Source organism: Asaia spathodeae NBRC 105894 (genome assembly GCF_025994195.1).
Classification (GTDB): domain Bacteria; phylum Pseudomonadota; class Alphaproteobacteria; order Acetobacterales; family Acetobacteraceae; genus Asaia; species Asaia siamensis.
On record NZ_BAPY01000019.1, the window covers coordinates 57,672 to 114,517 of the forward strand.

Annotated in this window: 52 protein-coding genes (2 of these 52 cut by a window edge); 25 read left to right on the forward strand and 27 right to left on the reverse strand. The window is 59.4% G+C overall.

The window, feature by feature from the left end:
- Positions 1-54 carry the beginning of an envelope stress response membrane protein PspB gene (gene pspB, locus AA105894_RS08750; RefSeq protein ID WP_188425674.1) on the reverse strand. It extends 201 nt beyond the left edge of the window, so 54 of the gene's 255 nt are visible here — the first part of the coding sequence; it begins with the start codon at positions 52-54; the stop codon falls past the left edge of the window.
- Positions 55-95: 41 nt separating this feature from the next.
- Positions 96-782 carry a phage shock protein PspA gene (gene pspA, locus AA105894_RS08755; RefSeq protein WP_188425675.1) on the reverse strand — a complete coding sequence of 229 codons (687 nt, stop codon included), beginning with the start codon at positions 780-782 and terminating at the stop codon, positions 96-98.
- Between the two features lie 134 nt (positions 783-916).
- On the opposite strand from pspA, the gene pspF reads away from it, so the two are divergent.
- A complete protein-coding gene (gene pspF / locus AA105894_RS08760) occupies positions 917-1,999 on the forward strand; it encodes a phage shock protein operon transcriptional activator (protein ID WP_267311385.1) in 1,083 nt (360 codons plus the stop codon).
- Between the two features lie 259 nt (positions 2,000-2,258).
- On the opposite strand, the gene AA105894_RS08765 is transcribed toward pspF, so the two are convergent.
- From AA105894_RS08765 to AA105894_RS08775, 3 genes are all read right to left on the reverse strand, one after another.
- Complete coding sequence (locus AA105894_RS08765; RefSeq protein WP_267311386.1) at positions 2,259-2,744, reverse strand: hypothetical protein; 486 nt, start codon at positions 2,742-2,744, stop codon at positions 2,259-2,261.
- 92 nt (positions 2,745-2,836) lie between these two features.
- Positions 2,837-3,493, reverse strand: a complete 657-nt coding sequence (locus AA105894_RS08770) for a hypothetical protein (protein ID WP_267311387.1) — start codon at positions 3,491-3,493, stop codon at positions 2,837-2,839.
- A 128-nt stretch (positions 3,494-3,621) separates the two neighbouring features.
- Positions 3,622-3,837 carry a hypothetical protein gene (locus AA105894_RS08775; RefSeq protein WP_267311388.1) on the reverse strand — a complete coding sequence of 72 codons (216 nt, stop codon included), beginning with the start codon at positions 3,835-3,837 and terminating at the stop codon, positions 3,622-3,624.
- 139 nt (positions 3,838-3,976) lie between these two features.
- On the opposite strand from AA105894_RS08775, the gene AA105894_RS08780 reads away from it, so the two are divergent.
- Positions 3,977-5,266: a DEAD/DEAH box helicase gene (locus AA105894_RS08780; RefSeq protein WP_267311389.1), complete on the forward strand. Its 1,290-nt coding sequence runs from the start codon at positions 3,977-3,979 to the stop codon at positions 5,264-5,266.
- Between the two features lie 276 nt (positions 5,267-5,542).
- Here the strand turns inward: AA105894_RS08780 and AA105894_RS08785 are convergent, their stop codons facing one another.
- A complete protein-coding gene (locus AA105894_RS08785) occupies positions 5,543-6,208 on the reverse strand; it encodes a nucleotidyltransferase family protein (RefSeq protein WP_267311390.1) in 666 nt (221 codons plus the stop codon).
- A complete protein-coding gene (locus tag AA105894_RS08790) occupies positions 6,205-7,143 on the reverse strand; it encodes an XdhC family protein (protein WP_267311391.1) in 939 nt (312 codons plus the stop codon). The genes AA105894_RS08785 and AA105894_RS08790 overlap by 4 nt, the downstream gene beginning before the upstream one ends.
- A gap of 333 nt (positions 7,144-7,476) precedes the next feature.
- Between AA105894_RS08790 and AA105894_RS08795 the strand changes: the two genes are divergently transcribed.
- The 5 genes from AA105894_RS08795 to AA105894_RS08815 are packed head-to-tail and all read left to right on the forward strand — an operon-like array spanning position 7,477 to position 14,224.
- Positions 7,477-9,819 (forward strand): TonB-dependent receptor, encoded by a 2,343-nt coding sequence (locus tag AA105894_RS08795; protein ID WP_267311392.1) that lies wholly within the window; start codon positions 7,477-7,479, stop codon positions 9,817-9,819.
- Positions 9,820-9,865: 46 nt separating this feature from the next.
- Positions 9,866-11,104, forward strand: coding sequence for an alpha/beta hydrolase family protein (locus AA105894_RS08800; RefSeq protein WP_267311393.1), 1,239 nt, complete (start codon positions 9,866-9,868; stop codon positions 11,102-11,104).
- Between the two features lie 8 nt (positions 11,105-11,112).
- Positions 11,113-13,005: a CocE/NonD family hydrolase gene (locus AA105894_RS08805; RefSeq protein WP_267311394.1), complete on the forward strand. Its 1,893-nt coding sequence runs from the start codon at positions 11,113-11,115 to the stop codon at positions 13,003-13,005.
- Between the two features lie 32 nt (positions 13,006-13,037).
- Positions 13,038-13,604 (forward strand): DUF3237 domain-containing protein, encoded by a 567-nt coding sequence (locus AA105894_RS08810; protein WP_267311395.1) that lies wholly within the window; start codon positions 13,038-13,040, stop codon positions 13,602-13,604.
- A gap of 53 nt (positions 13,605-13,657) precedes the next feature.
- A complete protein-coding gene (locus AA105894_RS08815) occupies positions 13,658-14,224 on the forward strand; it encodes a cupin domain-containing protein (RefSeq protein WP_188425686.1) in 567 nt (188 codons plus the stop codon).
- A 161-nt stretch (positions 14,225-14,385) separates the two neighbouring features.
- Here the strand turns inward: AA105894_RS08815 and AA105894_RS08820 are convergent, their stop codons facing one another.
- Genes AA105894_RS08820 through AA105894_RS08830 form a run of 3 tightly spaced genes read right to left on the reverse strand, consistent with a single transcriptional unit; the run spans position 14,386 to position 18,264 of the window.
- Positions 14,386-15,624 carry a cytochrome c gene (locus AA105894_RS08820; RefSeq protein ID WP_267311396.1) on the reverse strand — a complete coding sequence of 413 codons (1,239 nt, stop codon included), beginning with the start codon at positions 15,622-15,624 and terminating at the stop codon, positions 14,386-14,388.
- On the reverse strand, positions 15,621-17,816 hold the full coding sequence (locus AA105894_RS08825; protein WP_267311397.1) for a xanthine dehydrogenase family protein molybdopterin-binding subunit: 2,196 nt from the start codon (positions 17,814-17,816) through the stop codon (positions 15,621-15,623). The genes AA105894_RS08820 and AA105894_RS08825 overlap by 4 nt, the downstream gene beginning before the upstream one ends.
- Complete coding sequence (locus tag AA105894_RS08830; RefSeq protein ID WP_267311398.1) at positions 17,809-18,264, reverse strand: (2Fe-2S)-binding protein; 456 nt, start codon at positions 18,262-18,264, stop codon at positions 17,809-17,811. Before AA105894_RS08830 ends, AA105894_RS08825 begins: the two co-directional genes overlap by 8 nt.
- Positions 18,265-18,432: 168 nt before the next feature.
- On the opposite strand from AA105894_RS08830, the gene petA reads away from it, so the two are divergent.
- From petA to AA105894_RS08850, 4 genes are read left to right on the forward strand one after another with little or no spacing between them, the layout of a single operon-like run.
- The gene (petA, locus tag AA105894_RS08835; RefSeq protein WP_188425689.1) at positions 18,433-19,089 is read left to right on the forward strand and encodes a ubiquinol-cytochrome c reductase iron-sulfur subunit; all 657 of its coding nucleotides are present in this window, start codon (positions 18,433-18,435) and stop codon (positions 19,087-19,089) included.
- Between the two features lie 9 nt (positions 19,090-19,098).
- Positions 19,099-20,298, forward strand: a complete 1,200-nt coding sequence (locus AA105894_RS08840; protein ID WP_267311399.1) for a cytochrome b — start codon at positions 19,099-19,101, stop codon at positions 20,296-20,298.
- Positions 20,295-20,990 carry a cytochrome c1 gene (locus tag AA105894_RS08845; RefSeq protein WP_267311400.1) on the forward strand — a complete coding sequence of 232 codons (696 nt, stop codon included), beginning with the start codon at positions 20,295-20,297 and terminating at the stop codon, positions 20,988-20,990. The genes AA105894_RS08840 and AA105894_RS08845 overlap by 4 nt, the downstream gene beginning before the upstream one ends.
- Entirely contained in the window at positions 20,987-21,592 is a 606-nt protein-coding gene (locus AA105894_RS08850; RefSeq protein WP_267311401.1) for a thioredoxin domain-containing protein, read from the forward strand. The genes AA105894_RS08845 and AA105894_RS08850 overlap by 4 nt, the downstream gene beginning before the upstream one ends.
- A 155-nt stretch (positions 21,593-21,747) precedes the next feature.
- On the opposite strand, the gene AA105894_RS08855 is transcribed toward AA105894_RS08850, so the two are convergent.
- The 8 genes from AA105894_RS08855 to AA105894_RS08890 all read right to left on the reverse strand — a co-directional run bounded on the left by AA105894_RS08855 (position 21,748) and on the right by AA105894_RS08890 (position 29,775).
- Positions 21,748-22,206, reverse strand: a complete 459-nt coding sequence (locus AA105894_RS08855) for a c-type cytochrome (RefSeq protein WP_267311402.1) — start codon at positions 22,204-22,206, stop codon at positions 21,748-21,750.
- On the reverse strand, positions 22,184-22,648 hold the full coding sequence (locus AA105894_RS08860; protein ID WP_267311403.1) for a c-type cytochrome: 465 nt from the start codon (positions 22,646-22,648) through the stop codon (positions 22,184-22,186). Before AA105894_RS08860 ends, AA105894_RS08855 begins: the two co-directional genes overlap by 23 nt.
- Positions 22,645-23,250: a methylamine dehydrogenase (amicyanin) small subunit gene (gene mauA / locus AA105894_RS08865; RefSeq protein ID WP_267311404.1), complete on the reverse strand. Its 606-nt coding sequence runs from the start codon at positions 23,248-23,250 to the stop codon at positions 22,645-22,647. The genes AA105894_RS08860 and mauA overlap by 4 nt, the downstream gene beginning before the upstream one ends.
- Positions 23,237-23,836 carry a thioredoxin domain-containing protein gene (locus AA105894_RS08870; RefSeq protein ID WP_267311405.1) on the reverse strand — a complete coding sequence of 200 codons (600 nt, stop codon included), beginning with the start codon at positions 23,834-23,836 and terminating at the stop codon, positions 23,237-23,239. Before AA105894_RS08870 ends, mauA begins: the two co-directional genes overlap by 14 nt.
- A complete protein-coding gene (locus AA105894_RS08875) occupies positions 23,833-24,354 on the reverse strand; it encodes a MauE/DoxX family redox-associated membrane protein (RefSeq protein WP_267311406.1) in 522 nt (173 codons plus the stop codon). Before AA105894_RS08875 ends, AA105894_RS08870 begins: the two co-directional genes overlap by 4 nt.
- Complete coding sequence (locus AA105894_RS08880; protein ID WP_267311407.1) at positions 24,351-25,544, reverse strand: amine dehydrogenase large subunit; 1,194 nt, start codon at positions 25,542-25,544, stop codon at positions 24,351-24,353. Before AA105894_RS08880 ends, AA105894_RS08875 begins: the two co-directional genes overlap by 4 nt.
- Before the next feature lie 125 nt (positions 25,545-25,669).
- Positions 25,670-28,099: a TonB-dependent receptor gene (locus AA105894_RS08885; protein ID WP_267311408.1), complete on the reverse strand. Its 2,430-nt coding sequence runs from the start codon at positions 28,097-28,099 to the stop codon at positions 25,670-25,672.
- A gap of 233 nt (positions 28,100-28,332) precedes the next feature.
- Entirely contained in the window at positions 28,333-29,775 is a 1,443-nt protein-coding gene (locus AA105894_RS08890; RefSeq protein WP_267311409.1) for an aminotransferase-like domain-containing protein, read from the reverse strand.
- 232 nt (positions 29,776-30,007) lie between these two features.
- Here AA105894_RS08890 and AA105894_RS08895 point away from each other — a divergent pair, with 232 nt between their 5' ends.
- From AA105894_RS08895 to AA105894_RS08915, 5 genes are read left to right on the forward strand one after another with little or no spacing between them, the layout of a single operon-like run.
- Positions 30,008-31,360 carry an aspartate aminotransferase family protein gene (locus AA105894_RS08895; protein ID WP_267311410.1) on the forward strand — a complete coding sequence of 451 codons (1,353 nt, stop codon included), beginning with the start codon at positions 30,008-30,010 and terminating at the stop codon, positions 31,358-31,360.
- A 30-nt stretch (positions 31,361-31,390) separates the two neighbouring features.
- On the forward strand, positions 31,391-31,798 hold the full coding sequence (locus tag AA105894_RS08900) for a tautomerase family protein (protein ID WP_267311411.1): 408 nt from the start codon (positions 31,391-31,393) through the stop codon (positions 31,796-31,798).
- A gap of 59 nt (positions 31,799-31,857) precedes the next feature.
- Positions 31,858-33,183, forward strand: coding sequence for an amino acid permease (locus AA105894_RS08905; RefSeq protein WP_267311412.1), 1,326 nt, complete (start codon positions 31,858-31,860; stop codon positions 33,181-33,183).
- Between the two features lie 48 nt (positions 33,184-33,231).
- A complete protein-coding gene (locus AA105894_RS08910; protein ID WP_267311413.1) occupies positions 33,232-34,659 on the forward strand; it encodes an aldehyde dehydrogenase family protein in 1,428 nt (475 codons plus the stop codon).
- A 24-nt stretch (positions 34,660-34,683) separates the two neighbouring features.
- Complete coding sequence (locus tag AA105894_RS08915; RefSeq protein WP_267311414.1) at positions 34,684-35,940, forward strand: NAD(P)/FAD-dependent oxidoreductase; 1,257 nt, start codon at positions 34,684-34,686, stop codon at positions 35,938-35,940.
- 167 nt (positions 35,941-36,107) lie between these two features.
- Here AA105894_RS08915 and AA105894_RS08920 read toward each other — a convergent pair whose 3' ends face one another.
- Positions 36,108-36,494 (reverse strand): winged helix-turn-helix transcriptional regulator, encoded by a 387-nt coding sequence (locus AA105894_RS08920; protein WP_267311415.1) that lies wholly within the window; start codon positions 36,492-36,494, stop codon positions 36,108-36,110.
- Between the two features lie 100 nt (positions 36,495-36,594).
- Here AA105894_RS08920 and AA105894_RS08925 point away from each other — a divergent pair, with 100 nt between their 5' ends.
- Positions 36,595-37,629, forward strand: a complete 1,035-nt coding sequence (locus AA105894_RS08925; RefSeq protein WP_267311416.1) for a zinc-binding alcohol dehydrogenase family protein — start codon at positions 36,595-36,597, stop codon at positions 37,627-37,629.
- A 258-nt stretch (positions 37,630-37,887) separates the two neighbouring features.
- Entirely contained in the window at positions 37,888-38,976 is a 1,089-nt protein-coding gene (locus tag AA105894_RS08930; protein ID WP_267311417.1) for a major royal jelly family protein, read from the forward strand.
- Between the two features lie 128 nt (positions 38,977-39,104).
- Here the strand turns inward: AA105894_RS08930 and AA105894_RS08935 are convergent, their stop codons facing one another.
- Together AA105894_RS08935 and AA105894_RS08940 are read right to left on the reverse strand one after the other, a co-directional pair.
- Positions 39,105-40,430 carry a UDP-glucose dehydrogenase family protein gene (locus AA105894_RS08935; RefSeq protein WP_267311418.1) on the reverse strand — a complete coding sequence of 442 codons (1,326 nt, stop codon included), beginning with the start codon at positions 40,428-40,430 and terminating at the stop codon, positions 39,105-39,107.
- Between the two features lie 136 nt (positions 40,431-40,566).
- Positions 40,567-41,064, reverse strand: a complete 498-nt coding sequence (locus AA105894_RS08940) for a hypothetical protein (protein WP_267311419.1) — start codon at positions 41,062-41,064, stop codon at positions 40,567-40,569.
- A 476-nt stretch (positions 41,065-41,540) separates the two neighbouring features.
- On the opposite strand from AA105894_RS08940, the gene AA105894_RS08945 reads away from it, so the two are divergent.
- Positions 41,541-42,839 (forward strand): multidrug effflux MFS transporter, encoded by a 1,299-nt coding sequence (locus AA105894_RS08945; protein ID WP_267311420.1) that lies wholly within the window; start codon positions 41,541-41,543, stop codon positions 42,837-42,839.
- Positions 42,840-43,114: 275 nt separating this feature from the next.
- Here the strand turns inward: AA105894_RS08945 and aroE are convergent, their stop codons facing one another.
- The 3 genes from aroE to AA105894_RS08960 all read right to left on the reverse strand — a co-directional run bounded on the left by aroE (position 43,115) and on the right by AA105894_RS08960 (position 45,777).
- Positions 43,115-43,972 (reverse strand): shikimate dehydrogenase, encoded by an 858-nt coding sequence (gene aroE, locus AA105894_RS08950; RefSeq protein WP_267311421.1) that lies wholly within the window; start codon positions 43,970-43,972, stop codon positions 43,115-43,117.
- Positions 43,973-44,177: 205 nt separating this feature from the next.
- Complete coding sequence (locus tag AA105894_RS08955; protein ID WP_267311422.1) at positions 44,178-45,185, reverse strand: LacI family DNA-binding transcriptional regulator; 1,008 nt, start codon at positions 45,183-45,185, stop codon at positions 44,178-44,180.
- Between the two features lie 58 nt (positions 45,186-45,243).
- The gene (locus tag AA105894_RS08960; protein ID WP_188425712.1) at positions 45,244-45,777 is read right to left on the reverse strand and encodes a cupin domain-containing protein; all 534 of its coding nucleotides are present in this window, start codon (positions 45,775-45,777) and stop codon (positions 45,244-45,246) included.
- Between the two features lie 86 nt (positions 45,778-45,863).
- Here AA105894_RS08960 and AA105894_RS08965 point away from each other — a divergent pair, with 86 nt between their 5' ends.
- Positions 45,864-46,685 (forward strand): alpha/beta hydrolase, encoded by an 822-nt coding sequence (locus AA105894_RS08965; protein WP_267311423.1) that lies wholly within the window; start codon positions 45,864-45,866, stop codon positions 46,683-46,685.
- Positions 46,686-46,725: 40 nt separating this feature from the next.
- Here the strand turns inward: AA105894_RS08965 and xylB are convergent, their stop codons facing one another.
- Complete coding sequence (gene xylB, locus AA105894_RS08970; RefSeq protein ID WP_267311474.1) at positions 46,726-48,180, reverse strand: xylulokinase; 1,455 nt, start codon at positions 48,178-48,180, stop codon at positions 46,726-46,728.
- 328 nt (positions 48,181-48,508) lie between these two features.
- Here xylB and odhB point away from each other — a divergent pair, with 328 nt between their 5' ends.
- Positions 48,509-49,801 (forward strand): 2-oxoglutarate dehydrogenase complex dihydrolipoyllysine-residue succinyltransferase, encoded by a 1,293-nt coding sequence (gene odhB / locus AA105894_RS08975; protein WP_267311424.1) that lies wholly within the window; start codon positions 48,509-48,511, stop codon positions 49,799-49,801.
- A 16-nt stretch (positions 49,802-49,817) separates the two neighbouring features.
- Positions 49,818-51,215, forward strand: coding sequence for a dihydrolipoyl dehydrogenase (gene lpdA / locus AA105894_RS08980; RefSeq protein WP_267311425.1), 1,398 nt, complete (start codon positions 49,818-49,820; stop codon positions 51,213-51,215).
- 83 nt (positions 51,216-51,298) lie between these two features.
- On the opposite strand, the gene ampC is transcribed toward lpdA, so the two are convergent.
- Positions 51,299-52,462, reverse strand: a complete 1,164-nt coding sequence (gene ampC, locus AA105894_RS08985; RefSeq protein ID WP_267311426.1) for a class C beta-lactamase — start codon at positions 52,460-52,462, stop codon at positions 51,299-51,301.
- 110 nt (positions 52,463-52,572) lie between these two features.
- Positions 52,573-55,476 carry a 2-oxoglutarate dehydrogenase E1 component gene (locus AA105894_RS08990; protein ID WP_267311427.1) on the reverse strand — a complete coding sequence of 968 codons (2,904 nt, stop codon included), beginning with the start codon at positions 55,474-55,476 and terminating at the stop codon, positions 52,573-52,575.
- 273 nt (positions 55,477-55,749) lie between these two features.
- On the opposite strand from AA105894_RS08990, the gene AA105894_RS08995 reads away from it, so the two are divergent.
- The 3 genes in view from AA105894_RS08995 to AA105894_RS09005 are tightly spaced (at most 45 nt apart) and all read left to right on the forward strand, a layout consistent with a single transcriptional unit that may run on beyond the window.
- A complete protein-coding gene (locus tag AA105894_RS08995; RefSeq protein ID WP_267311428.1) occupies positions 55,750-56,061 on the forward strand; it encodes a hypothetical protein in 312 nt (103 codons plus the stop codon).
- 45 nt (positions 56,062-56,106) lie between these two features.
- Positions 56,107-56,745 carry a 2OG-Fe(II) oxygenase family protein gene (locus AA105894_RS09000; RefSeq protein WP_188425718.1) on the forward strand — a complete coding sequence of 213 codons (639 nt, stop codon included), beginning with the start codon at positions 56,107-56,109 and terminating at the stop codon, positions 56,743-56,745.
- A 30-nt stretch (positions 56,746-56,775) separates the two neighbouring features.
- Positions 56,776-56,846: the start of an aspartate-semialdehyde dehydrogenase gene (locus tag AA105894_RS09005; protein WP_188425719.1), read on the forward strand. The gene runs 955 nt beyond the window's last position; 71 of the gene's 1,026 nt are visible here — the first part of the coding sequence; it begins with the start codon at positions 56,776-56,778; the stop codon falls past the right edge of the window.

Sequence of the window (56,846 nt, forward strand, 5' to 3'; positions counted from 1 at the left end):
GACCGCCGCAAGGGCGACCAGATCGCCCAGATCGATTGCTGAACCATGACTCATAACCGGCCACCCTTGCTCTTAACGCGTCTCATTGCTGTCTTTTACCCTTGGCGGTTTCTGATCTTGGCCCGCAGCGCCTCGAGTTCGTTCTCGACGGCCATATCCGTTTCAAGTCCTGCCAGCTCTTCCTGCAGGCTCGGCTTGCGCGTGCCACCGGGACCACGGCCGAGATCATAGGATTCAGCTTTCCCTTCGAGCGCGTCAAGCGCGCGTTCCACCTGTTCGAAACGGTTGAAGGCATTCTCGACACGGGTATCGTACAGGCGCTCACGCGTCTTGATGCGGTTGGTAGCGGCTTTGTGACGCAGGGAGAGGGATTTCTCGCGCGATTTCGCATCTGCCAGCTTGGCCTGCAGCTTGCCGATATCATCGTGCTGCTGGTCGAGGCTCTCATTGACCTGAGCGATCTGCTGCTCGAGCGATTTGCGTGATTGTTCGATGGTCGATTTTGCTGCGAGCGCGCCCTTGGCCAGATCTTCACGGTCGCGGGTCAGGGCGAGTTCGGCCTTGCGCAGCCATTCATCCTCTTCCTGCACCATGGCGCGGGCGCGGCGCTCGAGCCCCTTGCGTTCGGCAATCATGGTGACAGCCTGGCTGCGGACTTCAACCAGCGTATCTTCCATCTCCTGGATGATGAGCCGGATCATCTTTTCCGGGTCTTCTGCGCTGGCCAGAATGGCGTTGAGATTGGAATTCACGATATCCGCGAGGCGGGAAAAGATACCCATTGTGATGCTCTTTCTTTGCTGAAACGATTTTAACAGGAAATGATCGCAGGAGAACACCAGCTTCTCTTGTCAGCGACGCGATACGGGGTGAAACATGTGGGCCCCGAGGCGTGAGATGCGAGACTGGCCATAAAATGGCACGATCCCCCAGAAACGATGAAAACCCGACACCGATCGGACAGTCTCCCGCCTTTCTGGAGATGCTCGACCATATTTCGCGCCTGGCCCCCCTCGATCGTCCTGCCCTGATCATCGGAGAACGCGGCACAGGCAAGGAACTCGTCGCGGCCCGACTGGCGCTGCTCTCTCCGCGCTGGGACAGGCCGCTCATCAAGCTGAACTGTGCGGCTCTGCCGGACAGTCTTCTCGACAGCGAATTGTTCGGTCATGAGGCTGGCGCCTTTACCGGGGCCCAGCGTCGCAGGCTGTCGCGCTTCGAACAGGCCCATGGCGGCACGCTCTTTCTCGACGAGATCGCATCGGCTTCCATGGCGGTGCAGGAGAAGCTGCTCCGCGTGATCGAATATGGAAGTTTCGAACGCGTCGGTGGCAACGAGACCATCCATGTCGATGTGCGTCTGATCGGCGCGACCAATGCCGATCTGCCCGCCATGGCACGAAAGGGCGATTTCCGCGCCGATCTGCTCGACCGTCTGGCCTTTGACGTCGTCATGCTGCCGCCCTTGCGCGCCCGTCAGGAAGATATCCTGATCCTGTCCGAGCATTTCGCGACCCGCATGACCGCCAGTCTGGGGCGCAAGGTTTTTGCCGGTTTTTCCGACCGGGCGCGTGATGCCCTCATGCGCTATGACTGGCCCGGCAATGTCCGTGAGCTGCGTAATGTCGTCGAGAGAAGCGTCTATCGCATGGACAGGCCGGAGAGGCCCCTCGACGATATCGTGTTCGATCCGTTCAGGAACGGCCCGGACTGGCTGCGGCCGCTTGCCACGCCAGAGCCTGAAAGCACTCCGCTGCCTGCGCGTGAAGCTCCAGCCCCGCGAGCCATGCCCGACACCCTGCCCGAGGGGCTTGGTTTTACCGAAGCCACCCGTGCCTATGAGCGCAATCTGCTCGAACACGCTTTGCGTCACGCCCGCTTCAACCAGAAGCAGGCCGCCATGGCGCTCGGCCTGACCTATTATCAGCTCAGGCATTTGCTCCGTCAGCACGGCCTGGCCGATCGCAATGCGCGAAAGCCGGTCGGTCCGACGGATTGAAAGAGGGGCGAAGAACGTCATGGAGTTCTTCTTGCAAGTTCCATGCCAAGTCTGTAGGGCGGCAGCGTTTATCGAGACGCGCCGGAATTAGGGGTGATATTTGCCACAAAATGGCGTATTTCGCCCCTTGATTCTCATCGCTTTGTACATGCTGGCAGTCTGGGTCGTATCTTCCTCTTCATGAATCTCTTGGACCGTCGCCTTGCGCCGCTGAAAGACGTAGAGGAGAAAGTGCGGAAACGGGGTGTTCATACAGATGTCATGGCCGCGCTTGGCGAGAGCACTCGGGAACCAGTTTCTTTGCCGAGAGAGATTTGACAACTTGGTCTGCAATTTCTCCGGCAGCGTCTTCATGGCTATCGAGAGGAATTCCCATAAGGGAGGTGTGCGGGATCGCAATAGCCAGTTCACCTGCCCAGACATATCTAGCCTTGGAAACGTCATAAATGTAGGTGACGAGCTTTTCGTCTGCCAGCCCGCCTACATTGTAGAGTGACATCCTATTTTTGAGGATGAGAATCTTGTCGGCATCGACCTTTTTGACCGCCTCTTTCGTGGCGGGCATGTCGGGATCTGTTGCAGTCTCATCGTCACTGGCGAAGAACGTTACCCCGCAGGTATTCATCCTTTTGTTGAGTGCTTTCAGGATATGCGCACCTTGCTTTAGGCGGATACCGTTGATCTGATCTATCAGCAGGATATGTCTCGCAGGGGAGACGCCATCGAGATCGGAGAGCTCTTGCACGGATTGTACGCTCGGTCCGCATGACGCGAGAGTGGCAAGAGACAATAGGGCTATCAATCTTTTCATTGCTTCAATTCCCGGTAAGTCGGCTCTTATTTTGCTACCTGCGTCGTTGCGTCTTTTGGCTCCGTCCGTGCATCGCAATTCAGGAAGAGACCAGCGGAATGGAAATCATGAAAAATAGTATCGGTTATTTTGGGTGTATCAAAGCGTGATTGAAGGCCTTTCTTTTTTCCCATCAGCAAGCTGCCGACACCGACGCTATAGCGCCCAGACCAGATTTTCTTCCCTGGTATTTGGTAGACGTTTACATAAAGATCTTCGGACATGATGTAATTATATGCGCCCATCTCCAGATTATCGCTTCTGATGGTAATTATTTTATCTGGCTGGAATTTTTCTGTTGCAGTGTGAAGTTCTTTTTTCCAGTCCAGTCGAAGTTGGCCATAATAGAATACGTCAGTTTTGATGTTGCATTTTTCGAATTCTTTCGAGAAATCTTCGTATAGAATTCTATCATGGTGTTCTTTTTCATCTATCATATTTGAGAAGAAGAACACTCGGTGTGATTCGCTGATTGGCGCGTCTGTCTTTTGAAAGGATTTGAGTCGTATCTGTGTTTCGCAGCCACATAATAAAGTGCTGACCAACAGGATTATTGTTTTTCTCATCTCTGTCTCGCTGTATTCGTGAATGTCAGGACATTCCGATTTTGGCGTGTGGAAATAAACCTCATATAGATCGGACACGAATCACATTGTAGTGCAATGCGTTGTCTTTTGGGTTGTTGTGGAGAATGGCTGGATTCAATCTTCCGACATGCAGTTTACGAAAATGGGTCTCATCGGTTATGGTTCGGTGAATGAGGCGCACTGTGTTATGCGTACTGGCTGCTTCGGTAATTCTCGATAATCTTGTCAAGTATTGCGGTTTCTTCTTGCGTCGTATCAGGGTTCTCACGCGAAAGCGGGTTTCCAAAGTCGTGATCTGAAGCGTCCAGTGACTTGTCGCCGAGGGCATGCATGATCTCCGCCTTCCATGGTATAATCGGGGCTTCGGTGAGGAGGCGGGGCAGGTGCTCACGCATCTTCATCGCTTCAACCGGGAGCCACCGTAGCGTGAGCCAACGTTTGCGTTGACGTGCCAACAATTCGCCCGCTAAAGGGCACCTCCGCAGTCTGAATGCCCACCAAGGCGCAACCGATTTTGTGCGCCGGAGGCGCTGTTTCTTCATGACCATGACATTCGACGATCTTGCTCTGGCGCCTGCCATTCTCAAGGCGCTGGCCGAAGCCGGATACAAGACGCCTACCCCCATTCAGGCACAATCGATCCCCCTGCTTCTGCAGGGGCGTGATCTTCTGGGCATGGCTCAGACAGGAACAGGCAAGACAGCCTCTTTCGCGCTGCCCCTGTTGCATCGTCTGGCTGCCAACCCACGCCCGGCACCGAAAAACGGGGCTCGTGTGCTTGTTCTGGCCCCGACGCGTGAGCTCGTCAGCCAGATTGCCGATGGGTTCGAGACATTTGGCAGCGCTCTGAATTTCAGCGTGACCACGATTTTTGGCGGTGTCAGCCAGTTTCATCAGGTCAATGCGCTGCAGGACGGCGTTGATATCATCGTTGCGGCGCCCGGCCGCTTGCTGGATCTGATCGAGCAGGGGCTTTGCGATCTGTCGAACCTTGAAGCCCTGGTGCTGGATGAGGCTGACCAGATGCTCGATATGGGCTTTGCCAAGCCTATCGAAAAGATCGTCGCTGCGACACCGGGCGAACGCCACACGATCCTCTTTTCCGCGACCATGCCGAAATCGATCGCAGCGCTGGTGGATAGTCTGCTGCGCGATCCTGCGAAGGTGGAAATTGCGCCGCCTTCCACCACGGTTGATCGCATTGAGCAGACTGTCATGTTCCTTGATGCAGAGCACAAGAAGGCGGCCCTGCTGTCGCTATTGAGCGCGCCTGATGTCGGACAGGCCGTTGTGTTCACGCTTCAGAAGAATATCGCCAACGAGGTCTGCTCGCATATCACCGAGGCGGGCATCACGGCTGAGGCCCTGCATGGCAACAAGTCGCAAGGTCAGCGCGAGCGTGCGCTCGAGGCGTTTCGCGAAGGCCGTGCGCGCGTTCTGGTGGCGACCGATATCGCTGCGCGCGGCATTGATGTCGATACAGTCACCCATGTGGTCAATCATGATCTGCCCAGCCTGCCGGAAGCCTATGTTCATCGTATCGGTCGCACGGGCCGCGCAGGACGCAGCGGTCGGGCCATTACCCTGTGCGATGCCGAGCAGCGCGCCTGGCTGCATGATGTCGAGCGCACCATCGGGCGGGCGCTGACAGTGCATGAAAACCATGAATGGCATTGCGAGAAAGCGCGCCATTCAACCGCACGCGCGCCCGTGCTGGGTGGTGGCCCGGTCAAGAAGATCAAGGAGCCGAAGGTCCGCGAGCGCAAGGTCTGGACTGAAGAAGAGAAAGCTGCGGCACGTGCCGCAGCTATGGCAAACCGCGCGAACTGAGCCTTACGGCTCTCGTGAGTATCGGGAGCCATCCGCCCTGCCAGGTATCATGACAGGGTGAGGGGGCGTCATTAATGTGGACGCTCCCGTGCCTTGCTTCCCTAAGGGTGGGTCCGCCAGCGCGTTCTCTGGCTGTATGCCCCATGCAGCATAAATGCCAAAGTAACGGGGCGCCAAATAGTGTCGAACCTGGCGATGATCGCGCTGCGTATCGTCGCTTTTAGCCAGATAAAATCCGAGCTGAAGGCTTGGCATTGTCATAAATTCGCGCGGGCCTTATTGCCGGTGGCGTTTCTCCTGAGAAGAAGGCTCTCTGGTTGTTTTTGCAGGGCCTGTCGCACGAGCGAGTGACGCCATTTCTGCCTGGCGCATTCTGTGATCCGCCTCTTGGGCATCTTCGCGAAAATCGATGTCTCGTATTTCATCAGGCGTTGCGGCAATGAGCCGCGCGCGTCGAAGCAGCGGTCGCGCACCATTTTCGCTATCTGGGTCGAGTGTTCTCAGGTCGGAAACCGGGAAAACAGCCGGTGGCCCTCTGTAATCGGGGGAGTGCGATGCAAAAATCTGATCTGGAGCCGCATCACTGGCCGCGCGCAGCGTGCCGACTAGATCTGTCGAGATGAACGGCATATCTGCCAGACAGACGAGCACTCTTGTTTCAGGTGGCAGGCCGGTTATTCCCAGAGCGAGCGACGCGCCCAGACCGCGCTCCGGTGCGTTATTGATCAGAGACTGAAATCCTGCCTCATCATAGGCCTCGTGCCAGTTGCCGCTGGCGCGATGGACAACACGTTTCTGCTGCCAGTTGAAGTTCCCGACCGTGCCCAGAAGATGATGCGCCAGCTTCCGCTGGCCGATCACGGCTTCAAGCTTGTCATCCTGTCCAAAGCGACGGCTCAAACCGGCCCCCAGAACAAGCAGAACGCACTCTTGCCCTGTCATGTCCGCGGCGCCGCCTTTCGTGCTTCGATCAGGGAAAATATCTCGGCCAGAACCGAGACCGCAACAGACCGCGCTTCACGCGATGGGCCAAAAAGACCGATCGGGCCGCGTATGCGTTCGAGGGAGGCATCGTCAAGGCCCATGGCCCGCAGGGCTGCAAGACGTCGGGCCTGTGTCCTGCGGCTGCCAAGGCAGCCGATGAAAAAAGCCTCGGTCTGCAGCGCGGCTTGCAGCAGAGGCAGTTCGCGGTCGAGATCGTGATGGAGCAGCACGAGTGCGGTATCTTGATCCTGCGCATGGAGCATGATGCGTGTCACGTCACCTTCCATGATTGTCAGCCCGGCAGCAGTGGCGAGTGCGGTCAGAAAATGGCTTTCGAGCCCGCCGCCAAAAATCATGATCTGGGGGTCGGGGCGATACCCGGCCGTAAAAACCGTTTCCTGCCATCCAGTGGGCGCCTCGCCCGTTTCTGTCTGAAGGATTTCGCCTGTGCTGTCATAATGCAGCATGACGGCCTGTCTGGACTGACGGTGTTCCAGAAACCCGATCAGGGCAGTCAGGTCGCGCAGAACGTGCAAATGGAGCCCAATGCCACCACGGCATGGCAGGACGATATCGAACCAGGGGGAGCCTTTGCCATAGCGGCAGATGCGGTCGCGCTTCTCTGTCATGGCCGTGCAGGCTTCGTTGACGACACTGGCTTCGACACAGCCGCCAGATACCATGCCGACATAATGACCATCATCACGTATGGCCATGAGTGTGCCCAAGGGGCGTGAGGCGCCCTCGATAATATCCGTCAGTATTGCGAGGACGCAGTCGTGGCCTGCCTGATGGCTTGCAACAAGGAAGCGCACGACATCATCGGGATGATCGCTGGGCATGGCGCAGACCGCCCTGACAGGAATCGCCGTCGGTCTGGTCGGGTCTTGCATGGTTTCCTGTTTCGATAGGGGCAGGAAAGAGAGACTAGCGCTGACTTTCACGGCTGTCCGCCCTCATTGTGGAGATTTTTCCACAGGAAATTGTAACTGTCATTATTTCTTCAAAAAAATTGTTGACCGGATTTTCCCCTCATGATCTGATGTTTCGTATTCGGATCGATTTGAAAAATTCCCCACGCAAACACGCACCCGAACAATTTGAGGCCGTCAATGTGTCGCCACGAGCAGAGCCGATATCGCACGTCTAGTCGTTACGATACCGAACCAGACTCTTTCTGGCCCCGTGTCGCGGCAGGGGCGTGTCGCCCCGTCAGAGGCAAGGGCGTGCTGTCGCTTCGCTTCTGGCTTTCCTGTTCGCTCTGCATTCTGCCGGTTGCGGCGCATGCCCAGACCTCTTCTTCTGTGCTGGCGCATCCAAAACATTCCGGTTACGCAACAAAAAAGAAGACTGCGAAACCCTCTTCTGCCCGAGGCAGCGGTGTTGAAGAGGTGATGGTCACTTCGCGTCGGCGCAAGGAAACGGCGCAGCAGATACCTGAAACCGTACAGATCTTCACGGGCAAGGAACTCAACCGCCTTGGCGTGCAGACCCTGCCGGATCTGATCAAATACACGACCAACGCACAGAACCTCGATTTCTATGGCGGCGCCATGCCGACCTGGGTGATCCGTGGCGTCAGTCTTGCCGATTTCAACCCAAACTCGACCCCCGCAGCCCCCATATTTTTGAACGACGCCTATCAGCCAAGCACGGTCATGGGCACGGGCAGCCTGTTCGATATTTCCCGTGTCGAAGTTCTGAAAGGGCCGCAAAGCGGTCTTTATGGACGCAACACGATTGGTGGCGCCGTGCGTGTTCTGACGAACAAGCCCAATTTCGACAAGGCAACCGGCTCGGTAGCGGTTTCCTACGGGCGCTGGGGTGATGGCCATATCAATGCAGCCTATGGCGCGCCGATCACACGCAATCTGGCCTTCCGTATTGCCGAGACATCGGACCATGGCTGGAGCGGCTGGCAGACATCGCTGCAGAATGGCGCAAAATGGGGGCGCAAGAACCGTGACTCCGTCCGTCTCGAAGTGGCTGCAAAGCTTGATAACTGGACGCTCAATTTCGATCTGCATGGCAGCCGCGACAAGTCGCAGCTCGCTCTGGCAACGGCGATTGGCGTTTACAATAATACGGGCGGTTTCTGCTCGGCCATGATTGCCGGTTATGCCGATCAGCAGAACTGTCTCACCCTGCCTCAGGCTTTCGGCGATGCAAGCCAGGCGGCGTCACGCCAGACCCAGGATGGCACTAAAGTGCTCTCCTCGCCTACAAACCAGCTCGACAACAAGGCGGGTGGAGCGCAATTCAGCGCGGTGGGCGATCTCGGTGGCCTGGAACTGACCTCCATCACCTCGCTCGATTATTTCGATTACGGTCTGAATTACAATTACGCTGCAACCGGCCCCGTTTATGCCACGCAGGTCGAGCATACCCCCATGCGCATGGCGCAGGAAAATCTGCGCCTCAGCTCGGGCAAACCCAAGCGTCTCGACTGGCTTCTCGGTCTTGATGTGGCCTATGAGGATCTGGAAGAGAACAAGCAGTTCCAGCTTTTCGATAATGCGCTTCAGACTCTCTACACCGGCCTTTCCGGCGCGGCCAATGAAGGCATCCTGAGCTACACCCAGAAGACGCAATCCTATAGCGGCTATGGGCAGATCACCTATCATATCCTGCCGAAGCTCTCGCTCGATTTCGGTGCGCGCAGCACCTGGGAATACAAGACCTATAATGGCGCCTTCCAGCAATCGCCGGGTTATTACGTCGCCTCTGACGTGACGCGCCAGTACCAGCTGAAAGACCATGTCACGGGCAAGGCCGTGCTGCGCTACCAGTTCGACCCGCTGAACATGGTCTATGCCTCTGTTGCGCGCGGATATAAGTCGGGCGGTTTCTACGGCGGCTTCCCCATTGCCAGCACGGCACAGATCGACCCTTATCGTGAGGAGCAGGTCTGGGCAGTCGAGGCCGGGTTCAAGGCCCAGACACGTGACCGCAAGCTGATCGTCGACGGCGCAGCCTTCTACTACCGCACCTATAATTATCAGAACTTCACGACCGAATATTCGGCTGTCAGCAAGACGATCACCTCGACCCTGACCAATCTGGGCACGGCGGTCAATCAGGGCCTCGAAGGCAATATTGTCTGGAAGCCCGTACCGACCCTCACCTTCAATCTCGGGGCTGCCTATAACGACGCGAAAATCGTCAAATCCTCGCAGTACCAGCTTGATTACGCCGGCAATCTGGTGTCGTGGCAGGGGCAGCGCCTGCCATATGCCCCGCGCTGGAGCCTGACGCCCTCGGCCCGTTATGAGCACGAGATGTTCAACGGGGCTTATACCGCAGGGGTGCAGATGAATTACAGCTTCCGCACCACGCTGAATGCGTCGCGCGGGGTAGGGGCCTGGATCAATAATATTCCGGGTTATGGCCTGCTGGATGTGCGTCTCGATCTGCTCTCCCACAAGCAGCACTGGAATCTGGCGCTTATGGGGTTCAACGTGACCAATGTGCACTACCGCACGGTCGGTCAGACTGACGGGGTGAGCGACTTCCAGCAGATCTACGGAATGCCCGCCAGCTATCGTTTCCAGATCGGGTATGATTTCTGAACGGACCCGGTTTCAGAACAGGTTTTTCTCTCTTTTCAGGTGGAATATGACCAAGAAACTGTCTCTCAAAGCCAATCTGCTTGCCATGCTTGTGCTCTCGACCGGGCTGAGCGGGCTTGCTCATGCCGGAGAGCCACCCTTGCCGACCGATCCGGCCGTCACCCGTTCGCTCGAAGCCCAGGATGCCCTGCCGCGCACGGCATTCTACAGCACGCCAGCCGATATTGCCGCCTCTGCACCGGGCGCATTGCTGCGTCAGGAAAAAGCGCCTGAATACAGCCTGCCCAAGGGCTTTACCGCGACGCGCATCCTCTATCGTTCGACTGACTCGCACGGTAATCCGGTCGCAACATCGGGTGTTGTCGTCGTGCCTCCCGGCAAGGCGCCAGAAGGGGGCTGGCCTGTCATCGTATGGGCCCACGGCACCAGCGGCACCGCCCAGTCCTGCGCGCCGTCGCTCATGAAGGATGTCTATTATGGCGGGCTGCGCGTGTTCGATCTGGCCGCTGCCGGGTTTGTGCTTGTCATGACCGATTATCATGGTCTGGGAACGGACAGCCCGCACCAGTACATGAACAAATTTGCCCAGGTGGCCGATATCCGTAACGCCGTGCCCGCTGCCCATGCCCTCCTTCCCGATCTGTCGCAGAAATGGTTCGTGGTCGGTCACTCCCAGGGCGCTTATGCCGCGCTCGCCACGGCAGAAGCTGAAGCCAAGGCAAATGATCCGGGCTATCTTGGCGCCATTTCGATTGCACCGGCGGCGCGTGTCGGCATGATCAACGCCAATATCTCTGCCGTGAAAAAGGCAGGCGGCCCCTACATGTCCTGGCTCGCTTATGCCATCCACGCGCAATATCCTGAATTCAAGCCTGAAGATCTGCTGTCGAAAACCGGTCTGTCGCAATATCCCGAGGCGACCGGCAAGGCCTGCTGGCTGACAGGCAATGCGCTCTATTACCCCTATTCGGCCAAGGAACTGGTGCGGCCGGGCTGGGACAAGAACAAATACGTCAAGAAGTTCTTTGCAGAGCAGACGGTCGGATATGAAAAGGCCAAGGGGCCGATCCTCCTGATCGCAGGCGGTGGTGACACGACCATTCCCATCCACACGCTGGAATCCTATGCGAAGGATGCCTGCCATGCCGGATCGGACGTGAAATACATGGTTGTGCCCAATGCCGAGCATGGCGCCGCCATGGTTGAATCGATGGACACGCAGATTGCGTGGCTGAAATCGGTTCTCGCAGGGAATGCCCCCTCCAATACCTGCCAGCGTCACTGACCGCGCTCATGACGGCAGGACGGTCTTCTCTGGCAGGTCTCTGCCTCGGTGTTTCGCTGCTGGCCTTTCCCTGCGTGGGAAAGGCACAGGAGGCGCGTTCAGGCGGCAGTGTGATTGCCGCCGTTTCGGGATATAATCCTGAACTGGTCAGAACGGCGCCCTTCTGGGGGCGACGCGTCGTCGGTTATCTGCCGACGCGTGATCATACGCCCCTGCGCTACAGCGTGCTCCTGCCAAAGGGCAAGGGGCCGTTTCCCGTCGTGATCAATTACAGCGGTTACGACCCCGGCGGCATCGGCAGTTCGGCCTATCTCAAGGGCGATACGGCCATGTCGGTCAGCCTCGATCGCGATCTGGTTGCGCATGGCTATGCGGTATTCGGGGTCAATGCCCGCGGGACGGGGTGTTCGGAAGGGCAGTTTACCTTTCTGACCCCGAGCTACGGCCAGGATGGCTACGACATCGTCGAATTTGCAGCTTCGCAGCCATGGTCTGACGGACATGTCGGCATGGCAAACTGGTCCTGGGCGGGCATGTCGCAGATCGCGACGGCATCGACACGCCCCCCGCATCTGCGGGCCATTGCGCCGGGCATGGTTCTGGGGGATGCGCGTCTGGATAGCTGGGCGCCGGGTGGCGTGCCCAACATGCAGTTTCCTTCCGGCTGGCTGCTTTATCTTCAGTCGCGCTGGGATGCGTTGAAGGAAGGCGCCCAGACCGAGCATGACCAGCGCTGCCTGGATCGTCTTGCCGTCAATACCGAAGCCAATCGCAAGGATAATCTGCGTGATCTGATCCTGCGTCATCCGCTGCGCGACGCCGAAATCGAGAAGCGCAATCTGGCGGCCAGAACCAGCCAGATCGAGGTGCCCGTTCTGTCCATGGAGGCTTTTCAGGATGAGGCTGTGACCTCACGCGAAGGCTATTATCAGGACACGCTTGCCCCGGAAAAGACATGGCTGGTGCAGACCAATGGTCAGCATGATGCCTATGAATCGCTCAGATATCGCAGTCTGTTGCTCGGATTTTTCGATCGCTTCCTCAAGGGGCATGAAGCGGCCTTCAGCGATACGCCTCATGTGCGCGTCTGGCTTGAAAGCGGCTCTCATGGCGAGGGACACGAGAAGGTCGAGCAGATGACACCCCGCCTCACCCTGAGCGGAGCGCATTATCCGATTACTGCGACACCTCATGTGTTCACGCTCGCCGCCAAAGGCGTGCTGGAAGACAATGCCACGCCCTCAACCGGGTCTGACAGCTATGCCTATCCGGTGCGCGGGCCGGATGTGGATGTCGATGCCGATCATTATGGCTGGGGTGCCCTGCCGGAACACTGGCGTGAAGGGAGCCTCGCCTATACCTCCGCCCCACTGGGCAAGACACTCATTGCCTATGGGCCTGCCAGTGCAGATCTCTGGCTGTCATCCGACATGCCCGATACTGATGTTGAGGTAACGCTGACGGAGCTGCGCCCCGACCATCAGGAGATGTTTGTCGAGCGTGGCTGGCTGCGTCTTTCCGATCGGGCGCAGGACCCCGCAAGATCCACCCTGTTGCGTCCGTTTCCGCTTGATCATGTTGACACCACGCAAAGCCTTGCGCCTGACGAGCCGGTTCTGGCACGCGTCGAACTGAGCAAGATGGGCCATGTATTTCGTGCCGGGTCGCGTTTGCGCCTCTGGATCGATGCGCCAGGCAATTTCGGTGGTTACGGGTTCTCGCCCTGGCTGCTGCCTGCCACCAACCGCCTCTGGCATGATCCGCAGCATCTGTCGCGTCTCGTGCTGGGCACCGTGCCCGAGCAGGGCACGCCGGGTCTCGCTGTTTCCGCCATTCCTGCAGCGCCTGCGCCATGCAACGACGTGCTCATGCAGCCCTGTCGGCGCGATCCGCTGCAGTAACCCTCGTTTTCTCTCTTTCTAGGTGATTTGACATGAAGAGCCTGAAATCAGCACTTTGCGCGCTTTCCTGCCTGGTTGCATCAGGGGCGGCCCATGCGGCGACAGAGGCCCCGTTCAACGGCAAGGTCTATGATCCGGTCAAGACCGAGCTGGTGCTCAATCTGGTCGTGACCTGCACCGACCCTGTGCGCCCCGGACCTGAAGGCGCCAGCAAGGATGGCGAACGCACGGAAATCTGGCCGATTATTGGCGGACGTTTCGATGGCCCCGGCATTCATGGCACTGTCGAGGCTGGCGGGGCCGATCTGCCGGTTCTGCGCCCCGATGGGGTCGAGGTTGTGGATGCCTTTTATCGCCTCAGGACCGATGACGGACAGATTATTGTCATCCACAACAAGGGGCTCGCCTATCCGATTGACGGTGGCAAGGATTACAAATATCGCCTGAGCCCTGAATTCATCGCCCCGAAGGGCAAATATGACTGGTTGAATAAAAGCATTTTTGTTGCCACTCTTGTCTATCCGGTCCCTAAAGGGATGGAGCTCGCCAAAGGCCCTCATCAGAACGACCGGTTGATTCAGGTGCTCCGACTTAACTGATATTTTCTCCGGGATCTGGTTTACGCGAAATGTCTTTGAACGAATCTGTCGTTATGACGTCGAACATCGATCGTACTCTGGGCAACACCATCCGTGAGAGAAGGAAGCAGAACGGATATCTGCTCAAGGATGTCGCGTCGCGTGTCGGTATCTCGCTCAGCCATCTGAGCCAGATTGAACGTGGCGCTTCATCGCCGAGCATACGTGATCTGATGAAGATTTCAGACGTGCTCGAGCTCGACATGTCGACGTTCTTCGGGGCCATCAAGGGCCAGTCCCTTGATACCCCTGCTTTCTATACCCGTATCGAGGATCATGGTCTTCTCAGCTTCGGCGAGGGGATCACGAAGGTGATGCTCAATTCCCAGAACCCGGAATTGCTGCGCACCTATCTCATGATCATCGAACCCAACGGGCATTCGGGTTCCAAGATCCTGACCCATAGCGGCTTTGAATCCGGTCTGGTCCTGCAAGGCTGTCTGCATCTGCAGGTGGGCGGTCAGGACTGTATTCTGCGTGAGGGAGATTCCTTCTCCTTTCCCAGTGAAACGCCGCATCGCTACAGCAATGGCTCGCAGCAGGTCACACGCGTCGTCTGGGCAAACGTCGATACGCCCTGAACGGCTTGAAGGCCTGACCTCAGGCCGCTGCGGCGCCCATGAAGAAAGTATTTTCTCCATGGGCGTTTTTTGATCTCAGCTGGAAAATACCAGTCTCGTATCAGACAGGGCCTGAATACGGGTTTTCAGGCCCTGTCGCGTCACCGGCTCCGAGCAGGAATTCAGGGTCTGAATTTCGCAGGATCGACCGAGGCATTTACCCCGCCGAAATGATGCAGCATCCAGGAAGAAAGCGCTGAGAGTTCTTCCGGCGTGTAGGCAGAGGTGAATTTCTGCATCGTCATGGCGCCATGAGCCGTCTGCAGGGAAGTGCCCTCTCTGAGCACGGAAACCAGATTGGTGGCGGACGGGTCGCTCAACGAATGACTGCCGCCAAGAGCGGCCCAGTCCGACTGGCGGCCCGATCCATCTTCCATATGACATCCGGCACAAGCTTGTTGGAACACATGCCTGCCCGCCGAGGGAGCATCATTTTCGGCAATCTGCCCATGGTTTCGGCTGGGGCCATCAGGCTGCGCCGGGATATCGCGCAGATAGACGACCATCGCACGAATATCATCGGCGGGTAGCTGGCTGAGGCTGTGCTCTATGGCTTCTGCCATAGGACCAGAGGCAGGGCCGTGGCCTTTGGCGTGGCCGGTTGAGAGATAGCTGAAGAGGTCGTCATCGCTCCAGGTCCCAAGCCCATGCTCGCGGTCGGAGGTCAGATTATAGGCGGTCCACCCCACCTGTACCGCCCCGGCATAGGCGCGGCTGCTAAGGCCGAACATGAAATTGCGCGGCGTGTGGCATTGGCCGCAATGGCCCAGCGCCTCGGCAAGATAGGCCCCGCGATTCCATTGCGCAGAGTGGGTGGTATCCGTCGCCATGCGCCGGTTCGGATTATTGAACCAGTTCCAGAAAATCATGGTCCAGCGCTGGTTGAACGGAAAGGACAGGCTGTTTTTCGGGGCAGGGGCATGAATGGCGGGCAGGGTGAACAGATAGGCCTTTATGGCCAGCGCATCGTCATCGCTCAGGAGGGTGTAAGAGGTGTAGGGCATGACGGGATAGAGATGCTTGCCCCCCAGCCCCACACCTTTGCGCAGCATTTTCAGCCAGGCCTTGTCGGTATAGGCCCCAATGCCCGTCTCCCGATCCGGGGTGATATTGACCGCATGAATCGATCCGAAGGGCAGGGTGAAGACGCGCCCGCCCGTCAGGGCACGGCCATCCTGCGAGAGGTGGCACGCTGCGCAATCGGCTGCGACGAACAGGGCGCGGCCGCGTGTAACCTGGGCGCTTTCCCCAGAGGCGGGCGGCTGCGTTTCCGGCTGGGCCTGTTGTGCCTGTGCGGCGCTACTAAGCCCGATGGTCAGGGACATCAGGGCGGAGGCGGAGAAAACGATGCGGCGTTTCATGCGCCTTTCTCCCCAGTATTTTCGGGGTTTTTCGGGGCATTCATCTGCGGCACGAAGGGGATGCGCCTCAGGCGTTTTCCAGTTGCTGCGAAAATGGCATTGGCCAGTGCGGGGGCTGCCGCCACGGTGCCGACCTCGCCGATACCACCGATCTCTGCTGTCGGATCGGAGACGAGATGCACACGGATATCGGGCGCCTCATTGAGGCGCATCATGCGATAATCATGAAAATTGCTTTGCTCCGCCTGACCGTCGCGAAAGGTGATTTCGTTGTAGAGCGCCATGGTCAGACCGAAAATCAGGCCGCCCTGGATTTGCGCACGCACGGCATCGGGAAAGACGACAGGTCCGCAATCGACCGCCGTATCGGCCCTCACCAGATGGATCTGCCCGTTTTCCTCAACCCTGACTTCAAGAATGGTCGCAGCCCAGCTCTGGAAGGAATAATGAAGCGCGATGCCGAGCCCGTGCCCTTTTGGCAAGGCGCGTCCCCAGCCTGATTGTTTCGCGGCTTCATCGAGAACTTTCAGCCCTCTGGGGGAGGGGCCGAGATGTCTGCGGCGGAAGGTGAGCGGGTCAGTGCTGGCGGCATGGGCCAGTTCGTCGATCATGCCCTCGACAACAAACACGTTATGGGTTGGGCCGACGCCGCGCCACCACAGGGTTGTCAGCCCTTCCGGCTCGCATTGCACGGCCTCGTTACGCTGGGCGGGAATGGCATAGGGTGTTTCGGTAGCGCCTTCGACGGCATCGGAATCAAGTCCGTTCTGCAACCCTTCAGGCGCCCAGCGTGCCAGGACGAAGGACCCGGTGGTGCGGTGGTGCCACGCCTTGATCATGCCCTTGTCATCAAGCCCGGCCGTGATACGGTCATAATAGAATGGGCGGAACTGGTCCTGACGGATATCTTCTTCACGCGTCCAGAACAGCTTGACCGGATAGGGCACCTGTTTTGCAAGACGTGCCGCCTGACCGATCGAATTCGAATCAAGCCTGCGGCCAAAACCGCCACCGATCAGGTGATTATGTACAGTGATGCGTTCTGGTGGCAGGCCAGTGGCGTCGGCAACCTCCTGCCGGGCGCGTATGGGCACCTGCGTTCCCACCCAGACATCGGCGGAATCGGGGCGGATATGCAGCGTGGTATTGATGGGTTCAAGCGCCGCATGGGCCAGAAAGGGCAGTTCGTAGACAGCGTCGATGCGGGTGGAGGCGCTGGCGAGCGCAGACTCGACATCGCCGGTCTTTTTCGCGACGAGCCCGGTTTTTGCCGATGCGTTCTTCAGCGCCTCGAGCAATGTGGCGCTCGACACCCCGGCATTCGGGCCGAAATTCCATCGCGGATCTGCGGCCTTGAGCCCCGAAATGGCGGCCCAGCTATGTGCGCCGATAACGGCAAGCGCATCGGGAAGGGTGATAATATCGATCACACCGGGAATTTTCATCGCCGCGTCGCGGTCGAAGCCTGCCAGCGTTCCCCCCTTGACCGGACAGGCCATGATACGGCCGATTTTCATGCCATCGACACGCACATCCATACCGAACAGCGCGCTGCCATTACTCTTGGCATGCGTATCCATGCGCTGCGGGCTGGTCCCGATCAGGCGGAACTGCGCAGGGTCTTTCAGGGGAATGGGGTCGGGAACAGTCTGACGGGCGGCATCTTCTGCCAGAGCACCATAAGGAAGGCTGCGGCCTGAATCCGGATGCAGAATAGCCCCCTCTCGTGCCACACAACTTTCGACCGGAACCGACCATCTTGCGGCAGCGGCGCGCAGGAGCATGATCCGCGCCGCTGCCCCTGCCTGACGCAACGGGATCCAGCTATCACGTGTCGAAGCCGAACCTCCCGTCACTTCCTCGCCGGCTGCCTTGTCGACATAGCGCGTATCGGCAGGGGCGGCTTCGAGGGTAATCTTGTCGAGCGGCACCTCAAGCTCTTCGGCGATCAGCATGGCGATCCCGGTATAGATACCCTGGCCCATTTCGGCATGGCGCATGATGAAGGTGATGGCGCCCTCGCGATCGATGCGTATGAAGGCGTTGGGTGTGAAAGCGCCTGCTGCTTCGGCGCGGGCACCCGGCAGGCCGGGAATAATACCGGAAAGCATCAATCCGCCGCCTGTAGCGAGGGCGGCACGCAAGATGGCACGGCGGTTGAGCACAGGGCCGATCTGATGGGGCTTACGCATTGCTGGCAGCCTTGTGAATGGCGGCGCGTATGCGCACATAGGTGCCACAGCGGCAGATATTACCCGACATGGCGTCATCGATATCGTCGTCGCTCGGTGCCGGTGTGGTCTGAAGCAGGGCGGTTGCCGCCATGATCTGCCCGGACTGGCAATAACCGCACTGAATGACCTGTTCATCAAGCCAGGCCTCGTGCACGCGCTGACCTAGCGCGGTCTGACCAATGGCTTCGATGGTGGTTACGGGTCGGTCACCCACAAGTGAAACAGGCAGCTGACAGGCGCGCGCAGGCTGGCCTGCCACGTGCACGGTACAGGCACCGCATTGTGCAATGCCGCAGCCATATTTTGTGCCGGTCAGCCCCAGAATGTCACGCAGCACCCACAAGAGCGGCATGTCATCCGGGACATCCACGTCATGCGATTCGCCGTTGATAAGAATCGTTCTCATGTCGTTGTGATCTCTCGCTTTTTTGTGGCACTGCCCGTTTTGGAAGGATCACCAGTGTCGCGCAGGATTGCAAGTCTGCTCTTCTATTTCGATGCAGGAAGTTGTTTTGATGTTGACACGATTTTGCGAGCCCGGGATGATTAAATCATCCTATTCAAGCAGGACTTCATGACTCAGGACGCAGACCGCCCCACCCCCTCTCCCTCCTGTCCGATACCTGGAGGAGGGGCGAGGCGACGCGATGTGCTGTCGACTGTCATTGTGGGGGCCGGATGTGTTGGCGCCTGCGCCCTGGCCTATCCTTTTCTCGACAGTCTGAACGGTACGAAAAATACGTCTCTTGGCGAAGATGACTCGATTGATGTCGATATCGCCGCCTTGCGCCCCGGCCAGCAGCTGGTTGTGACCTGGCGTGGCTGGCCTGTATTTATACAGAAGCGCACACCCGAAATGCTCGCATCGCTGAAAACAGCCGATATCGTGCAACGTCTGCGCGACCCCGACTCGAAAATCCTGCAGCAGCCGAAAGACGCGACAAACTGGCATCGCTCTGTCGTGCCGGAAATTGGCGTGCTGATCGGTATCTGCACCCATCTCGGCTGTGTGCCTTCCTACGCCACGCCGTCACCCAATGATAAATCGGGAAAATATTCCTGCCCCTGCCACGGCTCGCAATTCGATGTGGCGGGTCGCGTCTATAAGGACGCGCCAGCGCCCTATAATCTCCCTGTGCCGCCGGTTACCATGCTTTCTGCCACCCATGTGCGTATTGGCCAGAGCAAAGGCGACCCGGCATTTTCCATCGCCTCCATCCAGCAGATCTGAGCGGCGACCATGAGCAAACCGGACAACACGCCTGCAGGCTGGCTGGAAGCACGCCTGCCCATCATTTCGGCATTTCGGCGCGAATATGTCGATTTCGCCATGCCGCGCAATCTGACCTATCTCTGGAATTTCGGGGCGTTTGCCACCATCGCCCTGGCGCTCCTGATCGTGAGCGGCATTTTTCTCGCCCTTAATTACACGCCGAGCGTAGCCGAGGCGTTCAGCAGCATCGAGACGATCGACCGCCATGTGTCATCGGGCTGGCTTGTGCGCGCCATCCATATGGGTGGTGTCTCGATGCTTTTCGCGGCACTTTATGTGCATATGGCGCGCAGTCTTTATTATGGTTCCTACAAGGCGCCGCGCGAACTGCTCTGGCTGACGGGGCTCGGTCTGTTCATCCTGGTCATGATTGCTGCCTTTGCCGGGTATATCCTTCCTTGGGGGCAGATGTCCTATTGGGGGGCAACAGTCGTCATCAATGCCATGAACGCCGTGCCCATGATCGGCCCGGCACTGGCCTCATGGCTGCTGGGCGGCGAGGGGCTTGGGTCGGTTGCCCTGCACCGGATCTATGTCCTGCATTTCGTGACGGCTTTTTCAATTATCGGCGTGATCGTGCTGCATGTGGCGGCGCTTCACGTGGTGGGGTCCAACAACCCGACAGGGGTGGAACCGAAAACATCGGCTGATATCGTGCCTTTCCATCCCTATTACACCACCAAGGATGGGCTTGGTCTTTGCCTTTTTCTCATGGTGTATGCGGCACTGATCTTCTTTGCGCCGGACCTTCTGACGCTGGCCAATAATTATGCGATGGCCAACCCGCTGGTGACGCCGGGCGATATCACGCCCGAATGGTATTTTGCCCCTTTTTACGCCATCTTGCGCGCCGTTCCGTCCAAGCTGGGTGGCCTCATTCTGTCAGCAGGCAGTCTTGCCGTGTTGTTTGCCGTGCCATGGCTTGATCGCTCACCCGTCAGATCGGCGCGATATCGCCCGGTTCTGCGCTGGGCACTTCTGGCATTATTTGCCGCCTTCATCGCGCTGGGCGTTTCGGGAATGCACAAACCCACGGGGCTCTGGCTGGCGCTCAGTCGCATCAGCGTAGCGTATTATTACGCTTATTTCCTGATCCTGCTGCCATTTCTGCCAAAGGTGGAAATCACCCGTCCCGAGCCTGCTACCCTGAGGGGAGAGGGCGCATGAAGCGGTACATTCTTGGCGTGCTTCTGGCTCTGCCTCTGTCGGCGCAGGCTGCCACGCCCGAACAGCGAGGGTTTCAGGTTTATCGGCAGGTCTGCAGCACGTGCCACAGTCTCAACCATGTGACATTTGCCGATCTTTCCGGCATCGGCCTGGCCGTGCCCGATATCAAGGCCTATGCGGCCTCGCGTCAGGTTCCCGACGGGCTCGACGACGATGGTGATCCCAAGACACGTGCGGCGCATCCCTCCGACCCGATCGGGTCGCCCTATCCCAATGACGCCATGGCGCGCTTGGCCAATCATGGTGATTTGCCGCCTGATTTCTCGCGCCTTGCCATGACCGAAGAAGGGGGCGCCAGACGGATCGAAACCATCCTGCGTTCCTATGCCCCCAAACCTTCGGATGTCGTTCTGGCACCGGGGTCTTATTACAATACGGCTTTTGCCCAGAACCATATCGGCATGCCGCCGCCGCTTCATGACGGGCAGGTCACCTATGCTGACGGGACAAAGGCGACGATACCCCAGATGTCACAGGATGTTGGTGCTTTTCTCGACTGGGTGGCCCATCCTCACCGCGAAGCGCGCTCGCATACCGGGCTGGTCGTTCTGATCTATCTGGCGGGTCTCGGGACACTTCTGGCCCTGCTCAAGCGTCGCGTCTGGAAGCGTGTGAGGGAAACCCGTCAATGAGCGACACGACAACACTGATCTGCGCGCAATCTGTCATCTGGCTGGTGGTTTTCGGCCTGTGTGCCGTAATCGTGCTGCTGTTTCAGCGCGTGAGGGGCTTCTATCGTCGTATCGCGCCTCTGGGGGCGCTGGCGCCGACGGCCGCGGCCATTGAGCATCTGCCAGCCACACGCCTGCTCAGCCTTTCAGGGCGTGAGGTGACGGCAGGGGGAAGCCGCGATGACGGGCGGCCCCAGCTTCTGGTTTTTGTTTCCGGATCCTGCCCTGTTTCGCGCAAGATGGTGCCCATCATCAATGATTTCGCCCGGCGTGAGCACCTGTCTTTGCTTTATTGTGGTGATGAAAGCGACGAGGCGCAGAAACGCACAATCGGTTCACTGGGCCTGTCTGAAAACGGCTTTGTCAATGATCCGGCGATCGGCCGCCTGCTTGGTGTGGATCGCGTGCCTTTTGCCGTGCTGCTCGACCCCACAGGTGCGGTTCAGGCACGCGGTCTGGTGAATAATCTAGAGCATCTGGAAAGCCTGCTGGGTGTGCAGGAGACAGGATATCGTTCCCTGCAGGGCTTCATGACGGCAAACCCGCAGGCCCTGGCGGGCTGAAAAGACCGCTTCAAGGGTTTGCGGGGCCGTTTTTCCCGTCCTGTGTCGCGCGCCGGGCTGGCCTCTGCTTACTCCACAGATTGTTCGTGACATTGACGCAGCCGAGCAAGCGAATGCACCCTGCGGGCTCAGTGCGGTACGAGCAAAACCCAGTGTCAATGTGGGCAGGCGGCGCGGGCGCGGCTGAGCACTTCGGCACGCAGGGCCATCAGGTCGTCTGTCTGCAGAGGCTGGGCCCGCAGCTTATGCACTTCCGCAGCGGTAAAGGGCCTGGTGCCCGTCGGTGTGCTGGAACCACCAAGACGGAAGACGACAAAATTCAGGACATCAGCCAGTTCCTGATCATCGCGTATCAGCGACATCGAAATTCCCGGAACACGCACGAGATAATCCCGGCCTTCCGGCGAGCAGACGAACCATCCCACCTGATCGCGCAATGTGGGCACGAATGTCCTGCCTGAAATCCCCTCGATCCCGTGGCAGCCGCCGCAATGGGTCAGATAATTCGTTACCGTATGGGTCTGTGTCGTCGCCCTTGCCCCGCCCGCACCCGCGAGGACGAGCAGAACAAGAGCGCCGACGAGCAGAAAATCAGGGAAGCGGATGCGCGTCATTCAGGGCCTTTCTTTCGGCGAGAATTTCCTTGGCCTTCTTCGGCGCGGCGCGCGCAGCCTTGACCTCATCGGCGGTAAAGGCCGGGGCGCCCGGCGAATTGAGGGAGCTGATATAGGTCAGCACCGTGGCGAGCTGGTCGTCTGTGAGAGCCTTGAACGAGGGCATGAAGCCCATATAGCTGGCGCCGCCTGCCTCGATCGTGCCGTGCACGCCATTGAGCAGCACATCGGCGACATAGGTCTTGCCTTCAGGCGTTGCAGCGATCTTGCCGATACGCCCGGCCAGCGGAGGGAACTGCCCCGGTGAGCCTGCGCCGCCTGCCTGATGGCAGACGCTGCAATTGGCGTTGTAGATGGCCGCACCGTCTTCGGCATGGGCGAGGCCACCGGTAAGAAGCGGCAGGGCCAGAAGGCTTGCGAAGGGAAGGAGACGTCTGATCATGAAGCGTTTCCGACGATGACGGATGTGGAGCAGTTATAGACGAGCGCACCCGTGCCGAAGCACCAGATGATGTCGTTATTGGCCTGGGGGCGATAGCTGGGCTGGTCGCCATCCGTGCCGAGGCAGGGGGGCTGGCTGCAGGCATCCTGCCCGCAGCAATCGCGATAGGCCACGAGATAGGACTGGCCGTCACGCGGGTTGAAGCAGGTGCCGATCCATGAAGTAGGCGAAGGGCGTGTGCCCGGGGGGCAGCTATGCACACCGCCGCCGCATGACGCGCAGAGAAAGCCGTCGATGGCGCAGTAGCGCCAGTAGTCACAGGCGGTCGGATCGGTTGTCTGTGCCTTGGCAGCAAAAGGAGAAGGCGCCTTTGCGGCAGCCTTATCGTCCTTTTTCGCAGGGGTAGCCGCAGTGGCACGTTCGACCGGCAGAAGCGGCACGATGGCGCCGAATGTCGCCCAGGCGCCAAGGCGACCAAGCACGCTGCGTCGCGAGCTGTGGCCGGCGACACGCCGTGTCAGGCGTTCCGTTATCCGGTCGAGCGGGCTGGACGAGACACCGTCCTGGATCGCGCGGCCCGAAATCAGTTCAGACTGCGTCATGGAGGAACTCCTTGGTCTCAAGCGAGGGGGAAGGGAGAGCAGGAAGGGTCGCAATCAGCGCCTCGACCTGTTGTCTGGTATTGGCCACGTCGCGCGCTGTGATCACGCCACGGGCATCAAGGGTTACGAGCGTGGGCAGTCTGCCGATCTGAAGCAGCAGGAGCAGCTCCTGGCTGGTCACGAAAGGTGTTGCCCCAAGACGGATGCCTGCAGCCATGGCGCGAAGCGCTACGACATCGCCTTCGCCAGCAAGAACAAGATCGAGATCATGGATGCTGGCCTGAGCCTGTACGATGGGCAGAACGCGTTTGCAGACAGGGCAATCGGGCGAGACAAACAGGATCAGGCTCGACCTGCCGGTATCATGCTGTCCACCCAGAATGAAGGGAGAGTCATCAAGGCGCCGCGCGGTGATACGGGGCAGGGCCTGTCCGGCCTGCAGGCCGGAGAGAACAGGCTGCTGCCCGATAGGAGCGATGCGTTCATGCAGCACGCCGATCTGTCGGGCCAGCACCAGAACGGCAAGGGCGAGGGCGCAGCACAGCGCAGCCAGAAGCAGGGTGGAGATGAGCAGAAAAACCGTCATGCCGCGTCTCCTGCGGTGCCGAGCTGAGAGGCGGCGAGCGCCAGAAGAAGAAGAGAAACACCGCCCAGCAGGGTAATCGCGCCCAGCAGGGCACCGGGGGGATGACCGATGCTGCCGGCTCCGAGCATGAGCAGCGCCAGAAGAAGCGTCTGCATGACGGACCGGCTGGAAAGCGGCGTGTCGCGGCCGGGCAGGCAGCCGCAGGAGAGTCCGGTACGACCGCGCGCGACATTGATGCCCATGGCCAGCGCGAACGCAACCAGCAGTATCACGGCACAGAGACAGGCCTCGCGGGTCAGAACGCCGGAGCAGAGCCAGACTCCAAGCAGAATCTGCGCGCCTGTCAGCAAGCGTGCAACAGGAAAGGCCGCACCGAGCGGGACAAGACGATAGGACGCGATGACCGAGGCAAAGCCGGGCTGGTCGAGCATTTTGGCAATGCCCGTACCCAGAAACAGAGCGCCGACGGCATCGGTGCCCAGAGCACTGGCCATTTGCAGAGCAAGCGCGCCCATCATTCCCCCAGAGCGACCGTGAAATAGAGATCGTCACCCAGATGCTTCATGGTATGGACGATCTTGCCCGATTTCAGATCCCAGATGAAGAAATCACCGGCCTCGTCATCCGTGAAGAGCAGGGGGCTGGCATCCTGGGTAACACCAACCATCGAGCTTGGCTTGGGCAGCTTGATGCGGCGCAGCAACTTGTGTGTGGCCACGTCGAGTTCCCAGATCTCCGTACCGGCCACCTTGTGCGTCCAGAATGTACCCTGATGCATGGCGACATAGAGATGGCCGCTTGCATAATGCAGGGCAGCGAGCTGCCAGCCACCCGGGCGCCAGGTGACGGTAAACGGGCTGTCGGCATTGGTCGCGGCTTTCATGCCTGCGGCTTCCTGAATCGACCAGGGCTTGTCGATAACCGTATGGGCCGAGAGCGTCGCGGGGTAGACCAGACCGCTATAGGAAATGAAATAGGTCTTGCCATCTTCGCTATGGGACGGGCTGTGTTCGAACACGGCGTCTTTCTCGGGGTCGAAAAACGCCTTGGTATGGGTGATGTCGGCCTTGTCGGCGCCAATGCTCACATTGGCGAGGCTGCCATCGGCACAGATCGAGGTGAAACCGGCATTGCCCCAGGGATAGGTCAGGGCGCAGCCGGGAAGCCCGACATTCATGGCGACCTTGTGGGTGGCCGTATCGACCACGTGAACGGCATTTGTCGGCACCATGTCATAGACATAGACGCGGCTGCCATCGTGGCTGATGGTCAGATCGTTCTTCTTGGGTGTGACGAGCGCCCGGCCGGGCAGCACTTCGTCATTGGTGATCTCGAGCGTCTGCGGATCATAGGTCGCAAGCAGATCGGCGCGGTCGCCACGATTGCCGCGTGACCAGACGGTTTCTCCGACATAGAAGGCGCGCCCTTTGGGGTCCTGAACGACATTGCCGTTATAGGCCGCCTGCACCATGCCAAGCAGTTTGCCCTGGTCGGCGTCGACAACATAGACACGCCCGTCCTTGGCATGATGGCCGACAGGGTCCTGAACGAGAATACGATGGGGCGTGACCGGAGAAAGCTTGATGATGTCGCTTTCTTCCGTCTGCAGAACGGGATCATCCGCAAGGGCCTTGCCGCAGGGTGTCAGGGCTGCGCCAGCGAGCAGCAGCGCTGTCATGCCGGCCAGTTTTCTGGAGAGGAAACGCATTGGGGTTCGGTCCTTGCGGAGGGGCGGAAACGAGAAGGCGCTGAAGGGCGGAAAATCTGGAAATTGGAATTGCCGCAGGGGAGGTGTGCCTTTGCACGGTCTCGCCTGCGGCGGAGGGAGCGGGGTCAGAACTCGGTGCTGACCGTACCGAAAAACTGTCGTGGCGAGCCGCGTTCGAGCGACTGGTAATCGCCCGACATCGGGTTGCCGTTCTCGCCCATCATCGAGATATATTTCGAGTTGAGCAGGTTATAGACATTGAAATCGATGGTGATGTTCTTGGCAAAACCGTAATTGCCGACATTGTATCGGGCACCGGCACTGGTCAGCCAGTAACCGCCGACTGAGGTATCGTTGGTATAGCTGAAGTAACGTTTCGAGTAATAATGAACGTCGAAATGCGTTTCGAGGCCTTTCCAGCGATAGGACAGATTGGCCTTGTACATGAACTGCGGATAGTTCACGACCTTTTTGCCCTTGGTGTAATAAATACCATCAGCCGTCGTGATGTTGCCACCATAGGTAGAGTGGTTGTAGCTCACGCTGTTATACAGGGAGAGACCCTTGATCGGGGTAAGGGTCAGGGCGGCATCCACGCCATTGGTGTGAACACTTGTCTGCGCGACGCTCGAGACCGGGTTGGTAATCGTGCCTTCGGTGGCAGCCTGCAATCTGTGACTGGCATCGGCGTGATAGCCGGCCAGGCTGGCCTGGAGGTATTTGTCGGTATAGCGATAGCCGACAGCATAAACCCAGTCGCGCTCGGGTTTGACCGTCTGGCGCAACTGGTCGAAGGTTGCCTGATCCTGCACTGACCACAGCGCATTGCCTACACCATTGGGCAATACCTGATAGCTGCGCATGTTTTCGGCGAGGTCGAAATAGAATTCATGATGCGGCAGAAAATGCCAGCTGCCGCCCACATGGGGCAGAAAGGCCGAAGAGGCCGTCATGCTGCCATTGGGCAGTGCGTCGGCACCGGTATAATCCGGATTATTGTAGTTGGCGCCACCCGCCGTGGTGGAGAGCATGGATTTAAATCCGGCCGTCAGGCGCAGATTATCGAGCGGCCGCCAGGTATCCTCAAGATGATAGGTGAATGTGTTGGTGTGCCACATGAAGCCATAGCCCTGAAGAAAGGCAGGGCCATAGGTGTCATAGGGGCCGACTGTTTTCAGCGGTGATCCGGTGCCGAGAAGGGGCTCGTTATACCAGAACAGATCGGCCTGCTGGTTGTTGTTTTCAAACCAGATGCCCGTATCGATCGTGTGATGCGCGATGCGGTAATTCAGGGCCGTGGTAAAGCCATAACGCTCCTGCCTTGTCTGCCAGACTTCTTCAGAGAACGGGGCTCCTGTTCCGGCGGAAGGGGTGCTGTAATCGGCATAGGTGTAATAACCCGTCTGGCTTGTGCCATAGAGCGTCGATTTCCAGCGCAGGTGATCTGTCAGCGCCAGATCCATATTCAGACCGCCGGTATAATCGACTTCTGCCTGGCCACCGTCATAGAGATAGGGCTCGTCGCCATTGGCCTGGATAGCGGCTGAGGTTGGCAGTGAAACGGCACCTGAAGCATAGGCAGTGGCCAGGGCATAATTCGGATAAAGATGCGGCACGCGCCAGCCAAGCGCGTCGATCATGGCCAGAGACGTGTCCTGATAGCCCCATTCCTGCAGGTCGCTCCAGTTGAAGAAGGCCTTGATCACGCTGTCATGGCCGACAGGCTGCACGACCTTGGCATCGACCTGTTGCTGGAACTGGGTGCCGCCACCCATCCATTTGCCTTCTTCACTGCGCGAATAGGCAACGAAGGCCTTGGTGCCACTCGGGTTCAGGACGCCGGAATCACCGCGTATATAGGTGCGATAGGAGCTGTATGTGCCAAAGCCCTGCGAGATCTTTCCGCCCATCTTGTCCTTGGGGTCGCTGGTTTCGAATTGCAGCGTGCCACCAAGCGTCGAGGTCGAGGGAACATCGACACCGCCAGGGCCTTCGGAAAGCACAGAACGCTCGATATCATCCGAGATCGAGGCCTGAATGACGTTCAGACCGTTATTGCTTTCATAGGTCTGGTCATTGAGCGGAATACCATCCAGCGTGACGCCGAGCTGATCCATGAAAAAGCCGCGCACATAGATGCTCGACCCCCATGTATCGATGCCCAGCGGATCGGTGGAGCTGAAGCTGACGCCAGGAAGGCGATCAACCGCCTTTAGGACACTGGTGCCGGGGGTGAACTGGGCCATGACGGCTTTGGAAATAACATTTTCGGCGCCACGCGAAGCTGCACGGCTGGCACTGACCGTCATCGTCTCGTTGCCACCCGAGCGGGCAACATGGGTGGGCGACCGTTTTTTCGGGGGGGTATGCGCCGATGTCCCTGCGGCATGCGCAGAAGGAGCGCCCGTTTTGCGATGGCTCTCCGCCTTGCTGGCAGCGTGGCCGGATTGGGGAAGAACGACAAAAAGCGCCGAGGCGCAAAGCAGGGTGCGAAAAGAGAGGGGCTGGACGCGACATCGTGGATCAAATCGGGTGGGGCGGGTGAATTTGATCATATCCGTTCCATCTCGTTTGGTGTTCGTAACAATTTGAGCGAAACCGCCCATGTCAGTCCCCGAAATACGGTCTCGGGGCGCTGTGCGTTGTCAGAGCACGATTTTCTTGAAGATGAGGGGAGCGCTGACACCATGCCCAGGGCACGGGTCGGGCTGCGCCGTCATCCTTTGTCAAACTCTATGTGCATAAAATCGAACGTGCAACGTTTTTGTGGAAATAATAGGAGCCTGTTTCACCGGGGGGCGGACAAGGCCGTTTCGGCGCGTTGCGCGCCCCTGTTTGCGGCTCGCCACTGATTGAGAAAGGTGAATATCTCAGGCCTGTCGCATTGGGTGATATTGAAGCGCAGCCATGGCGATGGCGCGCCATCGGGTGAGAAATAGCTGCCCGGTGCCAAAAGAAAATTGGCTCGGGCGGCGTCTCGGGTGAGTTGCAGCACGTCATGTTCCTGGGCGAATCGCATCCAGAGAAACATGCCGCCTTCAGGCTTACAGAACGGCACGAGGCCGGTTTTTGCAAAGCGTCTGAGCGCCTTTTCCTGAAGATGCGTCAGCCTTTCGCGCAACCTGGCCAGATGGAGGCGATAACGCCCATCAGCGAGGCAATGATGCACAATGGCTTCGGAAATCGAGGTGCTGGTCAGGCTGCTTGCCATTTTCAGCTTGAGAATTTCCCGTGCAATGATCGTGCTGGCAGCGACATAGCCGACGCGCAGGCCGGGCGAGATGGTTTTCGAGAAGCTGCTGATTCGGATCACGTGATCGAGCTGGCCCAGATAGGCGAGAGTCGGGCTCGTGTCGGGGGCAAGATCGCCAAAAATATCATCCTCGATCAGCATGATGTCATGGGCTTCGGCAATGCGCAGCAGCTTGTGCAGAACGGGCGCCGAGCAGCATGTGCCAGTCGGGTTGTGCAGGCGGGTATTGATGATGAAGGCCCTGGGGCGCTTCTCGCGTGCCAGTCTTGCAAAGCTCTCTGGGCAGGGGCCATCCTTGAGGCGGGGTACCCCGCACAGGGTGAGACCCAGTGCCTGCAGCGCGGGAAAGAGATTGCAGTAGCCGGGGTCTTCGACCAGAATCGTGTCACCCGGTCGTGTCAGGCAGCGTATGGATAATTCCAGAGCCTGACTCGCACCATGGGTGAGAATGATGCCGCTGCGCTGACAGGCTATGCCCTGACGCGCGAGACTGAGCGCGATCTGCTCGCGCAGGCCGTCATGCCCATAGGGGTTGCCATAGCCGAGGCCCTGCATGTCAGGCCGACGACCAAGGCTGTTGAGCGCGTAGCGCACGCCGCTGGTATAGAGACAGGTTTCGGGAAGCCAGCCGCACCCCGCCTGAATTTGCCGGACATCGCCCTCATAGGCGCGCTGCAACAGCCAGAGCGAGTCGACCGAAGGATGGGGGCTGGCCGTCTCGACTGCGCCGGAAGCCGCATTTGGCTCATGCGTCACAAAATAGCCGCTGGCCCGTCTGGCCTGGAGAAATCCTTCTGCAACCAGCCGGTTATAGGCATTCGACACGGTAAGGGGGCTGACGCCGCATCCTTCTGCAAGTTTGCGGATGGACGGAAGCTTCATTCCATCCATCCAGGTGCCAGCAACGATGCGTGTGCGTATGGCATCGACGATCTGTCCGACCAGAGGGGTGGCCGCATTATGGTCCAGCCTGATCATGATCGCATGCACTCCAATAAAAAACGACAGGGTCTGACCACGCGAAAACCCTCTGCCCGTATGACGATATGAAGCTGTATCGCTGCACGGACCGGCACAGATACGCAGCGAGATTGCCTGACTGTATATAGACAGGTTCATTTCGGGATTGGAATAGTGAGGCCGTCGCGAGCCTCGCTTTTGCGAGAGACGCGCCAGCCATGCCCCGATCGAACAACAAGAGAGTCACCCTATGGCGTCGTCGCCTTCCGATTTCGATCCTGTGCGCAGCCTTGCTGCAGGAACGTACTGGATGCCATTTACGGCCAACCGGCGTGTGAGGCAGGATCCGGCGTCGCGCCTGATCGCCTCGGGCAGAGGCTGTTATTATCAGACGCCGGAGGGCGCCACGCTTTTCGATACGCTTTCGGGCCTGTGGTGCACCCCCCTCGGTCATGCTCACCCGCGTATTATCGAGGCGCTGAAAACACAGGCCGAGACGCTCGATTACTGCACGGGGTTTCAGGTAACCAACCCGGTCACGGTCAGGCTGGCTGACAGGATCGTTGCGATGGCGCCAGATGGTCTGGACCATGTGTTTTTCACGAATTCAGGCTCAGAGGCCGTCGATACGGCGTTGAAAATCGCCCTTGGTTATCATCGTCTGCGTGGCGAAGGCGGCAGGTTTCGCATGATCGGGCGCGAGCGGGGCTATCACGGGGTTGGTTTCGGTGGGCTTTCCGTAGGCGGCATCGTGCCCAATCGCAGGATGTTTGCGGCGGGCATGCTGAATGGCGTTGATCATCTGCGCCATACCCATGCGCCCGACACAGCGGCCTTTTCGCATGGTCAGCCTGCGGCAGGGGCCGATCTGGCAGATGATCTCGACCGTCTGATCGCGCTGCATGATGCCAGTACGATTGCTGCTGTCATCGTCGAGCCGGTGCAGGGCTCTACCGGGGTGATCGTGCCGCCTGTCGGCTATCTGCGCCGCCTGCGTGAACTATGCACGAAGCACGGAATTCTCCTGATTTTTGATGAGGTCATTACCGGGTTTGGTCGCCTTGGGGCGCCCTTTGCCGCGCAGAGATTCGATGTTGTTCCCGACATGATCACCTTTGCCAAGGCGGTCACGAATGGTGTCGTGCCCATGGGGGGCGTTCTCGTGCGCAGTGACCTCTATGAGACGTTTATGACCGGACCCGAAAACACCATCGAATTCGCGCATGGCTACACCTATTCGGGTCACCCTCTGGCAGCGGCTGTCGGCAATGCCGTGCTTGATATCATGGAGGAAGAAAACGTGTTCGAGCGTGTTCTTTCTCTGGAGACCGTGCTGCAGGAAACGGTTCACAAGCTCGATCATGCGCCGGGAGTTACCGATGTCCGCAATATCGGTCTTGCTGCAGCCATTGATCTGGAACCCGACCCGACTGCCCCTGGGGCGCGGGGGCTGAAGCTGTTCGAGCTCGGCCTCAGCCAAGGGCTGCTTCTGCGCTGCACAGGTGACACGGTCTCCCTCGCGCCACCTTTTCTCGCGACACCGCAGGAGTTGCGCGCCATGGGGGAAACACTGGCGGGCCTTATCGAGACCGTGACCCACTGACGATCCTCATTCTTAATTCAGGACATAGTCATGCCATTGCTGCATTTTCATCTCTTCGAAGGCCGTACCCTGGAGCAGATAAGGGGTATTCTGGATTCGGCACACGAGGCCATGCTCGAGGCCTTTCAGGTGCCCCGCAGAGATCGTTATCAAATTGTAACGGAACACAAGCCCAGCCACATGATTGTCGAGGATACCGGTCTCGATATTCCGCGCACAAAATCCATGGTGCTGCTGCAGATGTTCAGTCGTCCGAGGGGGGCTGAGTCCGTTGCGGAATTTTACCGGCTTCTCACGAATTATCTCGAAAGGGATTGTGGCATTCTCCCTTCCGATGTCATGATTTCGGTTGTTGAAAATGGAGATGCCCACTGGTCGTTCGGTCACGGTCGTGCCCAGTTTCTGACCGGTGAGCTTCCCCTGCCAGCCGAATCCTGATCGAATACGGAACGTTCCAGTTACAGGGCTTTATCGCAGGCCGCTTCATAGGATCGTGCATGACAGAAAACGCGCTCGCCCGCAGTCTTCGACCGCGCCATATTGCCATGATCTCCATCGGGGGCGTGGTTGGCGCAGGATTTTTCATAGGTGCCTCGACGCCGATATCCGTGGCGGGGCCGGGCGCGTTGCTTTCTTACGCTCTTGCAGGGCTCATGACCTTTCTGGTCAATCTGATGCTGCGCGATATCGCCTTGCGGGCACCGGGTCACGGGTCTTTCGTCAATCAGATCCGTCATGCCCTCGGGGGGCATGCGGGCTTCATGACCGGCTGGACCTACTGGCTTGTCTGGGTCACGACGCTTGCGATCGAGATCATGGCTGCTGCCGCGCTGCTGGCCCCGCTTGTGCATCTGCCTTTCGGTCTGGTCGAGGTGATCATTCTAGGCACCATGACTGCGGCCAATCTGCTGGCAGTGCAGGCCTATGGCGAGCTTGAATACTGGTTCGCCATGCTCAAGATCGCGGCAATCGCCGTGTTCATCCTGATCGGCCTCGGGGCCCTTCTGCAGGGCAACAGCCCACCCCATGCAGCCATTCTGGCTGGTGGCTTCGTGCCGCATGGCTGGATGGCATTGCTTGCGGTCATTCCGGCCATCATCTTCTCGATGTCCGGTAGCGAGGTGGTAACCATTGCAGCGCTCGAATCCGATGCGCCCGATCGCAATATCGCCAGGGCCACGCGCGCCGTTGCCCTTCGGGTTGTTGGTTTCTATCTCTGCTCCGTCGCCCTCATTCTCTGTCTGGTGCCCTGGTCGCAAGTCGTTCCGGGTGAATCGCCTTTTCTGCTGGTGCTCAACCGTTTGCATGTGCCTTTTGCCAGTGCCGCGATGGAAATCGTGATTGTCTCGGCCATGCTCTCCACCCTCAATTCAGGGCTTTATGCAACGTCGCGCGTTCTATTCGAACTGGCCGATGTCGATGATGCTCCCCGTCACTTCATGCGTCTCGACCCGCGCACACAGGCGCCGCGCATTGCCGTGCTGTTCAGCGCTGTTGCCGCTCTCGCCATTTCCGCTGTGGCGATTGCCTCACCCAATGCCGTTTTTGCCTTTCTGCTCAGTGCCACCGGCGCACTGATCATTTTTCACAACGCGCTGATCGTGCTGACGCGCATTCGTCTGTGCGGCATGGGTCTCACGCCGCTTCTGACGCTGGCGTTGCTGATGGGCGCTCTGGTGGCGATGGCACTCGTTGCCCATACCCGACACGAACTCGCTCTGAGCACCGTCACCATGATGCTGATGGGCGGTATTGCCCTGCTGCGCCAGCTCATGGGCAAGGCACCAAGGCGCGTCTGCTCGCTTTCCCGTCCGGGGGAATAATCCTTTTTTCCGCTTCCCGCTTTTCCGCTCTCAGGATCACGCTCTCTCATGTCTCACGCTCTCGAATTCTATATCAATGGTCGGTGGATCAAGCCGCATGGCACGGCAAAGATCGACGTCATCAACCCGGCCAGTGAGCAGCCCTGCGCGCAGATTGCGCTGGGAGATGAGGTTGATGTCGAGCGCGCTGTCGCGGCCGCAAAAGCGGCTTTTCCAACCTGGTCAGTTTCGAGCCGCGAAGAGCGTCTGGCTGTGCTTGAGCGCATGCTCGCCATCTACAAGCGACGCAGCGAGGATATGGCTCAGGCCATTTCGCTCGAAATGGGGTCACCCATTGCCCGGGCACGCGATAGCCAGAGCTGGGCAGGGCTGGCGCATCTGGAAGAAATGATCGCGGTTCTGCGCGATTTCTCATTCGAGGGACCTGAGGGGGATGTCTATATCACGCGTGAGGCCGTAGGCGTCTGCGGGCTGATCACGCCCTGGAACTGGCCGATGAACCAGATCATGTGCAAGGTCGCCCCGGCACTGGCGGCAGGCTGCACCATGGTTCTCAAGCCCAGCGAGGTTGCGCCTCTGAGCGCACTGGTTTTCGCCGATATCCTGCATGAGGCGGGTGTTCCGGCAGGTGTCTTCAATATGGTCAATGGCGATGGTCCCGGCGTCGGCGCGACATTGGCGGCCCATCCCGATATCGCGATGATCTCGATCACCGGGTCGACAAGGGCGGGGGCTGCAGTCGCCAAGCTGGCTGCCGATACGGTCAAGCGTGTGCATCAGGAACTGGGGGGCAAATCGGCCAATATCATTCTGCCTGATGCCGATTTCGCCGAAGCCGTCCAGCGTGGCGTGCGCGGCTGCCTGAGCAATTCCGGTCAGTCCTGTGATGCGCCTACCCGCATGCTTGTGCCCCGCGCCCGCATGGAAGATGCGATGGCTCTCGCCGCACAGACCGTCGCCACCCTGCGTCTGGGTAACCCTGCGGATGAAGAGACCCAGCTCGGACCGGTGGTGAGCGAGGTGCAATATGGTCGTATCCAGGCGCTCATCACCAAGGGGATTGAAGAGGGGGCGACGCTGGTTGTGGGCGGCGCAGGCAAACCCAAGGGGTTCGAAACCGGCTATTATGTCCAGCCGACGGTCTTCGGCCATGTCACGACTGACATGACCATCGCGCGCGAAGAGATCTTCGGGCCCGTGCTGTCGATCATTGCGTATGACGATGAAGAGGACGCCATCCGCATAGCCAATGACACGCCTTATGGTCTTGCTGCCTATGTGCAGTCAGGCGATCTTGCTCATGCGCGCAAGGTGGCGCGGCGTCTGCGCGCAGGCAATGTGAACATCAATGGTGCTGACTGGACGGTAGCTGCGCCTTTTGGCGGTTTCGGTCAGTCAGGCAATGGCCGTGAATGCTCGAAATGGGGATTGCATGATTTCCTCGAAATACGGGCCCTGATCGGTTACGGCGGCTGAAGCACAGTGCACAGGGGAGATCGCATGAATCCCAGTCTCTACGCACGCAAGGAGGCCTCTCTAGGGCTTGTTCCTCTGACCGGGGAGGCGAGGGCGCAGATCGTCGTTATCGGCGCCGGTCTGACGGGGCTTTCTGCGGCACTCCATCTGTCAGAGGCGGGGCACGATGTGGTCGTTCTCGATGCGCATGAGCCAGGCTGGGGGGCATCAGGCCGCAACGGGGGACAGATCAACCCTGGCCTCAAGACGGCGCCAGAACAGGTTTTGCGTGATTTCGGCCCGGAGCGTGGGGCGATTCTGGCACAGCGTGCCTGGGCCGCGCCAGATCTCGTTTTCGACCTTGTCGCCCGGCACGATATCGCCTGTGACGCCCTGCGCAGCGGGACGATCCGGGCGGCGACGGCCGAAGGCCAGATGGCGCCGCTCGAGGCGCTTGCACGGCAATGCGTGGCGATTGGCAACCCGGCCGAAATTCTGACGAAAGGGGCCATTACGGCGCGTAGCGGTACCAGCCTCTATCATGGGGGTATGCTGGATCGTCGTGGTGGCCAGCTCGACCCGCTTGCCTATACGCGCGGTCTGGCGCGCGCTGCCATGAAAGCCGGGGCGCGGCTGCATGACCGTTCGGCCGTCACCTCGCTCAGGCGCTCAGGGGAGGGATGGCGTGTCGTCACGTCCAATGGCTCAGTGCGCGCGCAACAGGTCATCCTCGCTACAAATGGCTATTCCGGCCCTTTGCTCGATACGTTGCGTCGCTCGATCGTGCCGGTCTACAGCGCCATCGTTGCCAGTGTGCCGCTGCCATTATCGCTGCGCGAGAGAATTCTGCCGCAACGTGAATCGCTTTATGAGCTTGGCGAAATCACCACCTATTATCGCGTCGATGCCGAAGGTCGCCTGCTGATGGGCGGGCGCTCTGCGTCGCGCGATCTCGAAGGAGCAAAGGCCTTTCCCTATCTCATGGCCCGCGCGCGGCGACTCTGGCCCGAGCTTCAGAAACTGGAATGGGAGACCGGGTGGAACGGGCAGCTGGCCTTGACCCTCGATCATTACCCTCATCTGCATCGCCCCGAGCCGGGGCTGCTGGCCTGTCTGGGCTATAATGGCCGTGGCGTGGCCATGGCCACGCTCATGGGGCAGAACCTTGCCGAGATGGCACAGGGCGGGGCTGCGCTCTTTCCCGAGAGGCCGATCAAGCCCATTCCGCTGCATTTCGCCTGGAAAGCGGGCGTCGTTGCGGGGATCATGAAAGGCCGCATCAAGGATCGTCTCGGTTTGTAATGGCAGTTCAGGATCGGCAAAGCTGGCCGAGTATCTTATCTGACAAGGCTGGCTCTGCGCGGGAAGTGGAGCGTGCAGAGAGGCTGACGGATGCCCTTCGGGGCAAGCCCGAGTATGTCCGAAAACCCCTCGATCGCAGGTGCGCCCGAGAGGCGTTCTGCTTGCGGTCAGCCGTGTTGACCTTGTGTCTCCAGAGCAGGTGATTTCTTCTTTTCAGCGCCGAATGTCGTGTGCTCATCCCCCCAGCGCTTGAGCGCCATTACGACCGGCTCAAGGGTTCTGCCGAAATCGGTCAGGCTGTATTCCACCTTCGGGGGGATCTGAGGGTAGATTTCCCGATGGATGAACCCGTCTTCCTCAAGCTCGCGAAGCTGCATTGTCAGCATGCGCTGTGTCACGTTGGGCAGGATCTTGCGCAAGGCGTTGAAGCGCATCGTGCTATGAAACAGATGGTACAGGATCACGCCTTTCCATTTTCCATCAATCAGCTCGAGCGTGGCCTCGACGGCGCAGCCGGGGCTGCAATCGAGGCTCTTGTGACGGATACGGGGCATGACGGTATCATTTCCGATACTATGGACAGAATATGTGCGTTCTTGCGCGAAACAATCATAAGGTCCCATTTCTGCGTCATTCAACGATGGAGCAGAAGACATGCGGGCCATCGGCTATAAAACTCCCGGAGCAATCGACGATACCAACGCCCTGAGTGATATCGATCTGCCCATCCCCGTTCCGACCGGGCGCGACCTGCTCGTGGAAATCCGGGCCGTTTCGGTCAATCCGGTGGATACGAAAATCCGTGCCAGCGCGACCCCGGAGCCGGGTCAGTGGCGCGTACTGGGGTGGGACGCAGCCGGCATCGTGAAAGCGACAGGACCGGAGGTGCAGGATTTTACTGTCGGTGATGCCGTTTTCTATGCCGGCGCCTTGCAGCGGCCGGGCACCAATGCCGAGTTCCACCTTGTGGATGAGCGGCTGGTCGGTCGCAAACCCGAAACGCTGGACTGGGCTCAGGCTGCGGCCCTTCCGCTGACCGCCCTGACCGCCTGGGAAATGCTGTTCGATCGTCTGGAGATTACCCGCCCTGTGCCGGGAACGCAGCCTGCCGTGCTGATTATCGGCGGCGCGGGTGGCGTCGGGTCGATTGCTATCCAGCTTGTGCGTGCGCTGACGGATGTGACCGTCATTGCGACTGCGTCACGCCCTGAAACCCGGGAATGGGTGAAGGAACTCGGCGCGCATCATGTGATCGATCATCGTCAGGATCTGGCATCGCAAGTGGCGGCCCTGCCAACAGGCGCACCGGGTTTTGTGTTCTCCACCACCCAGACCGCCGAGCATATGGCCGATATCGTCGCGCTTGTAGCCCCACAGGGGCGTTTCGGCCTCATAGACGATCCGGCCACGCTCGATGCTGCCCCCCTGAAGCGCAAGAGCCTCTCACTGCACTGGGAGTTCATGTTCACCCGTTCGATGTTTGCGACGGCAGACATAGCACGACAGGGACATATTCTGAACGAGGTAGCGGCTCTTATCGATGGCGGGCGCCTGCGTACGACGCTTGGGGCGCATTTCGGACCCATCACGGCGGCCAATCTGCGTCGCGCCCATGCCCTGATCGAAAGCGGCCAGGCGTGTGGCAAGGTGGTGCTCGAGGGATTTGACCTAGAATCAGAGGCTGAATGAAGCCTGACGTCCACCCGTCCTGTCGCCGCCGAGGGATGTCTGGCGATGGCGGTACCGGGGTGTCGGGATGATCGCGCTGGATCGGAGGCCGGCGCAGTCCATTCCTATTTTAGTCCGTTTTACGTCAACCCCAATTCAGGTCTCTCCTGTTAACGCTTCGCCTGACGACGACAGGAACAAGACAGGTGCATTTTCCGGGAAGGATCAGATCACATGAAGAGAGTTGGGGCTTATTTTCATCACTCGTCAGGTCGATGCGTGTCCGTCGCAGCGATTGCTCTGGGCCTTCTGTTCGGCCTTGGTCCTGCATTCTCGATTTCAGGTAGGGCAGAAGCCACCTCGCTTCGTATCGAAGCGTCCGGCGCGACACTCGACTGGAACGCGGTCGCCCATGCGGGTGGACGGATCTTCGTGAGCGGCCCACGCTGGACCGGATTTTCCGGGCCTTCCGTCGCTGTTCTGGAGCCTGGAAACAGGCTCCGCCCCTTCCCCGATCAGGCATGGAATGGCTGGAAACCCGGTCTTGATGCGAGACGGTATTTCGTCAACGTCAATGCCTTGCATGTCGACAGTGAGGGGCAGTTATGGGTTGTCGATACAGGCACGCCGCGCTTTGGCGGCCCTCCTGTTGCGGGTGGCGCAAAGCTCGTGCGCCTTGACACCAGAACGGGCAAAATCATCCGGGTCTATCCGCTGGTCGAAAATGTCGCTCCGGTGGGAAGCTATATCGACGATATCCGCTTCAACGGCGCACATGCCTATCTGACCGATGCCGGTACTGGCGCGTTGCTGGTGCTTGATCTCGCCAGCGGGGCGTGTCGTCGCGTGCTGGCTGGCCATCCTGCGGTCATGGCACGGGTAGACCGTCCCATCGTCATGGGGGGCAGGATCCTGCGCGACGACAAAGGCCAGCCGCTTCGAATCAATGTCGATCCTCTCGAAGTCAGTCCGGACGGCAAGACGCTTTATTTTGGCCCGCTGGAAGGGCCATGGTCGCAGGTGCCGACAGCAGCCCTCGATGATGCAGCATTACCGCCAGACAGACTGGCCGCGCAGGTAACCTTCTGGGCCGATCTGCCTCCGATAGGAGGCAGCACGATGGATCGCAAAGGCAGGCTTTATTTCACCGCTCTGAAGGATGACACCGTCTATCGGCGTGAGCCTGATGGTCGGATCTTGGCGCTTCTCCACGACCCTCGGCTGCATTGGGCCGATGCGCCCATACTTGCCGGGGACGGGCGGCTCTGGCTGCCTGTGGCCCAGCTCGACAGACTGCCGCAGTTCAACAAAGGGAAATCGAAGACCTGGCTTCCGTTCCTGCTGGTCTCTATTCAGCCAGCCCCGTGACAGAGCAAGTCGCGTTTGCCCCGGTTTCGCGTCAGGGCCTTTGGCTGCCGCGCTGAGCACTGCCCTGAACGCCGTATGTACAATGTTCAGGCCAGTCGTTACCGACGTGCGAGCTGTTGCGTGTCAGCTCAGGGGCGACCGATCGAGCGATACGTGAAGCCCGCAGCCCTCAGGGTCGTCGGGTCCCAGATATTGCGGAAATCGGCAATCACGGCACCACGCATGGCGGCTTTCAGCTTGGCCGGGGCAATGGCGCGGAACTCGTTCCATTCCGTCAGCACGACCAGCGCGTCGGCGCCGGTAGCGGCTTCCTGCGCCGAGTTGGCGTAGATCACGCTCTCGGGCAGGAGCGGGCGGGCGGGCTTCATGCCTTCAGGGTCGAAAGCCTGAATGGTGGCCCCTTCCTCGATCAGGCGCTGGATCAGAGGGAGTGACGATGCCTCGCGCATGTCATCAGTGTCGGGTTTGAACGTCAGCCCCAGAATGGCAATGGTCTTGCCTTTGACCGTGCCTTCGCACAGGGCGATCACGCGTTCGGCCATGGCAGCCTTGCGGGCTTCGTTGATCGCAACCGTTGCCTCGACCAGAAGCGAGGGGGTGCCTGCATCGCGGGCGATGGCTGTCAGGGCGCGTGTATCCTTGGGGAAGCATGAGCCGCCATAACCAGGCCCGGCATGGAGAAACTTGCGCCCGATGCGCTGATCGAGCCCCATGCCTCGCGCGACATCATGAATATTGCCGCCCACTTTCTCGCACAGATCGGCCATTTCATTGATGAAGGTGACCTTCATGGCGAGAAAGGCATTGGCTGCATATTTGGTGAGTTCTGCAGTCTCCAGCCCGGTCATGACGATGGGCGTCTCGATAAGATAGAGCGGGCGATAAAGCTGGTGCATCAGGGCGCGGGCATTGGCGCCGCCATCGGTGGCTGTATCGTCGATTCCGATGATCACGCGATCGGGCCGCATGAAATCGCCGATGGCATTTCCCTCGCGCAGGAATTCCGGGTTGGAGGCCACGCTGAAGGACAGGTCAGGACGCTCTTCACGCAGGATGCGGGCCACTTCGCGCCCGGTGCCGACAGGCACGGTCGATTTGGTGACCACCAACAGACCCTTGCGGGCATGGCGGGCAATCTGCCGTGTTGCTTCGTACACATAGGTCAGATCGGCATGGCCATCGCCACGGCGCGTCGGCGTGCCGACCGCGATGAATACGGCATCGACGGTGTCGATGGCGCTGTCGAGCGCATCGGTAAAGCTCAGGCGACCAGCCGCAACATTGGCCGAGACGATCTTGTCGAGACCGGGTTCATAGATGGGAATGGCACCAGCCCTGAGTGCGGCCAGCTTGTCCTGATCCGCTTCGACAATCACGACCTCGGTGCCGAATTCCGCAAAGCAGGCGCCGGAAACCAGTCCGACATAACCGCCGCCAATCATCGCTATGCGCATGTGATCTCTTATCCTGTGCGAACTCTCTTTGTGCAGGGCGTAGCCCAAACCGGGCACGGGATAAAGCGTGCGGGAGCGAAAGCGGATAGCGGTCTGTCAGGTTTACGGCGCGGATTCAGGGCCTGCCCCTGGCTGCTCAGGGGAAATGCGAGATATCGAACATGAGGAAATCATAGCCGGTGTGCCGGTCGATCATCAGACTGACGAGGCCTGATGGTGCGTCGGGTGAGGGTAGGAACTCGAAGCTCTTGATCCTCCTGGCTCCGGAGATGATGAGCGGAATGCGCCGCATGGTCGGATCGTGGGGCCTGATGGAGACGATTTCGTGGTCGGTCTCTCGATCGAGGCAGATATCGGCTGTTGTCGAGATGTCGTGGCAACGCCTGTTCTCACCATGATCGTCGTATGCAGGGTCAAACGGTCTGCCGGTTCCTTTGAGGGCCAATCCCTGCGGAGTGAGTTCAAAGAGCTGGCGGTCACGCGTCATGAAAAGGCCCGCATTGAACCAGATGATATCGGGAATGCAGGTGTTGAAATCGAGATGAAATACAGGGTGTAGTGCCGCCGCCTTGAGCGTGCTTTGCTGGCCCGGATACTCGTTGGTTTTTTCACTGGTCAGTCGGGTGCCTGACATAACCTCCTGAGGATTGACGCAGTCTGGCAAAGGACTGGCCTGTATCCTGGCCGGAATTATGAAAATTGTGGTTATTATTGAAAAAATACATGATAATTCTATTTTGTAATTTATTTTCATCTCTTGTGATTATTTTACAAAACCATAATAAATCATATTGTATTTTTATATTTTTCTGCGTTGTGGTGCGATCAATTTCGAGCTGGCCATCCGTAGTGCCTCTCTACCTACCTGTGTTCCTGTGCGGCAGCGTTCTCTGATGCGCACGACAGACGGTGATGAGGCACGACGTGCCTGGCCGTGAGACGAGGCTGCCACACAAACCCGTTACAGCCGGGGCGCAAGCAAGGTCAGTGCAAAAACGCCGGTTGCCTTTCGGGCAGGGGAGGAGGAGAAGGGATTTCTATGTCTGACAGACACGACTCCCCCTGAGAAACCGGGCCTTGCCCTCTTTCGGGTGACGACCGGCGCGTACCATGCGCGTTCGGCATGTTTTCGTGTCTCGACGGCCAAGACTGATTGGACCCGGTTTTCCCGTGCTGACCTCATCGCCTCATCCCGCCATACGCTTTTCAACCGGGCAGATCATTCTGCTCGGGCTCGTCAGTACGATCGGTCCGATCTCGACCGATATGTATCTGCCAGCCTTCCCCCAGCTCGAGCGCGATCTGGGCCAGGGGCCCGGCTCGGCACAGCTCACACTTGCTGCGTGGTTCATCGGGCTTGCCATCGGGCAGTTCTGCCTGGGGCCGCTTTCCGACCGCTTCGGGCGACACAAGCCCATGGTGGCCGGGCTTGCCATCTATGTTCTGGCAACCATCGCTCTGGCGACGACTGGCTCCTACTGGTCATTCTGCCTGTTGCGTCTGGTTGCAGCGCTTGGTGGCGCCATTACCAGCGTGATTCCCCGTGCCATCGTGCGCGACGTCGCCACGGGACATGAAGCGGTAAAGCTCATGTCGCAACTGACCCTCGTTTTTGGTGTGGGTCCCATTCTGGCGCCAACACTGGGCAGTATCTTTCTGGCCTTTGGGAGCTGGCGCCTGATTTTCTGGGCCGGAGCTGTCGCGGCCGCGTTGCTTGCGGTGTTGTGGCTGGTGGTCATGCCAGAGACCCTGCCGGAAGAGCGACGTTATGCCCTACCGCCCATCGAAATTCTGCGTCGCTATCTCAGTCTGGTGCGTGAGCCGGTCTTCATGTCTTCGGCCACGCTGTCGAGCTTCAGCACTTTCGTGATGTTCGCCTATCTCTCCAACGCGCCGCTTCTGTTCGAGCATCTGCTGGGCTTCACGCCACGGGCCTTTGCCATCTTTTTCGGCATCAATGCGGGTGGATTCATTCTGGCGACACAGATCAATGGGCGTCTGTCGCATCGCTTCAAGTTTACTTCGGTCATGCAGGGCGGGCTCGCGGCCTGCCTTGTTTCGGGGCTGGTCCTGCTGGCAGTCAGTGCGAGCCATGTCGTGGGGCAGAATGACCCCTGGCCGCTCTGCGCCCTGATCATCACCACCACCTTTACGCTCGGTTTCATCGGCCCCAATGCCAATGTTCTGGCATTGACGCATCATGGCCATCAGGCGGGGGCAGCTTCTGCCCTGCTTGGCACAATGGCATTCGCTATTGGCGGGTCGAGCGGTATTCTGATGGCGGCCCTTCCGCCCGGGAAACTGAGTTCGACCGCCTTCGGTATGCTGGCGGGTATTCTGGGTATGGTTCTGTGCAATTTCTGGCGTCGTGCGGCGGAAAAACGCCAGATGTCCCAGCGCGATCTGTGAACACGCGTTACCTGCGGAGCTGATTGGCTGCGTCGGGCAGTGACCTTGTTTCGGGTGTTGAGCCACCCCGATGCGTGAAGAGAAACGCCACCTGAGGGCAGGGTTCCTATGCCTTGCGTTTAGCGCCCATGCCATGAAGCAGCGCTGGGAACGTGGGGTGAGGGCGCCCGGAAAAGCCGTATCGCCCACCTGCTGTTTCTGAAGCATTATGGTCACCGATGAGAGGGGTAAAAAATACCGCTCCCTCACGGCACTGGTCTGCTTCCGAAAAAGGCTTAGTCCTGCACGCCGAAGATATCGGCCAGCGTTTTTTCCATGACCTCAGGGTCGAGTTTGGCGCCTACGACCAGTTCGGCACCAATTATTCCCTGATTGACCAGCATGCCGAGACCGTCGAGCGTCTTGCAGCCCTGCTTTCTGGCCTCGCGTAGAAATCTGGTCATGGGCGGGTTGGGAATGACATCGGCCACGATGGTCGCATGACCTAACGAACCGGTATCGACGGGGGGCAGCGCATCAGCATCGCCCAGGCCGATCGAGGTCGCGTTGATAAGCACATCGATACCTTCAGGGATGCTTAGCCCCTCAGGCCAGCCCTGAGCCTCGGCCTGGCATTCGGTATGTTTCGCCAGAAGCTCGGCAATGGCCTGCGCCTTCTCGATGCTGCGATTGGCAATGGTGATATGGCGCGCACCGGCAAGAGCCAGTTCGACGGCGATGGCGCGCGCGGCCCCACCGGCCCCGAGGAGGAAAATGGTTTTTCCTTTCGGGTCGGCCAGCTTGCGCAGCGACGCAAGAAAGCCTTTCCCGTCTGTGTTGTTGCCGGTCAGCTTGCCATCGCGGATCTGCACGCAATTGACGGCACCGATGATTTTGGCCGACTCCGCAAGCCCGTCGAGATGGTCGATGACGGCAATCTTGTGCGGGATGGAGCAGTTGAACCCGGCCCATTCCATGGCCTTCGCCCCGGCAATCGCTGCGGCGAGATTATCGGGCTTCACATCGCAATTGATATAACGGGCATCGATGCCAGCCTTGGCATAGCCTGCCTCCATCATGGCGACTGTCGGATTTTTGGCACAGGGCGTTGAGAAAGAGCCGGTCAGGATGGAGCGGAAGGAGCGGTCTGTCATGCGGGGCCTCCTGGGCAGAGCGGGGCAAGGTCAGAATATTGCATAGCTATGCAATAAAACGGGCAGAGGAGCAATGGTTGCGTCAGGCAATCAGGAGGGCAGACTGAAAAGCCCCTTCAGGCGCCCGCATATCGGGCCTGCAAGGCGCTGTATTCACGCATCACGGCATGTTGCTGCGGTGAGGTCGGCGCGCATGTCCCGCCAGTCAGACGGGTTTTTCCGTGCTGCGCCGAAGCACCAGAGTCGCGTCGATGACGCAGGTTTCGGAAAGGCGCTCCTCCGGGTTTGCCAGAGACCGGGTCAGGATATCGAGAGCCGCAGCCACCAAGGCATCGGGACGCTGGTCGAAACTGCTCAGCTGATAGCCGTGCCAGGCCGATTGCGGGATATTGTCATAGCCGATCACCATGATGTCCTCGGGACAGGAAAAACCTGTGCGATCGCGCAAGGCGTCGAGTGCGCCACATCCCATCAGATCATTGCTGCAGAACAATCCGTCAGGTCGATGGCCGTCGGCGAGCGCTGTCGTGATCGCATCGAACCCGCTCTGATAGCTGTCATCGCCGCCCAGCATCGTCACTTCCATGCCGAATTCAGCGCAGCCTTCAAGAAAACCCGCTTTTCTTGCCTGAGAGGCCGCATTGCGGTCGGGGCCGCCCAGCCAGAAGGGTTGTCTGACCTGTTTTTCGGCCATCATGTGCGCCACGCGGCGCCCGGATTCCCTGTTATTCGAGCGCACTGACGAGACGCCCGGTCCTGTCAGGGGGGAGTTGAACGCAATGACAGGTATGGCAAGCGCCGAGAGAGCGGCAGCCGTTTTTTCCGACCCTATGGCGAGTGCCGTGACAAGGGCATCCACGCGATACCCGGCCAGTTGGTCAATAGCGGCGTCGAGGGTGACGGTGTCGATGACCTGCACCAGCAGAACCTGAAACCCGGCGTCGCGAATACCCGACGAAAGCTGTTCAAGAGCCGAGCCGTAAAGCGGATTGCGCAACCCGCCCACGATAATGCCGATCATACCCGAGCGCCCCGTCAGCATAATCGAAGGGATGCGGTTGGGGCGGTAATTCAGCGTTTCCGCTGCCCGGAACACCCGTTCCTTGGTGGCGGGCGCAATGCTGGCCGTTGAGGAAAAAGCCCTCGAAACGGCTGATTGCGAAACGCCTGCAAGGCGGGCAACATCGATGGAAGTGACTATACGCTTGGTCATGGCGTCATGATGCCACGAATGATCATGGTCAGGCGATCACAGCCTTGCGGTCGGGCGTTCAGTGATAGCGGCAGGGCTTGTTGATTTCCGGCGGGTTGGCCGACTGGATGACAAGCAGTGTCACCTCGTCATCGCCGACATTCCCGGCATCGTGGCCCTTCTTGCCCTTGTATGGGCCATCGGCCATGGGGTGCACATCCTGATCCTCACCAAAGAGGATATCGCCCGGCCCCATTTCGACGCGTGTGCCATCCATGGCGCGCACCCACCAGCGCCCCTTGAGCGGAATGATCCATTGCGGCTTCGGGTCAGGGTGCCACGCGCCATTCCAGTGCCTGGGCTGGACTGTCATCATGAGCGTCGCTGTCTGGGGCGCCATAGGATTCTGCCATTGCGGCCCGGCTGGCGGCGACATGCTCTTGAGAAAGAAATTCGAGACCGGACAGCGCGCTATATGGCTCACACCGTTCTCGTCGGTCCAGAGATGCTGATAGCTGCGCAGCGGTTTTTCCGGTGGTTTTTCAGCAGCTTGCGTCAGCGCGGCTGCCGCAAGAAAGGCGAGCAGAAGCGGGAGAGGCCATAAATATTTCATTGATCTGACTCTCGACAATCGGGTTTCGGAAGGTCACATCCTTTTGACTACGCCTCTGCCCGAAAATCGTTCCGAGAGCTTCAGTCTTGATCAGATATTCCGCGATCTTCCTTGCCTGCCTTGTCGCCGTCTATCTGCTCGTGGCGGGGTTTCTGTATATCCGGCAGGATAGTCTGGTCTTTCCGGCTGACTCAGCCTCTCTCGACGATCCCGCAGCGCTCATTCCCGGTGCGCGTATGGTGACGTTGCACAGTTCTGACGGGCTGGACCTCAAGGCGTATTATCGGCCGCCTGCTGCCGGCGCCCCGATCCTGCTTTATCTGCATGGCAATGCCGGATCGATCACGTCACGCGCGCGCCGCTTCGCGCTTCTGGCGCAGGGAGAGACTGGATTACTGGCGGTCGAATATCGTGGCTATGGGGGCAATCCGGGTGCACCGAGTGAAGCGGGTCTCGTGCTTGACGCTGCGGCTGGCATGAGTTTTCTGCGCAATCAGGGCATCGCACCAAATCAGATTATTCTCTACGGCGAGTCACTTGGCACGAATGTCGCGCTGCGTACCGCGCTCGACTACCCGGCAGCGGGACTCGTGCTCGATGCTCCCTATACCAGCATCGCCGATGTGGCCTCGTCGCGTTACCCCTATATGCCAGTCCACATGCTGCTGAAAAACCAGTTCGACACGCTTAATCGGATTGCGGGTCTGAAAATGCCGCTTCTGGTCATGCGCACGCTACGCGATGGCACAGTGCCGCCAGCGCAGAGTCTCGCCGTTTTCAATGCGGCGCCAGAGCCGAAACAGATATGGACGACGCAACAGGGGTCGCATTCAACCCTGATCGAAAATGGCGGTCTGGCTGTCGTGCAGCGCTTCGTGCAGAAAATCTGCCCGACCGAACCGCACTGAGTAGGCTCGTTGAGGGGAGATGCAGCGGTCTCTCCCCGGCTTACGGAATGGATTTCAGCGCCGGGTAAAGCGCCCGATAGCGTGCATAGGCCTGACGATAGGGGCCGCTCAGGCGGTCAGCCGGAGCAATGGAGGCCACACGCTCGGGCGGCAGGCACACAGTGCTGACGTCTTCGCCAGTAACGGCGATGCGCGCCAGACGGGCTGCACCGAAGGCTCCCCCCTGCTCGCCATTGGCGAGGCGATGAAGGGTGACACCCAGCACGCTGGCAAGAATAGCCGTCCAGAGCGGGCTGCGTGAGCCGCCGCCGATCACATCGGCCTCGGTAATGACCGTACCGGACTCGGCGAGGCCTTCGAGCGCATCGCGAAAGGAAAATGCAACGCCTTCCAGTACGGCCTGGGTCATTTCGGCGCGTGTCGTGTCCTGAGTGAGGCCGACGAATCCGCCTCGCACCGAGCCGTCATTATGGGGTGTGCGCTCCCCCGAGAGATAGGGCGCAAACAGAACGGGTGAGGGGGCCTCAGGGGCTTCGGGCAATTCGGCAAGCAGGGCTTTCTCATCCATGCCCGTTACGCGCGACCACCAGGCAAGAGAAGCCGCGGCAGACAAGGTCACACCCATCTGGTGCCATTGATTGGGTACGGCATGACAAAAGGAGTGAATGGCGTGATTGCCGCCGGGGTGAAAGGAATCGGTGGTGACCCAGACAACACCCGAAGTGCCCAGAGACAGAAACGCATCGCCCGTGTGAATGGCACCGAGTCCCACAGCGCCAGCTGCATTATCGCCAGCGCCCCCGGCAAAGACGGGGGCTTCTTTCATACCCCAGCGCGTGGTGAGTTCGGCATTCAATCTGCCAGCCGCGTCAGTGCCCTCGCAAAGCGCCGGCATGGCGGCAAGGCGCAGATTGGAAGCTTCGAGCGCCGCGTCAGACCAGAGCCTGCGACCGGTATCGAGCCAGAGCGAGCCAGACGCATCCGACATGTCGTCAATCAGCGCGCCTGTCAGGCGAAAGCGCAGCCATGCCTTGGGAAGCACGACATGCGTAACCTTGGCAAAGACTTCAGGCTCGTGTCTGGCAACCCACAGCACCTTGGGTGCGGTAAAACCGGGCATGGCGATATTGCCGGTGATCTGGCGGCAGAGCGGAAAGCGATGCTCGAAAAGCGAGCATTCCGTTTCTGCCCGCGTGTCGTTCCAGAGCAGGCAGGGGCGTAGTACGGCGCCGTTTTCACCTAGCAGAACAGCGCCATGCTGCTGGCCCGACAGACCAATGCCCCGCACAGCAGCGAGCGCTTCGGGGTGGCTGTCGCGCAGGGCATCCAGAGCCCGCAGGGTCGCTTCATACCAGTCATTCGGGTTTTGCTCGCTCCAGCCCGGATGCGGGCGGCTGACGCTCAGCTTTTCGGTGTGAGCGGCGATGACCTGCTGGTTCTGATCGACCAGAACCGCCTTGATACCCGAAGTGCCGAGATCGATACCGAGATACATGGGGGCAGGTCTTTCATGATTGTGGCGTGCGGGATCGCCCGGCAGAACAAAAGAAGCGCTTTCGCAAAGGGGCAGAGGCAGGCCCAGCATATGAGGCGCTGTCCGGTCAGATGAAAGACCCCGTCATCAGGCGATGTCGCGTCACAATCGGGTGAAATATCGGGCCGCCCGGCAGGAGATCCCGGGCAAACCCTGACAAATCATCCCCATGATCCCCATTCTCTGGGTTTGGCGCGCGTGGTGCGTGGAGTAGGCACGCGGACTGTTCCTGTCTATGGTCGTTCGAGATGCTGCGCGACAGAAGTCCTAACGGGCAAAGGGAGAGATGATGTCGGTCGAGATTAGGGTGCCGGTTCTCGGTGAAAGTGTCACCTCGGCAACGATAACCCGATGGCTCAAGCAACCCGGGCAGGCGGTAGCCGCCGACGAACCTGTCGTCGAGCTGGAAACCGACAAGATCAGCGTTGAAGTGCCTGCGCCACAGGCTGGTGTTCTGGGCAATGATCTGATGGCCTCCGGCGCGGAAGTGGCCGTTGGCAGCATTCTTGGCACGCTCGACCCCAATGGAAAGGCCAGTGCGCCCTCAGCGGGTGCGCAGGCTCAGGCTGCGCAGCCGCCAGCCAAGGCAGTTCCTGCTGCCGCCCCGCAGGCGCCTCAGCCTGCGCGTGATCCGATGCCCGCAGCCGCGAGACTGATGGCCGAAGAGCAGATCGCACCGGGAAGCATTGCCGAAGGAACCGGGCTGGATGGACGCGTCACCAAGGGCGACGTGATTGCCCGTATGGAGCAGCCCCGCCCGGCGGAGCCGGTGCAGCCCCAGGCTTCTGCTCCCGCCGCCGCCTCTGCGGCACCGGCTCCCGCAGCGCCGTCTCCGGCGGTTGCGAATGCGCTGGCCGCGCTGCTTGGCAAGAACGAGCAGGATAGTCGCGAGCAGCGCGTGCCCATGACGCGCCTGCGCCAGACGATCGCCAGACGCCTGAAAGATGCGCAGAACACGGCTGCCATCCTGACCACGTTCAACGAAGTCGATATGAGCGCGGCCAAGGCCCTGCGCGCCGAGTATCGTGAGGTGTTCGAGAAGAAGCACGGCGTGAAGCTGGGCTTCATGTCGATTTTTGCACGCGCCTGCATCAAGGCGCTGCAGGAATTTCCGGCCATCAACTCGACGATCGACGGGGATGACATCATCTATCGTCGCTTCGTCAATCTCGGCATCGCGGTCGGGAGCGAACGCGGTCTGGTGGTGCCGGTGCTGCACGATGCCGACCAGATGAGCTTTGCCGAGCTGGAACGTCATATCAATGATTACGGCTCGCGCGCCCGTGCAGGTACGCTCAAGCTTGACGAGCTGTCGCGTGGCACGTTCTCGATCACCAATGGTGGCGTGTTTGGATCGCTGCTGTCGACGCCGATCCTCAACCCGCCGCAATCGGCCATTCTGGGCATGCATGCCATTCAGGACCGCCCGGTTGCGGTCGATGGTCAGGTCGTGATCCGCCCGATGATGTATGTCGCGCTGTCCTATGATCATCGCATGGTCGATGGGCGCGAGGCGGTGAGCTTCCTCGTGCGCGTCAAGCAATATGTGGAAGATCCCCGTCGCCTGCTTCTTGATGTCTGAACGGAAAGAGACCGCCATGTCGGAGAGTTTTGAATTCGATCTGGCCGTCATCGGCGCTGGCCCTGGCGGTTATGTCTGTGCGCTCAAGGCAGCGCAGCGCGGTCTGAAGGTGCTGTGTGTCGACCGGCGTGAAACCCCCGGCGGCACCTGCCTCAATGTGGGCTGCATCCCCTCGAAGGCATTGCTGCACAGTTCTGAGCGCCTGCACGAGGCTGAGACAGAATTTACCGCCCTTGGCATCGACGGTGTGACGCCCACGCTCAATCTGGGACAGATGATGGCACGCAAGGAGCGCGTCGTCGGCGATACGGTCAAGGGGATCGGGTTTCTCTTTCGCAAGAACAATGTGACCTTCAAGGTCGGCGAAGCGACGCTGACCGGCCCGAACAGCCTGTCGATCAGTGGCGAGACCGTGACCGCCAAATCGATTGTCATCGCTACGGGCAGTGCCCCCACGGCCCTGCCGGGCGTTGCCTTTGACGAAAAGCGCGTTGTCTCGTCCACCGGGGCCCTGTCGCTTGAGTCGGTGCCCAAACGTCTTGCCGTGATTGGCGCCGGTGTCATCGGTCTCGAACTGGGCAGCGTCTGGAAGCGTCTGGGCAGTGAGGTGACGATCATCGAATATGGTGACCACATTGCCCCCGGTTTTGATCGCGGTCTCGGTCGTCAGTTCCAGCGTGCTCTCGAAAAGCTCGGCCTCAAATTCCGTCTTTCCACTCGGGTGACTAAGGTTGCTACCGAGGGCAGTGCGCTCGATCTGACCTTGCAGAAAGTGGGGCAGGAAGCGACCGAGGCGCTTGAAGCCGATGTCGTGCTCGTCTCTATCGGTCGCAAACCCTATACGCAGGGGCTCGATCTGGGGGCGGTGGGTATCGACACCGATGAGGTCGGACGAATTCCTGTCGATGCCCATTTCCGCACCTCATGCCCCAGCATCTATGCCATTGGTGACGTGATTGCCGGGCCGATGCTGGCGCATAAGGCAGAGGAAGAAGGAATCGCTCTGGCCGAACATCTCGCGGGGCGCGTGGGTCATGTGCCTTATGATGCCATTCCCTCGGTCATCTATACCCAGCCCGAATTTGCCATGGTTGGCCGCACGGAAGAGCAGCTCAAGCAGGATGGTGTTGCCTACAAGACTGGCAGCTTTCCTTTCATGGCCAGCGCGCGCGCACGCGCTATTGCGGCCACTGATGGTGGCGTAAAAGTGCTGACCGACGCCAAGACCGACCGTATTCTGGGTGTGCATATTCTGGGCGCCTGTGCGGGCGAACTGATTGCCGAGGCCACATTGGCCATGACGTTCAAGGCCAGTGCAGAAGACGTGGCCCTGGCCTGCCACGCCCATCCGACGCTCTCTGAAGCCCTCAAGGAAGCAGCCTTGGGTGCCTACGACAAGCCGCTTCATCTCTGAGGGCGGCAAGACCTGCCCCATCTGTCACGGGGCAGGTTGAAGACGATCTCCCGGCAATGCCTGATGTCTCGGCCGACCGGGTTTCACTCTACCTTCGTCGGGGCCATGAGGGCGTTCAGAAGCCTGTAGGTCGCGTCGACGCGGGCGTCATTCGGGGTATTCCTGTTGGCCAGCATGACAATCCCGATTTTCTGACTCGGGATCATCGCGACATAGCCGCCAAAACCGTCAGTTGAGCCGGTCTTGTTGAAAATAACATCCTGATCGTCAGGCTGATACGGTCCGACGGCCGTGACCGGATGCGGTTTCATGATAAAATTATAGCCATTGCCGAGCAGCATCGGCTGCAGAGGCGTCGGCCAGGGATAATGCTCCCAGATCATGTCCTGGGTGAAGAATTCGGTTTTGTAGCGCCCCTGCTGCGTCATCTTTACAGCGCGCTGCAAGTCGTCCGGGGGATGGCCGAGACCAAGTTCGATATCCAGCATTTTCAGCATGTCGCCGGGTGTCGATTTGACGCCATAAGCCTCGGCTGCAAGCATACCAGGATGAACCCGTTCGGGGGCATCGGTCTTTTTGTCATAGCCGTAGGCGTAGTTCTTCATCTCACTGGCCGGCACCTCGATCCAGCTATGTCTGAGCCCAAAAGCGGGGAAGAGGATTGTCTGAACGGCTGTTGTATAGGTCATTCCCAGTGACTGGGCGGAGATGTAGCCCAGCAGGCCGATGCTGATATTCGAATAACTTCGCGCGCCGGGTTGCGGTGGATGCCATGCGGTGAGCCACTTTGTCAGTTCTTTGACATCGGTGATCGTGTCCGGCACCTGCAGGGGAAGGCCCCCGGAATGGTGGGTCGCCAGATCAAGAAGCGTGAGATCATGACCGATACGGCAATGATCGTCGCACAGGTGATGCGCAACCGTATCACTCAGGCGCATCTTGCCGCGTTCGACAGCAAGAGCGGCGAGGGTGACGTTGAAGATCTTGCTCATCGAGCCCAGCTCGAACAGCGTATCAGGCGTGACAGGGCGATGATCTGCCCGCGAGGCGAGCCCTACCGCGTAAAAATGATGAACGCCATTCTGGGTCACACCGACCACAAGACCTGGCACGTCATAGCGGCTGACCAGCGGCGCAAAGGCAGCCTTGATCTTGTTCTCAACATCATCAGCCCGTGCTGGCGCCGTAAGGGCCAAACCACAACCGACCAATAGCGACCACAGGAAAGAGTGCCTGCGCTGAACCATGAGTTTCTCCCGTTTTCGGATGGTCTCATGATGCAGGTTTATGATGGCGGAAAAACGTCTGGTCTGCGGGCGTATGGGGCGGGGCTTTACGACGCCCCGCCGGAATAATCTCAGCCCAGAGCTTCCTGAACGAGCGCTGCCTGTTCTGCCATGTGTTCGCTGGCAAGGCCTGTTGCGGGCGAGGCCGAAGCCTTGCGTCCGACATAGATCGGCCGTGGCTGGGCATGAGAGCAACGCTCGGCCGAGTTCTCGATGCGACGATCGACAAAGGCCCAGGCGCCGCCATTCTGCGACTCTTCCTGGCACCAGATGATCTTGGCATTCGGATAGCGGGCGAGTTGCTGTGACAGCACGTCGCGCGGGAAGGGGTAGAGCTGTTCGAGGCGCAGGATGGCCACGTCTTTGCGATCCATCTCGCGTCTTGCTGCACGCAGGTCGTAATAGACCTTGCCCGAGCAGAGAACGACACGCTTGATTTCCGCATCCGGCAGCAGGGCATCGGTCTCAGGGAGAATGGTGCGGAAACGCGTTTCCGGCCCGAAATCGACCAGATCCGACACGGCCTCCTTGTGACGCAGAAGCGATTTCGGCGTCATGATGATCAGCGGCTTACGGCACTCACGCGCGATCTGGCGGCGCAGGGCATGGAAGTAGTTTGCAGGCGTGGTGATGTTGCACACGCGCAGATTGTTCTCGGCGCAGAGCTGCAGATAGCGCTCAAGCCGCGCCGAGGAATGCTCGGGGCCCTGACCCTCATAGCCATGGGGCAGAAGCATCACGAGGCCGGAGGTGCGCAGCCACTTGGTTTCCCCCGATGCGATGAACTGATCGATGATGACCTGTGCGCCATTGGCGAAATCGCCGAATTGCGCTTCCCACAGAACAAGGGAGTTCGGGGCGGCAAGGGTGTAGCCATATTCGAAACCCAGCACGCCGAATTCGGAAAGCAGGGAGTTATAGACCTCGATCTTCGCCTGACCGTCAGCGATATTATTGAGCGGCACATAGTCGCTCTGGTTGAGCTGATCGACCAGAACAGCGTGGCGCTGGCTGAATGTGCCACGCTGGCAATCCTCGCCCGACAGACGCACCGGATGATGCTGAAGCAGCAGGGAACCGAAAGCGAGGGCTTCACCAAGAGCCCAGTCGATTCCTGAGCTGGTCTCGATTGCCTGACCGCGTGCCTGAATGACACGACGCAGGCGCGGATGAAGGGCAAAATCTTCAGGAATGCGGGTCAGGGCTGCACCGACGCGCTGCAGACCTGAAATGCTGATCCCGGTGACAGGCTGCTCGCGCAGGGGCTCATCGGAAAGTCGCGACGGGTCCTGATTGCATTCCAGCCAGTCTTCGCGGCTGGGTTCATAGGATTTGGCCGCTTCGAACTGGTTCTGCAAATGGTCCTGAAAGGACTGGAACTGGTCGTCTGCCGTCTCGGCATCGATGATCTTTTCGCGGGCCAGACGCTTGGCATAAAGTGCGCGCGTGGTCGGGCGGGCCGCAATGGCCTTGTACATCGTGGGCTGCGTGAAGGCAGGTTCGTCAGCTTCGTTATGACCGTGACGGCGATAGCAGACCAGATCGAGCACCACATCGGCAGCAAATTCGCGACGGTAATCCGCGGCCAGGCGCGCGCAATAGGCGGCGGCTTCGGGTTCGTCGCCATTCACATGCAGAATGGGGGCATGAACGGCCTTGGCAATATCGGTGCAGTAGAAGCCCGAATGCGCATGGGCCGAGATGGTGGTGAAGCCGATCTGGTTGTTGGTCACCACGTGAATGGTGCCCCCCGTGCGATAGCCGATGAGCTGCGACATCGCCATGGTTTCGTAGACGATGCCCTGACCCGCAAAGGCAGCATCGCCATGGATCAGCAGGCCGAGATGACGGTAGCGGTTTTCGAGCCCGACACAGCCTTCGGAATCCTGGATGGCGCGCACCCGCCCGACCACGACCGGGTCGACCGCTTCGAGATGCGAGGGGTTCGGCAGAAGGGTGACGCGGACCTTCTCATTCGAGACATGAAGCGTGGCTGCCGTGCCGAGATGATACTTGACGTCGCCCGAACCTTGCACATCGGTCGGCTTGAAAGACGCGCCTGCAAATTCGGAGAAAATGGCCGCAAACGGCTTCTGCACCACATTGGCCATGACGTTCAGACGGCCGCGATGGGCCATGCCGACCGAAACGCTGCGCGTGCCGTGGCGCACCGACTGCTCAATGATGGCGTGAAGCGCCGGAATGGTGACTTCACTGCCCTCGAGGCCAAAGCGCTTGGTACCGGTGAAGCGCTTCTGGCAGAAGCTCTCGAAACCCTCGGCTTCGGTCAGCTGGTTCAGGATGATCTTCTTCTCTGCAGAAGAGAAGGTGCGGCGCCAGTCATCGCCTTCAAGGCGATGCTGCAGCCACAGACGCTGCGCCGCGTCCTGAATATGCATGTATTCCACGCCGATCGGGCCGCAATAGGTCTGACGCAGGGCAGCCAGCAGCTCGTTGATCGTCGCGCTGGCCCGTTCGGGCAGAAGCGAGCTGACCATCTGCCCGAGATAGATCGGGCGGTCACGGTCATTGGGACCAAAGCCATAAGTCGCCGGGTCTAGTTCGGTATAGGACTTGGGTACCTGAAGCCCGAGCGGGTCGAGGCGTGATTCAAGATGACCGCGCACGCGATAGGCGCGCACCAGCTGGATGGCGCGAACGCTGTCATCGACGCTCGAAAGCAGATCGGTCGCCGAGAACTCGGTGTTCGGTTTAGGGGCCATCTGACCCTGCGAACGGGAGTCGAGCAGGGATGCATGCTCACCCCAGGCAGGACGATCGGCGCCCGGATGGACGGCTGGCTTTTCCGTGGCCCCCGTCAGGGCAGCGAGGCTCTCGGCGTCGAGTGCCTTGAACAGGTCGGCGAAGGACGGATCGACGCTTCTCGGATCTGCGCTCCACTTTGCATGAAGGTCGGCCAGATAGACTGTGTTGGCCCCGTTCAACGCGCTTGGTAATGAACCGATCTCACCCATGCTCGCAGCCCTCCCCGGCTGTTTTTCGCAGATCTGCATAGCGTCTCAAAATGGCACTCCCATGGCGCAAAAAACCATGGAACTCTTGCCCAACAGCAACAAGCATAAAACTTTTCCGAACGAAATCAGTTCACAATCGCACGTTCTGAAGATGGGACCAGAAAGAGTCGAAACTTTCAATGACAGATCCCGTCTATAGACTCCGCACCAGAGTGCGCTGAGGGTCTAACTGATCATCGCGTGTTCCGATATTGCAGTTTGGAGGGGTCTGTCATGCGTCGCATGCCCATACTGGCGGCAGTCACGTTTTCGCTACTGGTCACGGCATCCGGCGTAGCCCTGGCAGGCGCGGAGCATCCTGTCGAGCAATCGGGGCGCCGTCTGGATTTTGACAGCCGGGCAGCACTGAGATGCTCGACGTCGCCCCATCTCGTGCGCACAGCCTATGTGCCGGGGCAGGACCATCAGGATAAGATGGTTTCCCTGCGTGCCTGCTTCACCGATACCGACCGCATCGGGGCTGGCTACACCCAGTTCGTGCGTAACAGTGCCGTGCGTCATCCGCATCATCGCATGAAGGGCTAAGAAGCGTCTTGTCTGCGGGCGGCGGCAGGAATAGGCTCGCCTTCCATGTCACAGATTGCTCTTCAATACGAAGCCCTTGAACGGACCCCGATCAGCGAGGCACCGTTCAGACATGTGGTCGTCCCCAACTTCGTACGCGAAGAGGACCTCCAGACACTCATCAATCTGATGCCGGAGATGCGCTCTGGCGGGTCCTTCCCGCCCGAGGGGCTCAAGCTGCATCCGACAGTCAAGGCTCTGACAAAGGAGCTGCAGGGCCCGCGCCTCAAGAAGATCGTGGCCGAGAAATTCGGTCTCGATATCGAAAGCGCCCCGAGCATGCTGACCCTGCGTGGTCGCACGCGTGAGAAGGATGGGCGCATCCATCGTGACTCAGAGGCCAAGCTGGTCACGATCCTGCTGTATCTGAACCCGGAAAGCGCTGCCTGGTCGGCTCAGGAAGGGTGCCTGCGTCTGCTCAACGGGCCGGACAACCTTGAGGATTACGATGTCGAGGTGAAGCCTGCCCATGGCACGCTGCTGATCTTCCCCAATGGTCCCAAAACCTGGCATGGACACAGGCAATATGTTGGCCCGCGTTACACTATTCAGCTGAATTACATGGCCACAAATAACAAGGCACGCTATGAACTGCGCCGTCATCGCCTGTCAGCGCTGTTCAAGCGTCTGTCTTTCGCGCGGTGACCGTCGAATTCTGACTGAGGTAATGTGATAATGGGATACCGCGTTGCGGTCGTTGGTGCGACCGGTGCTGTAGGTCGTGAACTCCTGCGCATTCTTGCCGA

What these genes read in the sequence shown, in the direction of transcription:
- pspA (WP_188425675.1), bottom strand. Translation starts at nt 782, where the DNA reads ATGGGTATCTTTTCCCGCCTCGCGGATATCGTGAATTCCAATCTCAAC.
- pspF (WP_267311385.1), top strand. Translation starts at nt 917, where the DNA reads ATGGCACGATCCCCCAGAAACGATGAAAACCCGACACCGATCGGACAG.
- AA105894_RS08775 (WP_267311388.1), bottom strand. Translation starts at nt 3,837, where the DNA reads ATGAAGATGCGTGAGCACCTGCCCCGCCTCCTCACCGAAGCCCCGATT.
- AA105894_RS08780 (WP_267311389.1), top strand. Translation starts at nt 3,977, where the DNA reads ATGACCATGACATTCGACGATCTTGCTCTGGCGCCTGCCATTCTCAAG.
- AA105894_RS08785 (WP_267311390.1), bottom strand. Translation starts at nt 6,208, where the DNA reads ATGACAGGGCAAGAGTGCGTTCTGCTTGTTCTGGGGGCCGGTTTGAGC.
- AA105894_RS08790 (WP_267311391.1), bottom strand. Translation starts at nt 7,143, where the DNA reads ATGCAAGACCCGACCAGACCGACGGCGATTCCTGTCAGGGCGGTCTGC.
- AA105894_RS08800 (WP_267311393.1), top strand. Translation starts at nt 9,866, where the DNA reads ATGACCAAGAAACTGTCTCTCAAAGCCAATCTGCTTGCCATGCTTGTG.
- AA105894_RS08805 (WP_267311394.1), top strand. Translation starts at nt 11,113, where the DNA reads ATGACGGCAGGACGGTCTTCTCTGGCAGGTCTCTGCCTCGGTGTTTCG.
- AA105894_RS08810 (WP_267311395.1), top strand. Translation starts at nt 13,038, where the DNA reads ATGAAGAGCCTGAAATCAGCACTTTGCGCGCTTTCCTGCCTGGTTGCA.
- AA105894_RS08815 (WP_188425686.1), top strand. Translation starts at nt 13,658, where the DNA reads ATGACGTCGAACATCGATCGTACTCTGGGCAACACCATCCGTGAGAGA.
- AA105894_RS08820 (WP_267311396.1), bottom strand. Translation starts at nt 15,624, where the DNA reads ATGAAACGCCGCATCGTTTTCTCCGCCTCCGCCCTGATGTCCCTGACC.
- AA105894_RS08825 (WP_267311397.1), bottom strand. Translation starts at nt 17,816, where the DNA reads ATGCGTAAGCCCCATCAGATCGGCCCTGTGCTCAACCGCCGTGCCATC.
- AA105894_RS08830 (WP_267311398.1), bottom strand. Translation starts at nt 18,264, where the DNA reads ATGAGAACGATTCTTATCAACGGCGAATCGCATGACGTGGATGTCCCG.
- petA (WP_188425689.1), top strand. Translation starts at nt 18,433, where the DNA reads ATGACTCAGGACGCAGACCGCCCCACCCCCTCTCCCTCCTGTCCGATA.
- AA105894_RS08840 (WP_267311399.1), top strand. Translation starts at nt 19,099, where the DNA reads ATGAGCAAACCGGACAACACGCCTGCAGGCTGGCTGGAAGCACGCCTG.
- AA105894_RS08845 (WP_267311400.1), top strand. Translation starts at nt 20,295, where the DNA reads ATGAAGCGGTACATTCTTGGCGTGCTTCTGGCTCTGCCTCTGTCGGCG.
- AA105894_RS08850 (WP_267311401.1), top strand. Translation starts at nt 20,987, where the DNA reads ATGAGCGACACGACAACACTGATCTGCGCGCAATCTGTCATCTGGCTG.
- AA105894_RS08855 (WP_267311402.1), bottom strand. Translation starts at nt 22,206, where the DNA reads ATGACGCGCATCCGCTTCCCTGATTTTCTGCTCGTCGGCGCTCTTGTT.
- AA105894_RS08860 (WP_267311403.1), bottom strand. Translation starts at nt 22,648, where the DNA reads ATGATCAGACGTCTCCTTCCCTTCGCAAGCCTTCTGGCCCTGCCGCTT.
- mauA (WP_267311404.1), bottom strand. Translation starts at nt 23,250, where the DNA reads ATGACGCAGTCTGAACTGATTTCGGGCCGCGCGATCCAGGACGGTGTC.
- AA105894_RS08870 (WP_267311405.1), bottom strand. Translation starts at nt 23,836, where the DNA reads ATGACGGTTTTTCTGCTCATCTCCACCCTGCTTCTGGCTGCGCTGTGC.
- AA105894_RS08875 (WP_267311406.1), bottom strand. Translation starts at nt 24,354, where the DNA reads ATGATGGGCGCGCTTGCTCTGCAAATGGCCAGTGCTCTGGGCACCGAT.
- AA105894_RS08880 (WP_267311407.1), bottom strand. Translation starts at nt 25,544, where the DNA reads ATGCGTTTCCTCTCCAGAAAACTGGCCGGCATGACAGCGCTGCTGCTC.
- AA105894_RS08885 (WP_267311408.1), bottom strand. Translation starts at nt 28,099, where the DNA reads ATGATCAAATTCACCCGCCCCACCCGATTTGATCCACGATGTCGCGTC.
- AA105894_RS08890 (WP_267311409.1), bottom strand. Translation starts at nt 29,775, where the DNA reads ATGATCAGGCTGGACCATAATGCGGCCACCCCTCTGGTCGGACAGATC.
- AA105894_RS08895 (WP_267311410.1), top strand. Translation starts at nt 30,008, where the DNA reads ATGGCGTCGTCGCCTTCCGATTTCGATCCTGTGCGCAGCCTTGCTGCA.
- AA105894_RS08900 (WP_267311411.1), top strand. Translation starts at nt 31,391, where the DNA reads ATGCCATTGCTGCATTTTCATCTCTTCGAAGGCCGTACCCTGGAGCAG.
- AA105894_RS08905 (WP_267311412.1), top strand. Translation starts at nt 31,858, where the DNA reads ATGACAGAAAACGCGCTCGCCCGCAGTCTTCGACCGCGCCATATTGCC.
- AA105894_RS08910 (WP_267311413.1), top strand. Translation starts at nt 33,232, where the DNA reads ATGTCTCACGCTCTCGAATTCTATATCAATGGTCGGTGGATCAAGCCG.
- AA105894_RS08915 (WP_267311414.1), top strand. Translation starts at nt 34,684, where the DNA reads ATGAATCCCAGTCTCTACGCACGCAAGGAGGCCTCTCTAGGGCTTGTT.
- AA105894_RS08920 (WP_267311415.1), bottom strand. Translation starts at nt 36,494, where the DNA reads ATGCCCCGTATCCGTCACAAGAGCCTCGATTGCAGCCCCGGCTGCGCC.
- AA105894_RS08925 (WP_267311416.1), top strand. Translation starts at nt 36,595, where the DNA reads ATGCGGGCCATCGGCTATAAAACTCCCGGAGCAATCGACGATACCAAC.
- AA105894_RS08935 (WP_267311418.1), bottom strand. Translation starts at nt 40,430, where the DNA reads ATGCGCATAGCGATGATTGGCGGCGGTTATGTCGGACTGGTTTCCGGC.
- AA105894_RS08940 (WP_267311419.1), bottom strand. Translation starts at nt 41,064, where the DNA reads ATGTCAGGCACCCGACTGACCAGTGAAAAAACCAACGAGTATCCGGGC.
- AA105894_RS08945 (WP_267311420.1), top strand. Translation starts at nt 41,541, where the DNA reads ATGCGCGTTCGGCATGTTTTCGTGTCTCGACGGCCAAGACTGATTGGA.
- aroE (WP_267311421.1), bottom strand. Translation starts at nt 43,972, where the DNA reads ATGACAGACCGCTCCTTCCGCTCCATCCTGACCGGCTCTTTCTCAACG.
- AA105894_RS08955 (WP_267311422.1), bottom strand. Translation starts at nt 45,185, where the DNA reads ATGACCAAGCGTATAGTCACTTCCATCGATGTTGCCCGCCTTGCAGGC.
- AA105894_RS08960 (WP_188425712.1), bottom strand. Translation starts at nt 45,777, where the DNA reads ATGAAATATTTATGGCCTCTCCCGCTTCTGCTCGCCTTTCTTGCGGCA.
- xylB (WP_267311474.1), bottom strand. Translation starts at nt 48,180, where the DNA reads ATGTATCTCGGTATCGATCTCGGCACTTCGGGTATCAAGGCGGTTCTG.
- odhB (WP_267311424.1), top strand. Translation starts at nt 48,509, where the DNA reads ATGTCGGTCGAGATTAGGGTGCCGGTTCTCGGTGAAAGTGTCACCTCG.
- lpdA (WP_267311425.1), top strand. Translation starts at nt 49,818, where the DNA reads ATGTCGGAGAGTTTTGAATTCGATCTGGCCGTCATCGGCGCTGGCCCT.
- ampC (WP_267311426.1), bottom strand. Translation starts at nt 52,462, where the DNA reads ATGGTTCAGCGCAGGCACTCTTTCCTGTGGTCGCTATTGGTCGGTTGT.
- AA105894_RS08990 (WP_267311427.1), bottom strand. Translation starts at nt 55,476, where the DNA reads ATGGGTGAGATCGGTTCATTACCAAGCGCGTTGAACGGGGCCAACACA.
- AA105894_RS08995 (WP_267311428.1), top strand. Translation starts at nt 55,750, where the DNA reads ATGCGTCGCATGCCCATACTGGCGGCAGTCACGTTTTCGCTACTGGTC.
- AA105894_RS09000 (WP_188425718.1), top strand. Translation starts at nt 56,107, where the DNA reads ATGTCACAGATTGCTCTTCAATACGAAGCCCTTGAACGGACCCCGATC.